This window comes from Magnetospirillum sulfuroxidans, assembly GCF_018224925.1.
In the GTDB taxonomy this organism is placed as follows: domain Bacteria; phylum Pseudomonadota; class Alphaproteobacteria; order Rhodospirillales; family Magnetospirillaceae; genus Magnetospirillum; species Magnetospirillum sulfuroxidans.
In genome coordinates, this window is sequence record NZ_JAGTUF010000002.1 from 1 (window position 1) to 55,537 (window position 55,537).

At 60.8% G+C, this 55,537-nt stretch carries 62 protein-coding genes, 3 tRNA genes and 3 pseudogenes (1 of these 68 cut by a window edge); 35 read left to right on the forward strand and 33 right to left on the reverse strand.

Annotation, left to right across the window (positions count from 1 at the left end; all coding sequences use genetic code 11):
- The 6 genes and pseudogenes from KEC16_RS03895 to KEC16_RS20165 form a co-directional block, all read left to right on the forward strand.
- A partial coding sequence (locus tag KEC16_RS03895; protein WP_211546368.1) for an FAD-binding protein occupies positions 1-195 on the forward strand: 195 nt, incomplete at its 5' end.
- Between the two features lie 181 nt (positions 196-376).
- Entirely contained in the window at positions 377-1,420 is a 1,044-nt protein-coding gene (locus KEC16_RS03900; protein ID WP_211546369.1) for a sulfate ABC transporter substrate-binding protein, read from the forward strand.
- Positions 1,420-2,244, forward strand: a complete 825-nt coding sequence (gene cysT / locus KEC16_RS03905) for a sulfate ABC transporter permease subunit CysT (protein ID WP_211546370.1) — start codon at positions 1,420-1,422, stop codon at positions 2,242-2,244. Before KEC16_RS03900 ends, cysT begins: the two co-directional genes overlap by 1 nt.
- Positions 2,241-3,071: a sulfate ABC transporter permease subunit CysW gene (gene cysW, locus KEC16_RS03910; protein ID WP_211546371.1), complete on the forward strand. Its 831-nt coding sequence runs from the start codon at positions 2,241-2,243 to the stop codon at positions 3,069-3,071. Before cysT ends, cysW begins: the two co-directional genes overlap by 4 nt.
- 4 nt (positions 3,072-3,075) lie before the next feature.
- A pseudogene (locus KEC16_RS20160) lies at positions 3,076-3,741 on the forward strand (sulfate/molybdate ABC transporter ATP-binding protein); the annotation flags it as partial.
- Positions 3,742-3,831: 90 nt separating this feature from the next.
- The gene (locus tag KEC16_RS20165) at positions 3,832-4,107 is read left to right on the forward strand and encodes a TOBE-like domain-containing protein (protein ID WP_428846049.1); all 276 of its coding nucleotides are present in this window, start codon (positions 3,832-3,834) and stop codon (positions 4,105-4,107) included.
- Positions 4,108-4,169: 62 nt separating this feature from the next.
- Here the strand turns inward: KEC16_RS20165 and KEC16_RS03920 are convergent, their stop codons facing one another.
- Entirely contained in the window at positions 4,170-7,070 is a 2,901-nt protein-coding gene (locus KEC16_RS03920) for a coiled-coil domain-containing protein (protein WP_211546373.1), read from the reverse strand.
- 432 nt (positions 7,071-7,502) lie between these two features.
- On the opposite strand from KEC16_RS03920, the gene KEC16_RS03925 reads away from it, so the two are divergent.
- The 4 genes from KEC16_RS03925 (at position 7,503) to KEC16_RS03940 (ending at position 10,816) form a co-directional block, all read left to right on the forward strand.
- Positions 7,503-8,474: an alpha/beta hydrolase gene (locus KEC16_RS03925; protein ID WP_211546374.1), complete on the forward strand. Its 972-nt coding sequence runs from the start codon at positions 7,503-7,505 to the stop codon at positions 8,472-8,474.
- Positions 8,475-8,519: 45 nt separating this feature from the next.
- Complete coding sequence (locus KEC16_RS03930; RefSeq protein WP_211546375.1) at positions 8,520-9,329, forward strand: RMD1 family protein; 810 nt, start codon at positions 8,520-8,522, stop codon at positions 9,327-9,329.
- A gap of 102 nt (positions 9,330-9,431) precedes the next feature.
- A complete protein-coding gene (locus KEC16_RS03935; protein ID WP_249208774.1) occupies positions 9,432-9,977 on the forward strand; it encodes a YbhB/YbcL family Raf kinase inhibitor-like protein in 546 nt (181 codons plus the stop codon).
- Between the two features lie 8 nt (positions 9,978-9,985).
- On the forward strand, positions 9,986-10,816 hold the full coding sequence (locus KEC16_RS03940) for an AraC family transcriptional regulator (RefSeq protein ID WP_211546376.1): 831 nt from the start codon (positions 9,986-9,988) through the stop codon (positions 10,814-10,816).
- Between the two features lie 10 nt (positions 10,817-10,826).
- On the opposite strand, the gene der is transcribed toward KEC16_RS03940, so the two are convergent.
- The 4 genes from der to KEC16_RS03960 all read right to left on the reverse strand — a co-directional run bounded on the left by der (position 10,827) and on the right by KEC16_RS03960 (position 14,877).
- On the reverse strand, positions 10,827-12,230 hold the full coding sequence (der, locus tag KEC16_RS03945) for a ribosome biogenesis GTPase Der (RefSeq protein WP_211546377.1): 1,404 nt from the start codon (positions 12,228-12,230) through the stop codon (positions 10,827-10,829).
- 1 nt (position 12,231) lies between these two features.
- Positions 12,232-13,545, reverse strand: coding sequence for a PQQ-like beta-propeller repeat protein (locus KEC16_RS03950; protein WP_211546378.1), 1,314 nt, complete (start codon positions 13,543-13,545; stop codon positions 12,232-12,234).
- A gap of 14 nt (positions 13,546-13,559) precedes the next feature.
- A complete protein-coding gene (locus KEC16_RS03955) occupies positions 13,560-14,243 on the reverse strand; it encodes a tetratricopeptide repeat protein (protein ID WP_211546379.1) in 684 nt (227 codons plus the stop codon).
- A 79-nt stretch (positions 14,244-14,322) separates the two neighbouring features.
- On the reverse strand, positions 14,323-14,877 hold the full coding sequence (locus KEC16_RS03960; protein ID WP_211546380.1) for a thioredoxin family protein: 555 nt from the start codon (positions 14,875-14,877) through the stop codon (positions 14,323-14,325).
- Between the two features lie 130 nt (positions 14,878-15,007).
- Between KEC16_RS03960 and KEC16_RS03965 the strand changes: the two genes are divergently transcribed.
- Positions 15,008-15,385, forward strand: coding sequence for a hypothetical protein (locus tag KEC16_RS03965; protein ID WP_211546381.1), 378 nt, complete (start codon positions 15,008-15,010; stop codon positions 15,383-15,385).
- Positions 15,386-15,475: 90 nt separating this feature from the next.
- On the opposite strand, the gene KEC16_RS03970 is transcribed toward KEC16_RS03965, so the two are convergent.
- The 3 genes from KEC16_RS03970 to KEC16_RS03980 form a co-directional block, all read right to left on the reverse strand.
- A complete protein-coding gene (locus tag KEC16_RS03970) occupies positions 15,476-16,447 on the reverse strand; it encodes a lipid A deacylase LpxR family protein (protein ID WP_211546382.1) in 972 nt (323 codons plus the stop codon).
- A 53-nt stretch (positions 16,448-16,500) separates the two neighbouring features.
- Positions 16,501-16,800 carry a PepSY domain-containing protein gene (locus KEC16_RS03975; RefSeq protein WP_211546383.1) on the reverse strand — a complete coding sequence of 100 codons (300 nt, stop codon included), beginning with the start codon at positions 16,798-16,800 and terminating at the stop codon, positions 16,501-16,503.
- Positions 16,801-16,874: 74 nt separating this feature from the next.
- Complete coding sequence (locus KEC16_RS03980) at positions 16,875-17,126, reverse strand: hypothetical protein (RefSeq protein WP_211546384.1); 252 nt, start codon at positions 17,124-17,126, stop codon at positions 16,875-16,877.
- Between the two features lie 539 nt (positions 17,127-17,665).
- On the opposite strand from KEC16_RS03980, the gene KEC16_RS03985 reads away from it, so the two are divergent.
- The 3 genes from KEC16_RS03985 (at position 17,666) to KEC16_RS03995 (ending at position 19,121) form a co-directional block, all read left to right on the forward strand.
- Entirely contained in the window at positions 17,666-18,340 is a 675-nt protein-coding gene (locus KEC16_RS03985) for a hypothetical protein (RefSeq protein WP_211546385.1), read from the forward strand.
- The gene (locus KEC16_RS03990; protein ID WP_211546386.1) at positions 18,337-18,954 is read left to right on the forward strand and encodes a glutathione S-transferase N-terminal domain-containing protein; all 618 of its coding nucleotides are present in this window, start codon (positions 18,337-18,339) and stop codon (positions 18,952-18,954) included. Before KEC16_RS03985 ends, KEC16_RS03990 begins: the two co-directional genes overlap by 4 nt.
- Positions 18,955-19,028: 74 nt before the next feature.
- A tRNA-Ser gene (locus KEC16_RS03995) sits at positions 19,029-19,121 on the forward strand.
- 251 nt (positions 19,122-19,372) lie between these two features.
- Here KEC16_RS03995 and mobC read toward each other — a convergent pair.
- Positions 19,373-19,639 (reverse strand): plasmid mobilization relaxosome protein MobC, encoded by a 267-nt coding sequence (gene mobC / locus KEC16_RS04000; protein ID WP_211546387.1) that lies wholly within the window; start codon positions 19,637-19,639, stop codon positions 19,373-19,375.
- On the opposite strand from mobC, the gene KEC16_RS04005 reads away from it, so the two are divergent.
- The 3 genes from KEC16_RS04005 to KEC16_RS04015 are packed head-to-tail and all read left to right on the forward strand — an operon-like array spanning position 19,638 to position 21,482.
- The gene (locus KEC16_RS04005; protein ID WP_211546388.1) at positions 19,638-20,084 is read left to right on the forward strand and encodes a hypothetical protein; all 447 of its coding nucleotides are present in this window, start codon (positions 19,638-19,640) and stop codon (positions 20,082-20,084) included. The two genes, mobC and KEC16_RS04005, sit on opposite strands and share 2 nt — an antisense overlap.
- 7 nt (positions 20,085-20,091) lie before the next feature.
- Positions 20,092-20,343 (forward strand): helix-turn-helix transcriptional regulator, encoded by a 252-nt coding sequence (locus KEC16_RS04010; RefSeq protein WP_211546389.1) that lies wholly within the window; start codon positions 20,092-20,094, stop codon positions 20,341-20,343.
- Between the two features lie 11 nt (positions 20,344-20,354).
- Positions 20,355-21,482, forward strand: a complete 1,128-nt coding sequence (locus KEC16_RS04015) for a tyrosine-type recombinase/integrase (protein WP_211546390.1) — start codon at positions 20,355-20,357, stop codon at positions 21,480-21,482.
- A 33-nt stretch (positions 21,483-21,515) separates the two neighbouring features.
- On the opposite strand, the gene KEC16_RS04020 is transcribed toward KEC16_RS04015, so the two are convergent.
- Positions 21,516-21,623: transfer RNA gene (locus KEC16_RS04020), tRNA-OTHER, on the reverse strand.
- 116 nt (positions 21,624-21,739) lie between these two features.
- On the opposite strand from KEC16_RS04020, the gene KEC16_RS04025 reads away from it, so the two are divergent.
- On the forward strand, positions 21,740-23,014 hold the full coding sequence (locus tag KEC16_RS04025; protein WP_211546391.1) for a tyrosine-type recombinase/integrase: 1,275 nt from the start codon (positions 21,740-21,742) through the stop codon (positions 23,012-23,014).
- A 36-nt stretch (positions 23,015-23,050) separates the two neighbouring features.
- Here KEC16_RS04025 and KEC16_RS04030 read toward each other — a convergent pair whose 3' ends face one another.
- Both KEC16_RS04030 and KEC16_RS04035 read right to left on the reverse strand, forming a co-directional pair.
- Positions 23,051-23,461 (reverse strand): putative toxin-antitoxin system toxin component, PIN family, encoded by a 411-nt coding sequence (locus KEC16_RS04030; RefSeq protein WP_211546392.1) that lies wholly within the window; start codon positions 23,459-23,461, stop codon positions 23,051-23,053.
- Positions 23,462-23,472: 11 nt separating this feature from the next.
- Positions 23,473-23,754, reverse strand: coding sequence for a hypothetical protein (locus tag KEC16_RS04035; RefSeq protein ID WP_211546393.1), 282 nt, complete (start codon positions 23,752-23,754; stop codon positions 23,473-23,475).
- Positions 23,755-23,976: 222 nt separating this feature from the next.
- Here KEC16_RS04035 and KEC16_RS20170 point away from each other — a divergent pair.
- The 5 genes and pseudogenes from KEC16_RS20170 to KEC16_RS04055 all read left to right on the forward strand — a co-directional run.
- Positions 23,977-24,237: pseudogene (locus KEC16_RS20170) on the forward strand (type II secretion system protein); the annotation flags it as partial.
- Positions 24,238-24,279: 42 nt separating this feature from the next.
- Complete coding sequence (locus tag KEC16_RS04040; protein ID WP_211546394.1) at positions 24,280-24,801, forward strand: hypothetical protein; 522 nt, start codon at positions 24,280-24,282, stop codon at positions 24,799-24,801.
- 117 nt (positions 24,802-24,918) lie between these two features.
- Positions 24,919-25,203, forward strand: coding sequence for an ELWxxDGT repeat protein (locus KEC16_RS20175; protein ID WP_211546395.1), 285 nt, complete (start codon positions 24,919-24,921; stop codon positions 25,201-25,203).
- A 3-nt stretch (positions 25,204-25,206) separates the two neighbouring features.
- Positions 25,207-25,494, forward strand: a complete 288-nt coding sequence (locus KEC16_RS20180; RefSeq protein WP_211546396.1) for an ELWxxDGT repeat protein — start codon at positions 25,207-25,209, stop codon at positions 25,492-25,494.
- Between the two features lie 3 nt (positions 25,495-25,497).
- Positions 25,498-25,989 carry an ELWxxDGT repeat protein gene (locus KEC16_RS04055; protein ID WP_211546397.1) on the forward strand — a complete coding sequence of 164 codons (492 nt, stop codon included), beginning with the start codon at positions 25,498-25,500 and terminating at the stop codon, positions 25,987-25,989.
- A 78-nt stretch (positions 25,990-26,067) separates the two neighbouring features.
- On the opposite strand, the gene KEC16_RS04060 is transcribed toward KEC16_RS04055, so the two are convergent.
- On the reverse strand, positions 26,068-26,655 hold the full coding sequence (locus KEC16_RS04060) for a recombinase family protein (RefSeq protein ID WP_249208791.1): 588 nt from the start codon (positions 26,653-26,655) through the stop codon (positions 26,068-26,070).
- Between the two features lie 246 nt (positions 26,656-26,901).
- Between KEC16_RS04060 and KEC16_RS04065 the strand changes: the two genes are divergently transcribed.
- Both KEC16_RS04065 and KEC16_RS04070 read left to right on the forward strand, forming a co-directional pair.
- Positions 26,902-27,600 (forward strand): MAP7 domain-containing protein, encoded by a 699-nt coding sequence (locus tag KEC16_RS04065; RefSeq protein WP_211546398.1) that lies wholly within the window; start codon positions 26,902-26,904, stop codon positions 27,598-27,600.
- A 6-nt stretch (positions 27,601-27,606) separates the two neighbouring features.
- The gene (locus KEC16_RS04070; protein WP_211546399.1) at positions 27,607-28,230 is read left to right on the forward strand and encodes a hypothetical protein; all 624 of its coding nucleotides are present in this window, start codon (positions 27,607-27,609) and stop codon (positions 28,228-28,230) included.
- Positions 28,231-28,257: 27 nt separating this feature from the next.
- On the opposite strand, the gene KEC16_RS04075 is transcribed toward KEC16_RS04070, so the two are convergent.
- Complete coding sequence (locus tag KEC16_RS04075) at positions 28,258-28,926, reverse strand: hypothetical protein (RefSeq protein WP_211546400.1); 669 nt, start codon at positions 28,924-28,926, stop codon at positions 28,258-28,260.
- Between the two features lie 384 nt (positions 28,927-29,310).
- On the opposite strand from KEC16_RS04075, the gene KEC16_RS04080 reads away from it, so the two are divergent.
- The gene (locus KEC16_RS04080; protein ID WP_211546401.1) at positions 29,311-31,032 is read left to right on the forward strand and encodes a type IV secretory system conjugative DNA transfer family protein; all 1,722 of its coding nucleotides are present in this window, start codon (positions 29,311-29,313) and stop codon (positions 31,030-31,032) included.
- Between the two features lie 9 nt (positions 31,033-31,041).
- Positions 31,042-31,968, forward strand: a complete 927-nt coding sequence (locus KEC16_RS04085) for a hypothetical protein (RefSeq protein WP_211546402.1) — start codon at positions 31,042-31,044, stop codon at positions 31,966-31,968.
- A 69-nt stretch (positions 31,969-32,037) separates the two neighbouring features.
- On the opposite strand, the gene KEC16_RS04090 is transcribed toward KEC16_RS04085, so the two are convergent.
- Together KEC16_RS04090 and KEC16_RS04095 are read right to left on the reverse strand one after the other, a co-directional pair.
- The gene (locus KEC16_RS04090; protein ID WP_211546403.1) at positions 32,038-32,508 is read right to left on the reverse strand and encodes a hypothetical protein; all 471 of its coding nucleotides are present in this window, start codon (positions 32,506-32,508) and stop codon (positions 32,038-32,040) included.
- A 347-nt stretch (positions 32,509-32,855) separates the two neighbouring features.
- Positions 32,856-33,182 (reverse strand): hypothetical protein, encoded by a 327-nt coding sequence (locus KEC16_RS04095; protein ID WP_211546404.1) that lies wholly within the window; start codon positions 33,180-33,182, stop codon positions 32,856-32,858.
- Between the two features lie 480 nt (positions 33,183-33,662).
- On the opposite strand from KEC16_RS04095, the gene KEC16_RS20095 reads away from it, so the two are divergent.
- From KEC16_RS20095 to KEC16_RS04110, 3 genes are all read left to right on the forward strand, one after another.
- The gene (locus KEC16_RS20095; RefSeq protein ID WP_211546405.1) at positions 33,663-34,247 is read left to right on the forward strand and encodes a replication initiation protein; all 585 of its coding nucleotides are present in this window, start codon (positions 33,663-33,665) and stop codon (positions 34,245-34,247) included.
- Positions 34,248-34,256: 9 nt separating this feature from the next.
- Complete coding sequence (locus KEC16_RS20100) at positions 34,257-34,901, forward strand: hypothetical protein (protein ID WP_346344030.1); 645 nt, start codon at positions 34,257-34,259, stop codon at positions 34,899-34,901.
- A gap of 230 nt (positions 34,902-35,131) precedes the next feature.
- Complete coding sequence (locus KEC16_RS04110) at positions 35,132-36,124, forward strand: hypothetical protein (protein WP_211546407.1); 993 nt, start codon at positions 35,132-35,134, stop codon at positions 36,122-36,124.
- Between the two features lie 79 nt (positions 36,125-36,203).
- Here the strand turns inward: KEC16_RS04110 and KEC16_RS04115 are convergent, their stop codons facing one another.
- The 14 genes from KEC16_RS04115 to KEC16_RS04180 form a co-directional block, all read right to left on the reverse strand.
- A complete protein-coding gene (locus KEC16_RS04115) occupies positions 36,204-36,428 on the reverse strand; it encodes a helix-turn-helix transcriptional regulator (RefSeq protein ID WP_211546408.1) in 225 nt (74 codons plus the stop codon).
- Between the two features lie 276 nt (positions 36,429-36,704).
- Positions 36,705-36,780, reverse strand: a tRNA-Phe gene (locus tag KEC16_RS04120).
- Positions 36,781-36,877: 97 nt separating this feature from the next.
- Positions 36,878-37,219 carry an AzlD domain-containing protein gene (locus KEC16_RS04125; RefSeq protein ID WP_211546409.1) on the reverse strand — a complete coding sequence of 114 codons (342 nt, stop codon included), beginning with the start codon at positions 37,217-37,219 and terminating at the stop codon, positions 36,878-36,880.
- The gene (locus KEC16_RS04130) at positions 37,209-37,928 is read right to left on the reverse strand and encodes an AzlC family ABC transporter permease (protein ID WP_211546410.1); all 720 of its coding nucleotides are present in this window, start codon (positions 37,926-37,928) and stop codon (positions 37,209-37,211) included. The genes KEC16_RS04125 and KEC16_RS04130 overlap by 11 nt, the downstream gene beginning before the upstream one ends.
- Positions 37,900-38,082: a DNA gyrase inhibitor YacG gene (locus KEC16_RS04135; protein WP_211546411.1), complete on the reverse strand. Its 183-nt coding sequence runs from the start codon at positions 38,080-38,082 to the stop codon at positions 37,900-37,902. The genes KEC16_RS04130 and KEC16_RS04135 overlap by 29 nt, the downstream gene beginning before the upstream one ends.
- Entirely contained in the window at positions 38,082-39,392 is a 1,311-nt protein-coding gene (locus KEC16_RS04140) for a ribonuclease E/G (RefSeq protein ID WP_211546412.1), read from the reverse strand. Before KEC16_RS04140 ends, KEC16_RS04135 begins: the two co-directional genes overlap by 1 nt.
- Entirely contained in the window at positions 39,382-39,975 is a 594-nt protein-coding gene (locus KEC16_RS04145) for a Maf family protein (RefSeq protein ID WP_428846047.1), read from the reverse strand. Before KEC16_RS04145 ends, KEC16_RS04140 begins: the two co-directional genes overlap by 11 nt.
- Before the next feature lie 11 nt (positions 39,976-39,986).
- Positions 39,987-40,205 carry a translation initiation factor IF-1 gene (infA, locus tag KEC16_RS04150; protein WP_211546413.1) on the reverse strand — a complete coding sequence of 73 codons (219 nt, stop codon included), beginning with the start codon at positions 40,203-40,205 and terminating at the stop codon, positions 39,987-39,989.
- A gap of 96 nt (positions 40,206-40,301) precedes the next feature.
- Entirely contained in the window at positions 40,302-40,745 is a 444-nt protein-coding gene (locus KEC16_RS04155; protein WP_211546414.1) for an arsenate reductase ArsC, read from the reverse strand.
- A 4-nt stretch (positions 40,746-40,749) separates the two neighbouring features.
- Positions 40,750-41,223, reverse strand: a complete 474-nt coding sequence (locus KEC16_RS04160) for a UPF0262 family protein (protein ID WP_211546415.1) — start codon at positions 41,221-41,223, stop codon at positions 40,750-40,752.
- Complete coding sequence (hisD, locus tag KEC16_RS04165; RefSeq protein ID WP_211546416.1) at positions 41,223-42,524, reverse strand: histidinol dehydrogenase; 1,302 nt, start codon at positions 42,522-42,524, stop codon at positions 41,223-41,225. Before hisD ends, KEC16_RS04160 begins: the two co-directional genes overlap by 1 nt.
- Positions 42,511-43,179 carry an ATP phosphoribosyltransferase gene (gene hisG / locus KEC16_RS04170; protein ID WP_211546591.1) on the reverse strand — a complete coding sequence of 223 codons (669 nt, stop codon included), beginning with the start codon at positions 43,177-43,179 and terminating at the stop codon, positions 42,511-42,513. The genes hisD and hisG overlap by 14 nt, the downstream gene beginning before the upstream one ends.
- Before the next feature lie 57 nt (positions 43,180-43,236).
- The gene (locus tag KEC16_RS04175; RefSeq protein WP_211546417.1) at positions 43,237-44,259 is read right to left on the reverse strand and encodes an SGNH/GDSL hydrolase family protein; all 1,023 of its coding nucleotides are present in this window, start codon (positions 44,257-44,259) and stop codon (positions 43,237-43,239) included.
- Positions 44,260-44,330: 71 nt separating this feature from the next.
- Positions 44,331-44,687, reverse strand: a complete 357-nt coding sequence (locus KEC16_RS04180) for a hypothetical protein (RefSeq protein WP_211546418.1) — start codon at positions 44,685-44,687, stop codon at positions 44,331-44,333.
- Between the two features lie 166 nt (positions 44,688-44,853).
- Between KEC16_RS04180 and KEC16_RS04185 the strand changes: the two genes are divergently transcribed.
- The 5 genes and pseudogenes from KEC16_RS04185 to nifH all read left to right on the forward strand — a co-directional run.
- Positions 44,854-45,585, forward strand: coding sequence for a response regulator (locus tag KEC16_RS04185; RefSeq protein ID WP_211546419.1), 732 nt, complete (start codon positions 44,854-44,856; stop codon positions 45,583-45,585).
- A 20-nt stretch (positions 45,586-45,605) separates the two neighbouring features.
- On the forward strand, positions 45,606-46,991 hold the full coding sequence (locus KEC16_RS04190) for an ATP-binding protein (protein WP_211546420.1): 1,386 nt from the start codon (positions 45,606-45,608) through the stop codon (positions 46,989-46,991).
- A gap of 40 nt (positions 46,992-47,031) precedes the next feature.
- A complete protein-coding gene (locus KEC16_RS04195; protein ID WP_211546421.1) occupies positions 47,032-47,598 on the forward strand; it encodes a hypothetical protein in 567 nt (188 codons plus the stop codon).
- Between the two features lie 166 nt (positions 47,599-47,764).
- The gene (locus tag KEC16_RS04200; RefSeq protein WP_211546422.1) at positions 47,765-47,935 is read left to right on the forward strand and encodes a hypothetical protein; all 171 of its coding nucleotides are present in this window, start codon (positions 47,765-47,767) and stop codon (positions 47,933-47,935) included.
- A 326-nt stretch (positions 47,936-48,261) separates the two neighbouring features.
- Positions 48,262-48,399 (forward strand): annotated as a pseudogene (gene nifH / locus KEC16_RS04205) (nitrogenase reductase); the annotation flags it as partial.
- Positions 48,400-48,469: 70 nt separating this feature from the next.
- On the opposite strand, the gene KEC16_RS04210 reads toward nifH, so the two are convergent.
- The 3 genes in view from KEC16_RS04210 to KEC16_RS04220 are tightly spaced (at most 28 nt apart) and all read right to left on the reverse strand, a layout consistent with a single transcriptional unit that may run on beyond the window.
- Positions 48,470-52,222 (reverse strand): cadherin-like domain-containing protein, encoded by a 3,753-nt coding sequence (locus KEC16_RS04210; RefSeq protein ID WP_211546423.1) that lies wholly within the window; start codon positions 52,220-52,222, stop codon positions 48,470-48,472.
- A gap of 28 nt (positions 52,223-52,250) precedes the next feature.
- Positions 52,251-53,603 carry an HlyD family type I secretion periplasmic adaptor subunit gene (locus KEC16_RS04215; RefSeq protein WP_211546424.1) on the reverse strand — a complete coding sequence of 451 codons (1,353 nt, stop codon included), beginning with the start codon at positions 53,601-53,603 and terminating at the stop codon, positions 52,251-52,253.
- Positions 53,603-55,537 carry the 3' portion of a peptidase domain-containing ABC transporter gene (locus KEC16_RS04220; RefSeq protein ID WP_211546425.1) on the reverse strand. Its footprint extends 63 nt past the window's final position, so only the last 1,935 of its 1,998 coding nucleotides appear in the window; its start codon lies off the right edge, out of view; its stop codon occupies positions 53,603-53,605. The genes KEC16_RS04215 and KEC16_RS04220 overlap by 1 nt, the downstream gene beginning before the upstream one ends.

Consider the following 55,537-nt stretch of genomic DNA (forward strand, 5'->3'; position numbering starts at 1 on the left):
GGCAAGATCGTCGCCCCCGACCTTTACATCGCCGTCGGCATTTCCGGCGCCATCCAGCATCTGGCCGGCATGAAGGACAGCAAGGTCATCGTCGCCATCAACAAGGACGAAGAGGCCCCCATCTTCCAGGTCGCCGATTACGGATTGGTCGCCGATTTGTTCAAGGCCGTGCCTGAGCTGGTCGAAAAGCTGTAACGAGCCGCGAATGGTCCTTCCCCCGCAGAATGCGGGCGGAAGGGCCGTCCCCTCCCCTTTTTCTCCTGACACTTTAGCACCTCGCCCCCTTGGAATTATGGGTTTGACTCTGTCCAATCTTAAAGTCTATGTTTTTATAGATTTTTAGAGATGCGGATTGATCCCTTTCAAGGAGCCCCTCATGACCTGGTTTCTGATCCAAGACATCAAACGCGCCACCCTGGCCGCCGCCGCCGCCGCCGCCATCGCCGCCGCCATTGCGTTGGCCATTCCCGGCGCCCGCGCCGCCGAACCCAAGACCTTGCTCAATGTTTCCTATGATCCAACGCGTGAGCTGTACCAGGATTTCAACGCCGCCTTCATCGCCCATTGGAAGGCCAAGACCGGCGAAGAGCTGAAGATCAATCAGTCCCATGGCGGTTCGGGCAAGCAAGCGCGCGGCGTCATCGACGGACTGGAAGCCGATATCGTCACCTTGGCCCTCGCCTATGACATCGACGCCATCGCCGACAAGGCCAAGCTGCTGGCCCCCGATTGGCAAAAGCGTTTGTCCTATAATTCCTCGCCCTATACCTCGACCATCGTCTTCCTGGTCCGACAGGGCAACCCCAAGGGAATCAAGGATTGGGACGACCTGATCAAGCCCGGCGTGCAGGTCATCACCCCCAACCCCAAGACCTCGGGGGGAGCGCGTTGGAACCATCTGGCCGCCTGGGGCTATGCGCTCAACAAATGGAACAACGACCCGGCCAAGGCCGAGGAATTCGTCGCCGCCCTTTATAAAAACGTCCCGGTGCTGGATTCCGGCGCTCGTGGCGCCACCAACACTTTCGCCCAAAGAGGATTGGGCGACGTGTTGCTGGCCTGGGAGAACGAAGCCATCCTCGCCAATGACGAATTCGGCGGCGGCTTCGAGATCGTCGCCCCCAGCCTGTCCATTCTGGCCGAACCGCCGGTCGCCGTCGTCGATAAGATCGTCGACCGCCGCGGCACCCGCACCCAGGCCGAAGCCTATCTGAACTTTCTTTATACCGAGCAGGGCCAGGAAATCGCCGCCAAGCATCATTACCGGCCGCGCAACCAAGATATCGCCGCCAAATATGCGCAGAATTTCCCCAAGGTGCGGCTTTTTACCATCGACGACGTCTTTGGCGGCTGGGCCAAGGCGCAAAAGGAACATTTCGCCGATGGCGGTATCTTTGACCGCATCGTGGCGAAGAAGTAATGGCCGCCAGCAAACCTAAGGTCATCCCAGGGTTCTCCGTAACCCTGGGCGTGACCCTCGCCTATCTGTCGCTGGTGGTCCTGATCCCGCTGGCGGCACTGATCGCCAAAGCCGCCGGCATGTCGGCGACGCAATGGCTGGCCACCCTTGGCGATTCCCGCGTCCTCGCCTCGTTCCGGCTTTCTTTTGGCGGTGCGGCCATTGCGGCCAGCGTCAATGGAGTGTTCGGTCTGCTGGTCGCCTGGGTCTTGGTACGCTATCGCTTTCCCGGCCGCAAAATTATCGATGCCTTGATCGACCTGCCTTTCGCCTTGCCCACCGCCGTCGCTGGCATCGCCCTGACCGCGCTTTACGCCCCCAACGGCTGGATTGGACATTTGTTGCCGTTCAAGGTGGCCTTTACCCCCTTGGGGGCGATCATTGCCATGATCTTCATCGGCCTGCCCTTTGTCGTGCGGACCATTGAACCGGTGTTGCAGGATGTGGACAGGGAATTGGAAGAAGCCGCCACCAGCCTGGGAGCCTCGAGGTCGCAGACCTTTGTCCGCGTCATCTTACCGGCCATCGCCCCGGCGTTGCTGACCGGGATCTCGCTGGCCTTCGCCCGCGCTGTCGGCGAGTACGGGTCAATCATTTTCATTGCCGGCAACCTGCCGGGATTCTCTGAGATCGCCCCTCTTTTGATCGTCACCAAGCTCGAGCAATACGATTACGTCGGCGCCACCGCCATTGCCTGCCTGATGCTGGCGGCATCGTTCGCCCTGCTGCTGGCCATCAATTTGTTGCAGAAGTGGAACCGCCAGCGCCGAGGAGCCGCCTCATGAACCGTGACCCTCTGCTCATCCGTTGGCTGCTGATCGCCCTCGCCATCGGCTTTTTGCTCCTGTTCCTGGCCTTACCCTTGGCCGCGGTGCTGACCGAGGCTTTGCGCAAGGGCGTCTTGGCGTATTGGCACTCTCTCGGGGGGGACGACACCTTGGCCTCGATTCGCCTGACCCTGATCGTCGCCGCCATCGCCGTGCCGCTGAACATGGTGTTCGGGCTGACGGCAAGCTGGGCCATCGCCAAGTTCGATTTTGCCGGCAAGGCTTGGCTGGTGTCGCTCATCGACCTGCCCTTCTCGGTGTCGCCGGTCATCTCGGGGCTGATCTATGTCTTGTTGTTCGGCGCCCAAGGGATATTGGGGCCATGGCTGATCGCCCATGATCTCAAGATCATCTTCGCCATCCCCGGCATCGTTCTTGCCACCCTCTTCGTCACCTTCCCCTTCGTCGCCCGCGAGTTGATCCCACTGATGGAAGAACAGGGCCGCGACGAGGAAGAAGCGGCCTTGACCCTGGGGGCCGGCGGCTTCCGCACCTTTTGGGCCGTCACCCTGCCCAACGTCAAATGGGGATTGCTGTACGGCGTCTTGCTGTGCAACGCCCGCGCCATGGGTGAATTCGGCGCCGTCTCTGTGGTGTCGGGGCACATTCGCGGCCTGACCAACACCATGCCCCTGCATGTGGAGATTCTCTACAATGAATATGATTTCGTCGGCGCCTTCGCCGTTGCCTCGCTTCTCGCGCTTTTGGCCCTGGTCACCCTGGTCGCCAAAACAGCCCTTGCCTGGTGGCATCGGGCCGAGCTTGGCGCCACGGCCGGACACTAAAGCCATGATCGAAGTCTCGCACCTGAGTAAAACCTTTGGCGCTTTTCGCGCTTTGAATGACGTCTCCCTGCGCATCCCCGACGGAAAGTTGGTGGCATTGCTGGGACCATCGGGATCGGGCAAGACGACGCTGTTGCGTATTCTGGCCGGACTTGATCATGCCGATAGCGGTCATGTGCACCTCAATGGCCTGAACGCGGCCAATTTGCAAACCCGCGACCGCCGCGTCGGCTTTGTCTTTCAGCATTACGCCCTGTTCCGCCACATGAGCGTCGCCGAAAACGTCGCCTTTGGCCTTAAGGTCCGCAAGGGCGCCAACAAATTGACCAAGGCCGAAATCGCTGACCGCGTCGCCCGCCTGCTTGATCTGGTGCATTTGTCCGGTCTGGCCCCACGCTATCCGTCGCAGCTCTCTGGGGGGCAACGTCAACGCGTCGCCCTGGCCCGCGCCCTGGCGGTCGAGCCGCGCCTGCTGTTGCTGGATGAGCCCTTTGGCGCCCTGGACGCCCAGGTCCGCAAGGATTTGCGGCGCTGGCTGCGGCAATTGCACGATGACATGGGGCTGACGTCGGTTTTCGTTACCCACGACCAGGAAGAAGCTTTGGAACTGGCCGATGAAGTGGTGGTGATGAGCAAGGGCCGCATCGAACAGATCGGCAGCCCCGCCGACATCTACGACAACCCGGCCAGTCCTTTCGTCTTTCAGTTCCTCGGCAACGCCAACCGCCTGGACGCCACCATCCGCGATGGCATCGCCCACGTGGCCCATTGGCGCACCGCCGCCACCGGCCTTGCCGACGGCAAGGGCATCGCCTTCATCCGTCCCCATGAAATCGACATCGATCCCCACGGCCGTGACGCCACCATCCGCCATCACGTGGTGCTTGGCCCCACCGTGCGCCTGGACTTGCGCCTTGACGGCGACGTCCACGCCGAAGCGGTGATCGACCGCGATTCCCACGCCCGTCTGCGGCTGGAACCGGGACAACAGGTCGGACTGACAGCCCGGCGCATCGTCGTTTTCGCCCAGGATTAAACGACCTGTGCCCAGAAATGAAAACGGGGGGCTTTCGCCCCCCGTTTTGCGTGAACGTCGCTTTATTCCAATCGGCCCAAGGCGCGGGCGACGACCAGATAAAGCTTCCCAACCTCGGACGAGGTGAACGTCCCGGTCAGCACGTCAGCATAATCGGACTGGCGCGCCTGATTAAGCAGCGCCTCGAACTCGGCCAGATAACGGGTGACGTATTCGCGGAACTCGCCATCATCCTCGTACTTGTTCTTGATGGCGGCGATCTGGTGCTTGTCCAGATTCTTGAGAATCTTGCGCACGAACACGCTTTGATCGCCGGCATGGAACTCGCGCCAGGCTTTTTCGTCGATATTGGTGGCAAAGATGCGACCGATATCCACCGACAGCGATTGCAGCTTCTCGACGATGAAGGCGGCATTGCGGAGGAAATGCTCGACCGAGGCGTTGGCGCGGCGATCCTCGATCTGCTCGGCCCGCATTTCCGCCAATTTCGAGGCGCTGACCAATTCGTCGATCTGACGGCCGAAAGTGGCGGCCAGATTTTCCGCCTGCTGCGACAGCCGTTCGCCGGTAACCCCCAGATCATTGGATTTCTGCCGGATAACCTCGAACGAGGTTTCCAGCTTGGCGCCGGTGCGATCCGTGGATTCCTGCAATTCCAGCGCATAGCGGCGCAAGGAATCGCCCGAGGCCCGCACGCTGGAGGTAATGCGTTCCGACGCCTGATTGAGATCGCGGATGCCGGCGCGCAGCATGTCGCCAGCCCCGGTGACCTGACCGGCGGTCTTGTTGGACGATTCCTCGAAATCGCGGACGATCTGGCGCAGGGCGTCGCCAGCGGTCTGCGAGTTGTGGAACACCCGTTGCGCCGCTTCGCCCACTTCCACCGCGTGCTTGGCGATGGCTTGGCCGAAGGCTTGCAGCACTTCCGATGAATCGTCGGCGACACGCGCCACCGCTTCGGTCTGGTCTTTCAGCTTTTCGCCAACGGCGCTGACCGTCACCTGGGTCTGATCGGCCGAAGCGACCAATTGCTCGGTCTGCCGGCGCAGGGCGTCGATGGTGCCGCGCAGACGGGTGGCCACATGTTCGGCGATGGCGCCCATCTGTTCGGAACGCTGTTCCAGCATTTCCGAAACCCCGGCGGTGTCAGCCACCGCCTTGGTGGCGGCCGAGCCCACTTCCATGGTGCGCTGGCGCAAGCCCTCGCCCACCGCGTCCAGTTCAACCCCAACCCGCGACGACACCGCCACCAGATCGTTGGTATTTTGGCGCAAGGTATCCGAGATGGTCTTGACCTTGGCCATCACCTGATCCGACGTCGCCATCAGATGGCGCGATTGCTGATTAAGCGAAGCTTCGGACAGGCGCGATTGCGTCGACACCACATTGGCGGCGTCGGCCAATTCGTCGGCCTGCTTGCGCAGCGACTGGCGGATGGCCTCGGCCTGACCGGCGGCGCGTTCCGACCCCTTGCCCAATTCCTCGATATGCAGCCGCAGGGTTTCCGACACCTCGCGGGCACGGGCCTGCATCTGATCGGAAGCCGCCGACAAAGCGCGGGCCTGGGATTGGAACAGATCGCCGTTTTCACGCACACGGGTCCCGGCCCGTTCGGCCGCCTGATCGACATCGTCGCGGCGCTGGGCGAAGACTTCACCCACTTCACCCAATTGCGCCGACGCTTCGTCAGCGGTGGTGCGCAATTGCTCGGCATGGCGCCCCAGAACCTCTTCCATTTCGCGGAAACGGTTCATGGCCTGATCCGAGGCCGAGGATACTTCACGCGATTGCACCGACAGCGCTTCTTCGACGATGCGAATGCGCGACAGCACGCGGTCGGTGATCTGGTCAAGGCCCGTGGCCTGTTGCTGCAACGACTGGCTGATGCGGCCGGTCTGTTCGGCCAAACGAATGGCCGCCTGATCCAAATCGTTGTTCTGCCGGGTGAACAACGTCTCCAACGCCTCGACCCGCTGCGACAAGGTGCTGGCCACCGATTCGGTGCGTTCGGCGGCGTTGCCCGCGCCTTCGGCCAGGGCCGCGGCCTTTTCGGCGAAAATTTGGCCAACCATTTCGGCGCGGGTGACCGCCGCCTGCGAGGTCTTGTCCAACGCCTCGGTATGCTTGGCGATCTGTCCCGACATGCTTTCCGCCCGCTGAGCGGCGCGGGTCGAACTTTGGTCGATGGCTTCGACCTGCTGATGCATGGAATCACCGAATTCGCGCACCTTGGCGGCGGCATTTTCGGTGACCATGTTGAGTTCTTGGGTTTGCAGACGCAGCAGATGTTCAATCTCGCGCGCGCGGGTGGTCGCCGAATCGGCGGCATGGGTCAGGCGATCAACCTCGCCCCGCAAAGCGTCGACAGCGTCGCGGGCATCGCCGCCGACGCGTCCCAGCACCGAGGACAAATTATCGATCTGACTGGCCATCAAGGTGCGAACCTTGTCGGCATCGACGGCGGCGCGCTCAGACGCTTCGGTCAGCGCCTTGGTCTGGGCCATCAGCGAATCCGACACCGCCTTGACCCGGTTCTCGGATTCATCCGACGGATAGGTCAAACGGCGCAGATGGTCGTCCAGTTCGCGGGCGACGATACGCATGACCCGGCCGCGATCCAGCCATGCCAGCACCATCCACAACAAGGCGACAGGAACAAAGGCGGCGCCGACGATGCCGCCCAATTCCTGCGGCTGCAACGCCATCATGTTGTCCCAGCCGATGCTGGTATTGACGTATTGACCGCAAAAGCCCAGCCACAGGAAGGTGGAAATCCCGGCGACGAAATTGACCGCGCGCACCATGCGGGTAGCGCTATCGACATTCTTGCGCCGAGGCTTGGCCTTCGGCTTGGGCATCAGCGGCTCGACCATCAGGATCGAAGGTTTGTCCGCGGCCGGAGCGGTTAGTTCACTGTCGGTCCGGTCTTCGGCCTGATCCCGCTGCATCGTCGTCTCACCCATCCCGCCTGATCCTTGTTCAACAAATGCCGTTAGTGCACTGATCCGTTGCCTTGTCTTGCCTTTGTAATGCCATGACCGACAAAGCGGAACCGCCAACAAAAGCACTGACTTACCCAAAACGCCGCACAGCGATTGCAATGCAGCGCAACTATAGCGCCGACGATCATCAACCGATGCATTTTTGGTTTCTGCATCCAGGGCCAACAACACGCCACCGAAACCCCTGCGAGAGGATGCCCTCTCACCACACAAAAATCAATCTTTCGCCAGAGCGTTTGCTGGCAATTGAAATATTGGAATCCCCCTAAATTTTACCCTCGACGGCCCATTCTTCACCCCGCTTAAAAAACACTTCTTTGTTGTTATTTTATTTTCTTTGACATGCTTTTAATGTTGTATGAAGCTGGCGACGACCTTAACGGAGTCCCATCCATGCCATCCCTGCCCAGTCTTGCCGCGATCCAGGCTTATGCCGCCGAACATGGGGTGAGCCCGGCCGACCCGTTGCGCCACCCCTTGGCCCAAGCGCGAAGCATGGCCTTGGCCTATCAGGCGATCTGGAATCACGATCTGCCACCGGTGGCGCGCCGCCAAGACATCGTGGTCGATCGTGCCGACCGCGCCCCCTTGCGCCTGCGCTTGTTCGACACGGTTGAACAAGGCGGCCCGGCCCGGCCGGTTCTGGTCTATTTCCACGGTGGCGGCTTTGCCCTGAACGGCCTGGACACCCACGAACGCCTGCTGCGTCTGCTGGCCCAGCGTTCCGGCGTGACGGTGCTGGCCTTGGGGTATTCGCTGGCGCCGGAAGTGCGCTTTCCCGGTCAGTTGAACGAGGCCTTGGACGCCATCGCCTGGGTCCGCCACCACGGGCATCAGCACGGTCTGGACGGCGACGCCTTGGCCGTCGGCGGCGATTCCGCCGGCGCCAATCTAGCCCTGGCGGCGACCATCGCCTTGCGTGATCGCGGTTTGCCGCCGCCGCGCTTTGGCGCCTTGCTCTATGGCATGTTTTCCGCCGACCTGCACACCGCCTCGCACCGCCTGTTCGGTGGCGGCGGCTTTGGTTTGACCACCGAACGGGTCGATTGGTTCTGGTCGCAATATCTGGCTGATTTCGCCCAACGCGACAATCCCCTGGCGGCTCCGCTCTGGGCTGACTTGCACGGCTTGCCGCCGCAATTGGTGATCGGCGCCGGCCTGGATTGCCTGCTTGACGACAGCCTGGCCCTGGCTGCCAAGCTGGAACAAGCGGGGGTGCCCCATCGGCTGTCGATCCATGCCGACGCCCCCCATTCATTCATGCAAATGAGCTGTCTGTTGGACAGCGCCGTCACAGCCATCGCCGAGACCGCCGCCGCCGTGGCCCAATCGCTCGTGACGCCGGCACGGCAAGCGGCGGAATAGCTTCACTTGATTTCGGCGCATGGTGGCGTCAGCATTAGCCCCACCATGATAGAACAAGACCAAATCGACACCACCTCCGAGCGGCGCACCATCATCGTTCGCGGCTTCTTGCTGGGCGAGCGCCTGGATACCCGCGGCTTCGAACAAACCCAGGCGCTGGCCACCACGCCGCTGACATTGCGCGTCGGCCGCAAGGGCTATGCCGTGCTGTTTCGCTATGGCGTCGTCGTCTTGTTCGACGTCAGCGCCGAGGAAGAAGCCCATTATCTGGCCGACCTGACCCGGCTGGTCAGCGATCCGTTGGCGGAACCGGGGCGGGAACAGGCCCATCTGGACATTGTCGCCGGCAATGCCGAACATGTGGACCCCGACGGCACCATCATCTTGGCCGAACTGACCCCCGAACGCATGCAGGTGGTCGCCGACGTCTTGGCCAAGGACATGCTGCTGGAACATTTCGAAGTCCGGGTCGCCGCCGTGTTCGACCGGGTCGAGCCTTTGGCCGGACGGTTAAAGCGCCACGGCAGCCGCAATTTCAAGATCAAGGAATTGTTGTCGCAGATCGGCGACGTGCTGCTGACGCAGCATCGCATGGTCGGCCGCGCCGAGGTTCTGGAAAAGCCCGAGGCCCTGTGGAACTTGCCGGAATTGGAGGGCCTGTTCGGCCGCCTGGAACGCGAATACGAAATCCGCGAACGGTCCCGTGCGCTTGATCACAAACTGGAAGTCATCGGCAACACCGCCGAGACCCTGCTTGATCTGGTCCATACCAGCCGTTCGCTGCGGGTGGAATGGTACATCGTCTTCCTGATCGTCTTTGAAATCGTGCTGTCGCTGTGGGAAAAATTCTTCTGACCCCATTTGAGCGGATCGGCACCGAATTCGGTCGGATCGGCACGATGGCGACAAAGGACGGCGCCTAAGCTGACATCACACGCCATCCGAAACAGGAAGCCGATGATGTCGAAAACACTGTCCCTGCTGCTTTGCCTGCTTTGCGCCCCCGCCACGGCCTGGGCCGGTGATTTCACCGTCCACACCACCGCCGCTCCGCATGGGCGCTTATCCGCCGATGGCTACGCCAACAGCTTCGGCTGCGCCGGGGCCAATATCTCGCCCGATATTGTCTGGAACGGCGCTCCGGCCGCAACCAAAAGCTTCCTCGTCACCCTTTACGATCACGACGCCCCCAGCGGTTCGGGTTGGTGGCATTGGCTGGTGGCCGACATTCCGGCGACCGTCACCGCCCTGCCGCGCGGCGCCGGCAGCGGTCAGGCCGCCTTGCCCACCGGGGCGGTCCAATTCAACACCGATCTGGGCCAGCCCGGATATCTGGGCGCGTGTCCGCCACCGGGCCAAATCCACCGCTACACCATCACCGTCAAGGCCTTGACGGTGGCAAAGCTTGATGTTCCGCCCCAGGCAACCGCCGCCATGGTCGGTTTCGTCTCGAACATGGCCGCCCTGGCCCAAGCCACCACCAGCTTCACCGCCCAGCGATAAGAGGTCGCATGCCGCCGCAATCCCCTGCCGACCAACGCCAAATCTTCAGCCGCCCTGGCTTGGGCCTGAGTTCGGCCATCGTGCAAAAGCGGGAATTGCGGTTCACCCGTCTGACCATCGACCAGCCGACGCTGATCGTGGTCAGACGCGGCACCAAAATACTGCAATCAGCCGGCCGTCAATGGCAGGTCCCTGCCGGCCACATGCTCGCCATTGCCGGTGGCCAAAGCTTCGACGTCACCAACCGCCCGTCTGCGACCGGCGATTACCGCGCCCATTGTCTGGTTTGGGATCAGGCCTTCCTGGCCGAACAAAACGCCATCGGCGCCGACCTGCCCATACTTGCCGATGCCTGCGTTGCCGGACCGATGCCGGCCGAGTTCCTGGCCGCCTTCGAGCGGGCGGTGGCCGCCATCGACGATGCCGACCATATCCCCGACCCTGTCGCCCGTCACCGTGGGGCGGAAATTCTGCTGTGGTTGGCCCAACATCGCATTCGGCTCAGCGCCTGCGCTTGCATCCCCCTGGCGTTGCGGGTGCGGCGACTGATATCCGCCGCCGCCGATGCGGCCTGGACGACGAAGGATTTGGCGGTTCGCTTAGGCCTAAGCGAAGCAACCTTGCGGCGGCGCTTGGCCGAAACCGGAACCTCACCCAGCGAAATCATGGTCAATACGCGCATGGAAATGGCGCTGTCGCTGTTGCAATCCACCGATTTCGCCATCAACCGCATCGCCTTGGAGGTCGGATACGATTCGCCCTCGCGCTTTGCCATCCGCTTTCGCCAGCGCTTTGGCTTCGCCCCTTCGGCCGTACGCGGCCATCGCCGCGCCGGCTGAAGAGAAGCATTTACTTTTTCTTGTCGGCATAGGGATTGCGACCACCGCGCACATACAGGCGAATGGGCACGCCGGCCAATTTGAACTGTTCCCGCAAGCCGTTGATCAGATAGCGATTATAGCTTTCCGGCAATTCCTCGGGCTTGGAGGCGAAAATGACGAAGGTCGGCGGCCGCGCCTTGACCTGGGTCATATAGCGGATTTTGAGACGGCGCCCGCCAGGCAAGGCCGGCGGCGGATGGTGCGACAGAACGTCTTCCAGCCAGCGATTCAGCTGCGAGGTCGGAATACGGCGGTTCCAGGTCTTATGGACCGCCAGCACCGCATCCATCATCTTGTCGACGCTGCGCCCGGTCAGGGCGCTGATGGTCACGGTGGACAAGCCGCGCACCATGGGCATCGAGGTTTCCAGCCGGTCCGACAGCCGTTGCAAAGCCTCTTGCGGCTTTTCCACCATGTCCCATTTGTTAATGGCCAACACCAACGAACGGCCCTCTTCCACCACCATGCGGGCGATGGTCAGATCCTGCTTATCCAAAATGGCCGCGCAATCAAGCACCAGCACCACCACTTCGGCCATGCGAATGGCTTCCAGGGTATTGGATGCCGACAGCTTTTCCACCGGATCTTCAATATTGGCGCGACGGCGCAAACCGGCGGTATCGACCAGCCGGATACGGCGGCCGCCATGTTCCCATTCCACCGAAACGGCGTCGCGGGTCAGCCCGGCTTCGGGGCCGGTGAGCATGCGGTCCTCGCCCAGCAGACGATTGACCAGGGTCGATTTGCCCACGTTGGGGCGGCCGACGATGACCAATTGCAGCGGTCGTTCGGGCCGATCCTCGGTTTCGATTTCCTCGCCATCGGTGGGCGGCAGGTGGAAATCGTCTTCCTCTTCCTCGTCGTCCAAGGCCCCGGCGGCTTCGGCGAACGGGCGCAGCGCGTCGAACAGATCGGCCAGTCCCTCGCCATGCTCGGCCGAGAACGGAACCGGCTCACCCAACCCCAATCCATAGGATTCGTACATGCCGGGCGCCCCGGCCTTGCCTTCGCATTTGTTGGCGACCAGAATAACCGGGGTCTTTTGCTTGCGCAGGTACTCGGCGAAATGGGCATCCAGCGGAGTCACCCCGGCGCGGGCGTCGATCAGCATCAGCACCACATCGGCGCTGGCCACGGCGGTATCCGTCTGATGACGCATCCGCGCCTCGATGGAATCGTCATGGGCGTCTTCGAAGCCGGCGGTGTCGATGACTTGGAATTCCATGCCCAGCAAGGTCGCCGCGCCCTCGCGGCGATCGCGGGTGACGCCGGGCATGTCGTGGACGATGGCCAACCGGCGGCCAACCAGTCGGTTGAACAAGGTGGACTTGCCCACATTGGGGCGGCCAACAATAGCTACGGTAAAGGTCATATCAGCGGTACGCCACCAAATCGGCATCATCGGTGAGGAAGTACACCACTCCTTGCGCGACCGACGGCGCGATGCTGACCCCGTCGGATTTTTCCGTTCCCAGAACGGCGCCATCATAAGGGGACAGCGACAACAATTTGCCATGCGACGACGCCAGGATCAGGCGATCCGACGCCAGAATGGGACCGGTCCAAATGATACGGCCGGTGCGGTCTTCCTCGTCGTCCCACATCTGCAATTGGGTCACCCACAAAACCTTGCCGGTCTTGGCGTCCAACGCCACCGCTTCATTGTTGTTGTTGACCAAGAACAGGTAATCGCCCCCCACCCATGGGCTTTGAATGCCGCCGATCTCGCGTTCCCACAACCGGCGACCGGTGCGCAGATCAACGGCCACCAACAGATCGGCATGGCCGATGGCATAGACGCGGCCGCGATCGATGATCGGGCGGGCTCGGATATCGGTCAGCGACGCCGCCCCATCGGTGCGGCGCACGGTGGTCAATTGCTCTTGCCACAGCACTGAACCGTTATCGACGCGCAACGCGAACAATTCGCCCGAGGAATAAGGCACGACGACGACATTGCCATCCACCGCCGGGCTGGTGCCGCCCAACAGGCTGGCGGCCTCGCTGATGCCCTGATGGCTCCACAGCACGGCGCCGTCCTCGGCGGCCAAGGCGTGGGTCTGATTATCGACGGTAATGACGAAAACACGGCCGGCGCGCACGGTAGGGGCGCCGCGCATGGGGCCGGACAGGGATTGCCGCCACAGCACATGACCGTTGCCGGCATCCAAGGACACCACCTGGGCGAAACCGGTGGAAATGAACAATTGGCCGTCTTCATAGGCCAAGCCACCGCCAGAGAAGGTATCATCCTCATCGTTGGGGGTAATGTCGAAAGCCCACAATTTAGCCCCGGTATGGGCATCGAAAGCGCGCACCTCGGCACTGGAATCCAAGGTGAAGACCCGGCCTTCGGCGATAACCGGCTGAGCCAGCAGCTTGGCGCGCTTGGTCGAGCCCTCGCCGATGGAACTGCGCCAAATCCGTTGCAGGTGATCGCCCACTTCCATGTGGTGCATGGCGTGGTTGGAATAACCGCCAGCCTGCGGCCAGTCTTCATTGGGTTCCGGCGGCGGCAGCTTGATTGTCGCCGCCTCGCCGCTCAGTTCCGGCGCCAGGTTCCGTTCCCCCGACAACACCGAAATGCGCTTGCCCGGCAAAGGCGGCGCTTCTTTTTCCCCAATCCAATCAGAGCAGGCGCTCAGGCCCAAGGCAGCCACCACGACCAACAGCAGACGACGGTTCATGTACATTCCCCCGTTCAACCTTTGGCCGCGCTTTCCAGCGCCGCCAGCAATTCAGCGGCGCGGCCGCGGATCCCCGTCGGCGCGGCCACGTCATCGGCAACCTTGCGCAACAATTCCAAGGCCTTGTCGCGATCACCGGCCCGCAGCGCCAACAACGCCAGAACCTCGCGGGCGGAATGACGCCATGGGCTGGCTTCCACCGCCAACGGCGTCACCGACTTTTCCACCAGGGCGGCGTCAGCGGTTTCAATCTTCAGATAGGCCGATTTCAGTACCGCCATGTCGCGATAAAGTCCCTCGACCTCACTGGTCGCGGCGATGCGGTCATACAAAGCAGCAGCCCCGGCGGCGTCGCCGGCGGCCAGCTTGACCTGGGCCAGCTTCATCTCGGACAACACCCGATAGCCGGACGTTCCCGCATCCGCCAGCCCTTGCAACGCCTCCAGCCCCTTGGCCTTGTCGGCGCCATCAAGCATCTGGTTGGCTTCGTTGAAGCGCACCGAGGATTGCAAGCCTTGATTATGCTGCCATGTGCGCCACGCCTGCGCCCCGGCCACCGCCAACACCACCGCCAAAGCGCCGCCAATTATCAGGGCGCCGTATTTTTTCCACAGCTTTTCCAGGTTTTCCTGGCGCAGATCGTCATCGACCTCGCGGATCAGCACGTCGGTAGCGGCATCATCATTGGAACTGGTCACGGGGTAGTCTCCGGTATTCGATCGGCGTCAACATAGTGTGCTTGACGGGCAGAGGCAAACCCGGCGTGCGATTTCCCGCTTAAAGCTGGCGCCATTTGATCGAACACCCCATGCTCGCCACCTGTTCGACCGGGCCAGAGCCGGTTTCGGCCACCCCCCGCATGGCCTCGAACAGGTCGCGCCGGGCATCGGCCGGGCCGGCTTGCTTGCCCGACGCATCCAAACGACCGCGATATTGCAGCCCCAACCCCGCATCGAAACCAAAGAAATCAGGTGTGCACACCGCGTCATAGGCCCGTGCCACCTGTTGGCTTTCATCGAAAAGATAGGGAAAACTGAAACCATGGCGGGCGGCGAACAGCTTCATGTTGTCGAACGAATCCTCGGGATAGGCGGTGGTATCGTTGGACATGATCGCCGCCACCCCAATTCCCAGCCCCTGCAATTCGCGGGCGTCGCGGACCAAGCGTTCGGCCACCGCCTGCACATAGGGGCAGTGGTTGCAAATGAACATGATCAGGCTGCCCTTGGCGCCGCGCACCTGTTGCAGCGACCACGGGCGGCCGTCAATGCCGGGCAAGTTGAAATCCGGCGCCTGCCAGCCAAAAGCGCAAAGGGGCGTTTCCACCGCCATGATCGCCACTCCGTTCACGCCAAGGTTGGGCCGTTAAGGCTTTGTTGGGAAGGCATCGGTCATAATCGCCTTGACCGGGCCTGTTCGATGGTCCGACATTATAGCGAATCGATCAAAGGGGTCATAGAAGATGATCAGGCATATCGCCCCCCTGGCCGCCTTTGTGCTGCTGTCGGGATGCGCCTTTGTCGGCCGCGACGGCATTGAAACCGAAATGGCGCGGGTCGGCGACGCCAATCTCTTCCTCAACCTGGAAGTCCTCAGCGTCATCAACACCAAAAAGACCCTGACCGACCATGTGGCCACCTGGGTCACCGGCAAGGATTGCTCGACCATTCGCGCCCAACGCGAAGGGGTGTGGTGCGTCGATTGGCCAGGACCGCCGCCGCCGCGCCAGCAGGTCTATTGCTATTCCTCGATCGCCCGGCCCAGTTGCTATTCCCAGCCGTATAACGAAGGCAACGACCGCCTGATCGGCTTTGTCCCGGCACCGCTGCCGGTGCGCTGAGACAACGGCGGCGGCCAAGGCCAAAGCCCCCTTAACCACCGCGTCCCCCGCCCGGTTCGATCTCTGTCATCACTTCGCGACGAAAACGACTTACCAAGAAAACCCAAGCGTTGCCGTCCCGATCACATCGGGGGAATTCTGGCCTTCGAACTCGCGGCTGCGCCGCACGGCGCTGACCGTCATGTGGAAATCGTTGGACCAGAACAACGATACCCCAGCCTGAACGTCGCCAACGAAAATGTTCTTGTCGACACGGGGACTTTGACGGAACGAATTGCCGTCCAAGAAGATATTGCGCCCGACGGCACGCCCTTGAATTCCGGCAAAAAAGTAAAAACCCAGGGCTCCATCAAGGTGATCATCGTCAAAATAATCAGTGCCCGTCAACCCCGGTCGGATGCGGGCGGGACCGTAATCGCCACGTAAATTCCTGCCCGCGCGCAGCAAGGCGCCGCCGCCGGCATAGGTGAAAACATTGCCGAGCGTGGCCCCCAGTTGCGGCACGATATCGACGCCATTGTCACCGTCACCGGCCAAAGGCACGCGCCACAGCCGCTCATAGCTCAGCATCAAGCCGGGTTCGGTCTGAATGCCACCTCCCCAACCATTGGCTTCGGCGATATTGATAAACTGATGATAGTCGTTCTGGGCCTGCCGGCCCAAAGCCGCCGGCCCGACGACGCCGACAGCCAGTTCCAGCTGTTCCAACATGTGGCGATCGGTTTCCTGGAGCAGGCCGACGCCGGCATAAAGCCAGCCGCCATAGGGCCGGTCGTCCGGATCGGGATCGACCCGCGCGGTATCTTGCGGGGTGAAGATACTTTGCCCTAAGAACAAGCTGATCCGCCGGGCCGACGCCGCCTCGCCGGTGATGAAAACCGGGCCTAGACCAGCCATCAGGTCAAAGGCGTCATTCCAACCGTCCTGCCGGGCAAGGGCCGGGGAAAGAACGGACAGGCGCAGCCCTTGGGTGTAATGCTGGTCCGAATCAGCATAGAGGGAATCATTCTCCTCAAGCAGCGTGAAGCGATAAGCATCACCGGCCTGCGCCAGATTCACCATGGACAGCACCATCCCGCCAGCGGTCAGGCATATCCGTGCGGAGGACCGGCCTGTCAATCGCCTTCCACCATGACAATTCCTTGCGGCGACAAGACGATGTTCACCGTTTTCCCATCCTTGACCGCGGTGCCGTGCCAGAAATTATCGCAGCCCTTTTTCAGGCCGCGAACTTGGCGGTATCCGCCTTTTTCAATTTTCTGCCGAGCCGTGTCGACGGTGCTGCCGTCGATTTTGTCGGTGGGTTCGCATTGCGCCGCTTGAGCGGCGGACGGGGCGAAACCCATTGCCGTCAGCACCAGCATGACGGCGACCAATGACAAACGCGACCATTTCTGTTCTTGTGCTTCGAGCATGCCTCACCTTTGGCTGGTTATGATATTGGGGTCGACATCATCCCATTTCGGCCGCGTGGCGGCAGAAACGGAATCTACGCAAGTCCACCGTCACCGGACGACCTCAGCCTCGGCACCGGGGTAAAAAATCGCGGATTGACCAAGGTACAGACCGAAATCGCCATGGTTTCGCTGTTATTTTCCAGACTTCTGAGACGAGCATGCAGCAATTCGTCCCCCGTCGTCCAGACCCGGACGATTTCCCACACGGTGCCAAAGCCCACCCCGGCCTTGATGAACTGGTCCCCCGGCTGGAGGGGATGTGACGCTTTTCGACCAAACAACATTTTCAATCATCTCCTGGCGCCGCGATTTGCAGCGCTTGGACCTTCGAGCATGGCGATAATGAGGTCAGCATAGACAGAATTGGAAAATACGCACCATCAATACCACAACCATCACTCAAATAATTATTGAGTGCATCAGCGAGTTAATGCGCAATTATCGCCTCTCCTCCGCCAGCACAGAGCAGCAGCGTTATTAACTGTTATTATAAAGGGATCATCATGCAGGCCAGAGGCCTTTTTTATTTAATTTACCCCGGCATGGACGTGTGGTGGATCGACACGCCATGATGGTGTTAGACGACACCGTCACTGACCTCTTTGGCCGAGACGCAGGGTTGGATAATCCGCACCTGGGGAAACGGCGGAGCGGTCATCGAATAATCCGTAAGATAGCCTACAATACATTGATTATTTTGATACTTTAGGCCGGAAGCGCCGTATCAATGAACGAACCTCGACAAAGTCCGCAATGGATCATGCCCGCGCCCATTCCGCAATCCGGGCGCCTCCCCCGAAAACCACCATAGCTTGGATTACGCATGCCCTTTCCCATTCTGGAAACTCTTCGCCAAGCATTGCTGACCCTGCGCTTTCGGCCACGGCAATGGCTTGTCGCCTTCTCGCCCATGCTCGCCCTGGAATTCGCCGCCCTGGTGTGGTCGGAATATGCTTTACCCCTGCGACTGCTGGCCATGCCGCTGGCCATTCCTTGCGCTTGCGCTTGGCACCGCAATCTGATTGCCGGTGAAAGCGTGCGGATCCGCTGGGGGCGCGCGGAATGGCTTTTTCTCAAAACATCGCTGATGGTCGGCCTGCTATCGCTGCTTCCCATGCTGCTGACAGCCGTGGCGATGACGCAATTGGGTGAGGAAATCACCTGGAAGCATCACATCTTGTTTCTGGTCACCTTTTTCGTCATCACCTGGATCACTCTTCCCACCGTTTTGACGCTCCCCGCCAATGCGCTGGGGCACGACCCCACAAGCAAGGACTTCGCCAAGCTGGTTGCCCCACACCGGCTGCGCCTGTCCGCCCTGCTGATGGCGCTGCCGTTGACCGACGCGATGATCTCGCTGCTGCTTTCCCCGCTTGATTCCTGGGCCCATTACATCGACACGATGCTGCGACTGATTTTCTGGCCCCTGGGTGTTTCCGTGTTGTCGCTTGCCTATATATGGGTCTCCCACTCCTCGGCCAAGGACCATGCCGAATGATCGATCTTTATACCTGGGGCACCCCAAATGGCCGCAAAGTCTCCATCATGCTGGAGGAATGCGCCCTGCCCTATCGCGTTCACCCCATCGACATCTCCAAGGGGGACCAGTTCACCGCCGAATTCGTCGCGATCAATCCGAATTCGAAAATCCCCGCCATCGTTGATAGCGATGGTCCCGATGGCCAGGCCCTGTCTTTGTTCGAATCGGGCGCTATCTTGATCTATCTGGCGGAAAAGACCGGGAAATTCCTGCCCTCTGATGCCCGCGGCCGGGCAGAAACCCTGCAATGGCTGATGTTCCAGATGGGCGGGATCGGCCCGATGTTCGGCCAAACCCATCACTTCCGCAAATTCGCCCCCGAACCAATTCCTTATGCTATCGATCGTTATTCCAAGGAAACACACCGGCTGTACGGCGTGCTCGACACCCGCCTCAGCCAATGCGAATTCGTCGCCGGGGCTTATTCCATCGCCGACATGGCTATTTACCCCTGGTGCCAACGCGCTGACTGGCAAGGAATCGACCTCAACACCTTCCCGCACGTCCAACGATGGATGAATACCATCAGCTCTCGTACGGCTGTGCAAAAAGGCATGTCGGTTCCCAGTTGACCAACGACAAACAAGTCGTTAGAAACATCCGTCCAGCCACGGGGGTTTAGCAGCCCCACCAAGAGTGTTCCTGCGGAGGGATGGGTGAGTGGCTGAAACCAACGGTTTGCTAAACCGTCGTAGGCCGATAAGGCTTACCGCGGGTTCGAATCCCGCTCCCTCCGCCACCCTTTCTTTTCAATGACTTACGGCTTCAGACGGTATCAGACGATACCGCCCGATACCGTTTGACGTGGGACAATAGTGGGACAAGAAATCGCCCTTGTCCCATTCAGGTGCGCGGCGGTTTTGTTCAGTGAGGCGCCCAACGCCACGTCCTCATAATCTGCAAAGCCCCAGCCCATCGTTTCGCTTTGTCGATGACGCCCCCGAAACCTCAGGCGGCGGCCTTCATCGAGAAAATTTCGCGTGCCCACGGTCAAGCCCAAATTTTCAGGATGCCGAACGCATCCAATGCCAGCCGATCAACGCGCCTGGCCGTGGCCTCCATCTCTTGAACCAAAGGCATGGCGCCTTGCCCAAGCATGGCCTGGTTCGCTGCTTTCGCAAGCTGGTTCAGGTTGCGGGATGCGCCTTCAAGATCACGGATCACCTTGACGATTTGCGCCCTATCGGCGGGCGTCGGTGCCTTCTGCTCCTTGATCTGACTTTTGATCGCCTGCCGCACATATGCGGACAACTCCATGCCCCTGGACTTAGCCGCCGCCCATGCTTCGGCTTTGAGGGTCTTGGGTAACCGCCTGTATGTGCGCGAATCCTATCTCGACATACGCCCGTTCCACGCCGCGCCGATGTTCGCCGGCTTGGCCGGCGATGCAGCCTACATGGCCGACAACACCTTCATCGGCTGCCATAAGTGGACACCCTCAATCCATATGCCGCGCTGGGCTTCGCGCCTGACCCTGGTGATGTCCGAAGTGCGGCACCAGCGCCTGTGGGAGCTGACAGAGGAAAATGCCATCGCCGAGGGCGTGTCCGGGGTCAGCGAAGATTGCCCGCCGGAAACGGCCTTCGCCGGCCTGTGGGACAGCCTGCACGGGAAGAAGAAGGGGGAAGCTTGGCACGATAACCCGGCCATCGTCGCCCTGACCTTCACCGTTCACCACGCCAACATCGACCAGCTGACCTAGGGACGTCATGGCCAGCCAGACCGCCGCCGAAGAACGCGTCAACCCCTTGCCACCGTCCTTGCCTCCCCGCGGGCTGTCGCGGGGACAAGCGGCGGCCTATATCGGGGTGTCGCCATCGAAATTTGACGACATGGTCAAAGACGGCCGCATGCCGGCGGCGGTGAAGATCGATGCGCGCACGGTCTGGGACCGCTTTAAAATTGACGAAGCGTTCTCTTGTCTCTCCAATGACGATGGGCGCAACCCCTGGGATGAATGACTAAGGCGGCCATGAAATTGCGGCTGAAATACGTGGTCGAGGATGTTGATCGGCACGGCAACGTGCGGGTTTATGTTCGCCGCAATGGCCGCAAGAAACGACTGCTGGCCGAGATCGGCAGCCCGGAATTCGTGGTCGAATACCGGGCGGCAATCGCGGCGCTGGAAGGAGAGGTCAAGGCCGCCGATGCGCCGACCTCTCAAGGATCGCTGCGCTGGTTGATCGAGAAATATTACGAGTGCGCCGAATTCAAGCGCCTCGACGACAGAACCAGACGGGTTCGCCGCGGCATCTTGGACAAGCTTTGCGCGGCCGGCGCCACATCTGGCGGAACACCTTACGGCCAGAAACCATTCGCCAGGATGGAACCCAGACACGTTCGCGCCATGCGCGACGCCCGCGCCGACGCGCCCGAGGCAGCCAACTCCATCGTCAAAGCGCTGCGCCAAGTCTTTTCATGGGCCACCGACGACACCGTGCTGATGGCACAGACCAACCCGGCCCGCGACGTTCCATACCTGAAAGGGAACCCAGAAGGATTCCATACCTGGACGCTGACCGAGGTTGAGCAATTCGAGACGGCACACCCCATCGGGACCAAGGCGAGGCTGGCGCTGGCCCTTCTTCTCTTCACCGGCGTGCGCAGGTCAGACGTGGTTCACCTGGGGCCTCAGATGATCAGAAATGGCCATATCCATTGGACCGAGGCGAAGGGACGTCAGCGGATGACCAAGGTTCGCCAGCTGCCTCTGTTGCCAGAACTGCGCGCCATCCTCGATTCCACCCAATCTGGCCATCTCGCCTATCTGGTGACAGAGTTCGGTAAGCCTTTTACCGCCAACGGCTTCGGAAATTGGTTTCGAAAACGCTGCAACGAGGCCGGACTTGTCCACTGTTCCGCCCATGGCCTCCGCAAGGCCGGCGCCACCATCGCCGCCGAGAACGGCGCGACCGAACACCAGCTGATGGCGATCTACGGCTGGGAGAGCCCGAAGCAGGCGGCGCTGTACACCAAGAAGGCCAACAGAAAAATCCTGGCCGATTCCGCCATGCACCTTCTGATCCCGGCAGAACGAAATGAGGACCAAAGTGTCCCACTTCCCGAACCACCAAGGACCGGTGGGACAAAAAAGGCCTGAAACCATAGCAGTTTCAAGCCTCTAGAAAAGTAATGGTGCCCAGGGGCGGAATCGAACCACCGACACTGCGATTTTCAGTCGCAGAAAACAGAACAAAACAGGAATAAAATAGCAGAACATATCGCAACGTCGTTGCCTTACAATCTTTTGGTATCATTGACATTTTTATCCGCCGTGTGAACATGCGTGAACTTGAGGTAACGGGGCAAAACGCCTCAATCTGTTACCTCAGCGTTACCTGGGAGCGATCACGCGATATGACAAAAAGGCTCACCGATGCGAGTGTTTCCCGCTTCACCATTCCCGCAACGGGACAGGAAGAGCATTGGGATGCGGCCATCTCCGGTTTCGGCATCCGCATCACCGCCAAGGGCCGCCGCTCGTGGGTGCTGATGAAGCGGCTCAAGATCGACGGCAAACCCCTGGTGCGCTTCACCTTGGGGGAATACCCCGCCATGTCGCTGGCCGACGCCCGCAAGAAAGCCGGGCAATACATCGACATCATCGGGGCCGGGGGCGATCCCCGTGAGGAAGAGGAAAAGCAGATCGCCGCCACCGAGGCCCGCCGCCGCAACACCTTCGAGGGGGTGGCGGGGGAATTCATCGAAAAATACGGCAAGCGACAAATCCGCTCGTGGGCGCGGGTGGAACGCTCGCTTGAGCTGCACGTCATGCCGCATTGGCGCAACCGCCCCATCGATTCCATCACCCGGCGCGACGTCAACGACCTGTTGGACAAACTGGTGGATGGCGGGCTTTCCGTCCAGGCAAACCGGGTCTTGGCCTATGTCCGCAAGCTCTTCAACTGGTGCATTGAGCGCGGCATCCTGGAAACCTCCCCGGCCTTCCAGGTCAAGCCGCCCGCCGCCGAACAGCCCCGCGAACGGGATTTGAAGGCCGACGAGATCGCTGCCCTATGGCCCGCCTTCGCCAGCCTGGGCGAGCCTTTCGGCCCCTATATGCAAATCCTGTTGATCCTGGGGCAGCGCCGCAACGAGGTGGCAAGCATGCGCTGGCAGGATATCGACCTCGAACGCGGGGAATGGACGTTGCCCCGCGAGCTGACCAAGGCCAAGCGCACCCACATCATCCCCTTGCCGCAAATGGCGGTGGACATCCTCAAGACCATTGAGCCGGTGAGCTATCGCCCCTCGGCGGGCAGGCCGTCCATAGCCTCGGATTTCGTCTTCACCACCACCGGGGAAACGCCCATTTCCGGCTTTGGCCGGGTCAAGGCCCGGATCGACAAGGCGGCGGCGGAAGCCCGGAGACAGGAAGAGCGCGAAACGGTCGCCCCCTGGTGCCTACACGATTTGCGCCGCACGGCGGCAACCCGCATGGCCGAGCTCGGGGTGCCGGTCGAACATATCGGGCGGGTTCTCAACCACGCCCCACGCGGCATTACCGCCACGGTGTACGATAAGCACACCTACATTCCGGAAAAGCGCCGCGCCCTGGACGTGTGGGCCGACTATCTGAAAAGCATTGTTGCCCCCGAGGACGGGGGCAACGTGGTGAAGCTGCGTGGGTAACTATACCGCCCGACGGCGCGGGAACGGGCGGAAGCGTCAACCGCCGACCATGTCGAGGAACTCGCGGGCCGTCACCACCAAGGCGTTGCCATAGGTCGGGGCGGTGAAATGAGCGGTGTTGCCGGTGACGATGGCATCGGCGTTGCCCACATGGGCCGCGATCACATAGACGAGATCGTCGGCATCCCCAATTTCTTCGGTCTGTGGCGGATTGGCCGGGATGGTCAAATAATCCGCCCGCAACGCCACTTCCTCGATCAGGGCATGCATACGCATGCGGATGCCCTCGGAGAATTTCCGATACCCGGCGACCCGCCGGTATTCGTCCAAAATCTCTTCGCTGATCAGGATGGTGTGATTGTCCCGCGCCTCGGCGATGGCACGCAAACAAACACCGCCGGAAATGGCGGCGGAAACGAGGATGTTGCAGTCGATCAGAACGCGCATGGGGCGGTGGATTACTTGGCAGGCTTGCGGCGCTCTTGCCGCACTTCATCCACGGCCTGGACGGCATAGGCCATCACCTCTTCCTCGCTCATCCCCGCAAATTGCGGATCGGTCGGGTATTGGTCGAGGATCGCCGACAGACGGGCCAATTCGGCTTCCCGCACTTCCTTGGCGTCCACGTATTCCACTTGCACGCGCACGCGCCGACCGGGACGAAAACCGGCCTTGACGACGGCATCGCGGATGCCTTCGACGCTGGTTTCAAGGGTGGCCTGTTGGGTGTTCATGCTCATGGTTGGGTACCGGTTAGCTATTAACGAATCATATTATATGAATTGACGGCCACTTTACAAATTTTCAGGCGGGGAAAGTGGAATGCGACCACCACAATGTGGCAGGTAAGAACGCAGATATAAAAACTTGCAATAAATGCACAAAGCCATAAAATACGGTCATTTATTTGATAAACAATACATATGACGCAACGCTCAATTAAGAAGCAGTCACATTGATTTACACTCATCGAGCTCATCGTCACCATCACTATACTTGTCATTCTAGGCACCATTGCTTTTGTATCTCTTGGTGGGTATGCGGGATCAGCACGAGACAGCTCCCGTGTCTCCGATCTTGCTTTAATTTCCAAGGGACTTGATCTGTATTACATAAAGCAGGGTTCATTTCCGACGCCATCGGGGGCGGTATCCGTCACCTATTCCGGTGCTGCGCTCTGGCAGCAGGGGAATGCTGGGGAAGCGGTCATTACCGCCCTTTGAGCCGCCGGGGCGAAACTCTCGACCAAGCCGACCGATCCGCTTTTGAAGACGGAATACGGATACTCCCTCTCGACCGGTACGCCGGAATATGCCCTGCGAACCGATTACGAAGGAGATAATATCACCCGTCGCGCCACCCCTTGGGCAGACCGTGCGAACGCTGCCACCGGGAATCCGTCCCTCGCCTATATTCGCGGCACCTACAACGGGGTGGCGACAAAGACGAGTACGGGCGGAAAGGTGTATATTCTCGCCCTTCCGAGCATTTTCACTATCTCGGGGACGACGACAGTATCGGAGGCATCCGCTGCGTCCTTCCTCGTCTACGGAAAAAGTCTTTCCGGGGTCGCCTTTACTCCGAAGGTCGTTTTCTCTTCCGGTTCGCTCCCGAGCTCCGATGACGAACGGATTATCTTTGCCTCTGGAGTGATTGCATCCTATTCAGGAACAAGCTTCGCAACAAACTCGGATATTCAAACTTTTATATCTGCTTATTCGAGCACCGGAGCTCTCGCAAATGTCGGAGGAAATTTTGTTCGGACGAGACTTGGCGGTGGCGCTTGAGCCGTCGCTACCAGCATAGGAACGGCGGTAGCTCCGAGCGATCCGGAGATAACGAAAGATATATACGAAGGGACGGGCTCTTCGAGTCCGGGCAAATTCACCGACGTCAACGGGACGGTGTTTTTCGCGGCGACTGACGGGACGAATGGGACTGAGCTCTGGAAGTCCGACGGGACGGCGGTGGGGACGGTGATGGTGAAGGATATTAATCCAGGATCGAGCAGTTCGAGCCCCAACCACCTCACCAACGTCAACGGGACGCTGTATTTCTCAGCGACTGACGGAACGAATGGCACGGAGCTCTGGAAGTCCGACGGGACGGCGGTGGGGACCGTGATGGTGAAGGATATACGTACGGGGACTGTTGGTTCGGGCCCAACCTATCTCGTGAACATCAATTGAACGTTGTATTTTTCGGCAAGTGGTGACACGGGCGGGACTGAGCTCTGGAAGTCGGATGGAACGGCGGTGGGGACGGTGATGGTGAAGGATATTTGTCCAGGATCATTGGGTTCGAACCCAACCTATCTCTTGAACATCAATGGAACGTTGTATTTCGCAGCAAGTGACGGGACGAATGGGCGTGAGCTCTGGAAGTCCGACGGGACGGCGGTGGGGACGGTGATGGTGAAGGATATATATGTGGGGGGTGGGAATGAATCGAGCCCAACCTATCTCGTGAACATCAATTGAACGTTGTATTTTTCGGCAACCGACGGGACGAATGGAATCGAGCTCTGGAAGTCGGATGGAACGGCGGTGGGGACGGTGATGGTGATGGATATACGTACGGGATCGAGCAGTTCGTCCCCAGTTTCTATCACCAACGTCAATGGGACGGTGTTTTTCGCGGCGACTGACGGGACGAATGGGACTGAGCTCTGGAAGTCCGACGGGACGGCGGTGGGGACGGTGATGGTGATGGATATACGTACGGGATCGAGCAGTTCGAGCCCCAACTCCCTCACCAACGTCAACGGGACGGTGTTTTTCGCGGCTAATGACGGAACGAATGGGACTGAGCTCTGGAAGTCGGATGGAACGACGGTGGGGACAGTGATGGTGATGGATATTAATCCGGGAGTGGGCAATGGGTTCCCAAACTCCCTCACCAACGTCAACGGGACGCTGTATTTATCGGCGAATGACGGGACGAATGGTGCTGAGCTCTGGAAATACACCCCGTAGCAACGCACACATTGTCGGAACCAAAAGGAGCGGCTATATAGCCGCTCCTTTTGGTTTTTAGGATCGTCTGGAGGATGTCTACAATCCGGTATATCGCAAAATAAGGCTCCGGACGCATTGTGCTTGCCAATACTTCCCCGTTCTCGTCCGTATACCCCGCTCATTGAACTCTCGTGCCATAGCCCGAAGCGAAAGCCCACCGGCTATCATCTCCTCTATGATCGGGTAGACCTTGGCCGCGAAATCATCCGCCGCCCGCATGTTTGCCCGTGCCGCCTCCCCGTTATCCAGGCGGGGATTACCAAGTTTGACACCTCGCGCCTTGGCCTGGGCCATCGCCGCTTTTGTCCGCTCCGAGATCATGGCCCGCTCATGTTCGGCCACGGCGGCAAGAATGTGGATGGTCAGGCGGGATGCCTCCGGCATATCGACGGCGCGGAACTCCACCCGGCTTTCCATGAGGTTCGAGATAAAGGCGACGGATCGCGAAAGCCGGTCGAGCTTAGCGATCAGCAGCGTGGCCTTTTTCCGTCGGCATAGATCAAGCGCCTTTTGCAGTTCCGGACGATCCGCCCGTTTGCCGCTTTCCACTTCGAGCAACGCCCCGGCGAACTCACCGCCGATCCGTTCGACGTACCGGAAAACCGCCTCGCGTTGCGCGTCCAGTCAAAGACCGGAGCGGCCCTGCCGATCCGTGGAAACGCGGTAATAGGCGACGAAAAGCGGAACGGGATGCGGTTTCATGGGGGAAGTGTAAAAAGACAAAGGTCGCTTTGGACTTTGTACAGTCTATCCATCGCGACCGATTCGGCAAATCCGATTGGGATTTTCACATCGCCCAGCTTTCCCGCTCCGGTGTCGCCTGCTACCATTTCGCCCGCAACGGTATCGATTCGAGGGATGGCGAGCGCGATGCACCCGGACACCCGACACAAGGCAATCATCGGTATCGCCCTGTTCATCGCGGTCGGGGCCTATTTCGTCAATGATGAGAACCTCCACAAGGGAATCATCGGCTTTTTCGTGGCCTTCTTCGGCCTCTATGCCGCCTATTACGCCTTGCACGCGCTGGGCTGGGTGTTGTTCAGCGGCGAGCGGGGCACCGGCTTGCGCCTTGTGCCGCGTACCGGCAGCGGCATCGCCTGGGGCTTCCGGGGGCTGTTTCGCTCCATTGGTACAGTTGGTGGGTGGGGCTGGCAGGGCGTGCAATACACGGCCCGCGCCATCGGCAACGCCCGTGCCCGCCGCCAGTGGGAGAAGGGACGCCCGGAACGGGAACGCCAAGCAGCGGAAGCCGCCCGGCTGGAGGTCGAGCGACAGGAAGCCGAACGCCAGCGGCTTGAGGAAGAGGCCCGGCAACGCAAACTTGCCGAAGAAGAAGCCCACAAGCTGCGCGTCGCCCGCGAGGCCGAGATCACCGCCGCCCGCACCAAGGCCGAAGAGCAAGTGCGCCTGGACATGCAGGCCGAGGCCAACCGCCTTGCCCGCGAGCATGAAGAACACATGCTTTCCATCGAACAGGAACGCTTGGCAATCGCCGAGAAGCGCGGCGAACGGCACGCGGCCTTGCTCACCACCCTGTCCACCTTGGTGGACAAGTCCAAGGAGTAGCGGCGCATGACCTTGGATAAATCCGACCGTCTGGACTTGCTGCGCACCGCCACCGATGCCCGCCACCGCGACGCCATGGAACGCTTGGACGCCCAAAACCAGTTCCGGGCACAGATGACGGAAGCCAACCAGCAAATTGCCCTGCGTACCGCCCGGATCGAGGGGGAATACGCATTGCGCCTGCGCGAGTTGGAGCACCAATACGCCCCGACCGACAAGGCCCTGGACTACAAATATTTCGCCCTCCGCCAAGAACTGATGCTTGAGGAGATCGAAGAGCGCGAGATCATCAGCGCCATTTACCGGGTGGTCGAGGCCATTGTCGCCCGCAATATCAAGCTGGCCGAGGAACGCGAACGGGCGCGGCTGGAAATCGAACTGGCCGAGGTCAAGGAACGCCACCGCGAGAACGAACGCCAGCACGAAGTCTTGCGCGACCGTCTGGCGATGGATCGTGACGCCCTGCAAAGCCGCCTGCGCAACGAGGAATTCAGCCACGCGCAAACCGTCAGCCGCATCGACATTCCGTTGAAGCTGCGCGACCTTGGCCTTTCCGGTGGCACGGATGCCCCCACCGACCGCGAAATCGCCGATTGGCTGGCCGCGCTGAAAAAGCGGGGCACGGTTTAGCACTCAGGATACCTGGAAATCGCTGCCTTATTGGTACTCATCCCAAAGCGTTTCCCATTCCGAAATCAGTTGCATGCACATCCCCAAAAGATGCGCTCTCTCATCCCCACGAAACTTTTGCTCTGATTTCCGGAATGCTTGCCCGCGCAACACATCAAGTATGCGCATATCGGCGTGCTCGCCTTGGAAAGCCTCATTGATTACCCACAGGCCGATTCTGGCGGCTTCGGCGTTAAGGTCGGGGGATTCGCTGAAATATGGATAAACATGCATATGCCCGCTTTCTTCAAACGCGAGCGTCATGATGTTGTCAATTTTGATGGTTACGCCAATTTCCGCCAGTAGTAGTTTTGACTTCATCTTAGTGGGGACGTAGACGATGGGCAGATTTCGCCAACGCTTTTCTTGCTGCCACCACCCCAGAAAACCCTCGGTCAATTCCGGATAAAGACGCTGCCGTCTTCTATTGGATTCAACCCTGGCAAGGGTTCTTTGCCGTAAATCGGCTTTTCCATAAACATGCTGCTTTGCATCGCTCCAAAAGGGGATGTGGAAATCACCTCCACCCTCGGCGTCTGGGTCGGCTTCCTTGGCGATCTGATTTCTGATCTCCGTCCGGATCGCACCCTGCCTCTTATTCGGCGGGAGATAGAGGAGTTTCAGCAGCTTCCGAAGCGCAATAGTGTCTATGGGCACCACAAACCTCCATGCGACACGCCCAACATCTCAGGCGCGTTTTTTATGCCGATATACTATCTTTTGGGTGTGACGATGGCAAGATTTGCGCGTGCTCGCGCACAGGCAGACGATATATTGTGGTGTCGGTTGTTCGTCCGCCGTCCAGCGGGCGGCGGCCCGACGAAGGCGCAGGCTTTCGGGCGGTTCCGGTTCGGCTGGGCGGAGTGAGCGAGGGGACGAGCGAACGACACACAGCCGAGAGGAAACGACGAAAACGGAGAATGAGGAGGGAACCGAATTCCCATATTATAGCCAAGTACTTTGATTTACTGGAGATTTTTGACTTTTCGCCATTGGTGCATAAAATGGCTGAAATGCTGGGTCAAAGGATGGAGGCAAACCTTGGTCGAAACCGTGTCCGACGCCCTGCAAGCCGCCCTTGCCCTCCATCTGGGCGAAGGGGCGGAAGACGCCCTTATGCTGGGGGAATTCCGCCTTGCCGGATCGCCCGCCTTCGGTCGCGACGTGGCCGACACCTTCGCCTTGGCGAACCGATTGCCGGGGAGGGAGGAGTTCCGCCGCCTGTTCGCCCAACGCGACCTGCCCAAGCCCGCCAAGCCGTCGCCCGAATACATCGAATCCGAGGCCCGCGCCATCGAGCGCGACCCGGCCAAGCTGCCCTATGCCATGGCGTTGATCGCCGACCGCCTGGGGCAGATTTACACCGCTAAACTTGCCGAGTATGAAAAGAAACGCCAAAGGCGCGACGCCCTCGAACAGAATCACGAAGACACTGACCTGGGCTATATACGTTTTCTGTGTGCGGAGGCTCCGCAGGCTCACGGCTTTTTTTTCGATCGCCTGTGGACGTTGCCCATAGCGGAAGACGACCGCAGGCGGCACACCTACATCACCGGCGGGGCCGGATCGGGCAAATCCGAAGCCATCAAGGCCATCATCTTTCACTATCTGACCCGCAACAAAGCCCCGGCCTTGGTGCTGATCGACCCGCACGGCGATCTGGCCGAACAGGTGGCCCATTGGCCGGAACTGGCGGACGGCCAGCGCCTTGTCTACATCGATCCGGCGCTGATCCCCGGAACGTCCCCGGTGTTCAACCCGCTGGACATCCCCGACGACGAACGCAATCCCGACGACATCGCCATCATGGTCAAGCAGTTGATCGAGGTGTTCCCGGAACTGATCGAGGGGCTGGAATTCACCCCGCAAATGCGCACGCTGATCGGCGCGTGCCTGACCGTGCTGTTGCACAAGCCCGGCTCCACCCTGGCCGATTTGATGGATTTCATGGACGACGACCGCAACAAGCCGTGGCTGGATTTCGCCGACACGGTTCTGGCCGGTTCCCTGTTCCGCGACTTCTTCCGCCGCGAATTCAACGACAAGACCATGGACACCAGCAAGCGCGGCGTGCGCATGCGCCTGTACGAAGCCTTGCAGGGCAACCCGGCCTTTTACCGCATGATCGCCGGGCAAAGCACCTTCAACCTGGAAGAGCTGTTGCGCCGCCGCGCCGTGGTGATCTTCCGCCTGGGCCGGGGCGACATCGGTGAAACCACCAGCAACCTGATCGGCAAGTTCATCATGGCCCGGCTCAAGGCGTTCGCCTTCAAGCAGGGCCGCACGCCCGAGGCCCAGCGCATCCCCGTGCATGTGTTCGTGGACGAGTGCCAGAACTACCTTTCCGAAAGCGTCGAAACCATCCTGAAGGAAGCGCGGAAATACGGGGTGCATTTGACCCTGGCGCAGCAGATTTTGGGCGACGGCATGAGCCAGGATTTGCTCAAGGCCATCTTGGGCAACACCGCCGTCAAGATCACCGGCAAGAACGCGCTTCATACCCTCAAGAAGATCGCCGAGGAAACCGGGGCCGATCTGGGCGAGTTGCAAAATCTGTCCATCGGGTATTTCCACATCAAGGCGGGAAGCCGCAAGGGCGTGGTGGTGCGCATGCCGTCGCATCGGGTCAAGGATAAAGGCGCGATCCGGCCCGAGGCGTGGCAGGCGCTGTGCGACAGCCAGGTCGCCCGCTATTACCGCGCCGTCACCATGCCGCGTGCGGCGTCTTCGCCGTCCGCCTATCGCCCCCTCGCTATCGATTAACCCCGCCCCATGAGCCAAACGCCCAAGACCAACGCCGAGAAGCACCGCCAGCGCCGCAGTCTGGAACGCCCGCTTGACGTGCTGACCGAGCCGCAACAGCGGGCACTTTTGGCCTTGGCCCGCTATCGCTATTTGACCATCGCCCAGATGATCGCCGCCGGGGTGGCCCGGAACGACAGCCACATCCGTTCCGACGTGCTGCCCCGCCTGTGCCGCCGGGCCAACGACAACCTTGTCGAGGCCCACGACTTCCCGCATTTCCACGCCAAGGGCCGCTTGCCGCGCATCTACACCCTGACCAAGCGCGGCGCGGAATTGGTGGCCGACATGCTGCGCCGTCCGTTATCAGAGATCGTCTATCCGGTCGGCGGCGTGCAATACGCCAACGACTTCACCCACCGCGCCGCCTATGTGGATTGCTGCATCGCCTTTGACGCCTGGATCGCGGCGGACGAGGCCCGCGACTGCTTGGAAATGCGCCACTATTTCGACAAGACCGGGGCCAACCGGGGCGCGGGGCTGACCCGCTTACGGGCAGCAACCCGCCTTGACTTGCCGTCCGGGCGCTTCATCATCCCCGATGGCTTGGCCCATTTCGACACCGGCACCAAGCGCCGCGCCGTGGCGCTGGAAATCCACAACTTCCCCGACGTGGGCCGCATCGTCAAACAGCTTGCCGAATACCTGGACGACGCGGTGATCGACGCCCCCGCCCATTTGTTCGGCAACGACACCGCCGGGCGCGGGCTCTCCATCTCCACCGATGCCGCCGTCACTGTCCGGGTGATGGATCGCATGCTTGCCCTGCCGGGCTTCCGCCACAGCCGCGCCTTTCAACTGATCGCCTTCAACACCCTGGACAGCGTCAAGGCCGATTTCGGCACCGGTTGGGTACTGGCGGATCGCTCGTCATTCAACATCTTCGAGAAAACATAGATTATATATAGAAGCGCACCATATGCAACTATTATTAATAGTAATATATAATACGCAAACAAATATTATCTATATTTCTACAATACCGAGTTCTGAAAGAAGCTTTTCGATCTCAATTTCTATCAAATCTTCTTTTAAAGGCCATGTATTTTTAATAACACTTAATCTTTGATTTATTTGATCAACCATGCGATTTGGTATTTCCCGCCCTTCAGCCCGTATTACAACAACCTCACTAACAAATGCGCCAAGCATATCAATATCTGAATTAAGAAGGCGCCCGAGATTACTAATAGATAATTTTGCATGAGAGCAAGCACTAACTATTGATTCAGCTCTTTCGACCGGATGCAGGCTCTCCTTGTGAAGGATTTCACTTATTCTCTTAGAAATCTTCTCAATTGCTGTCTTCCGTGCTTTTTTATATCTTTTATTTTGGATGAATAGGCCATATCCAAATGATGTTCCGGCAACAATTATGGCAACAATTATTCCAGCATATACATTGATGCTAAACGATGACATGAGAAAAGTGTCCATTATCGCAGCGCCTTTCTGAGGGAATGCACCTATAGATTGCCACGGCACAATAACACAATCAATGGCATTTAATTTTTGCGTTATGTGTTTCTTTAGGAGCGGGATGGGTGATCTCGAGCAACCTTTCAGCACAGGGGAGCGTGCGACAACGAAGATTCCCAAAAGTTGTTATCACGAGCTTCCGGGAACTCTTACCATATGAAACCTCCACAGTGCCAATATCGGGCAACGGCACCGCCTGTCACACTTGATTTTTCTGATAAATCAATAAACTGGCGTGGTTGGCACTGTGCCAATCCCTGCCTTTATCCCGTCACCGGCACACCATGACACAGCCCTTTGTCACACTATCCGAAGCCGTCCAGGTTTTCGGCATCAGTAAGCGCACCATTGAGCGCAAGATTGCCTCCGGCGAGATCGGGCGCGACCAAATCCGCCACCAGGGCGGCAAGCGCCTTTTGATGATGGCCGAATTGATCCGGGTGTTCTGATCGCCCCAATCCGCGCCCACACCCGCGACCGAGACACCGCCACCATCCGCCAGCGATCCCTTGCGCGATGATCTGATCGCGGAATTGCGCGAGCGTGCCCAGCGGGCGGAAGCCCGCGAACAGGCCGAGCGCGACCGCGCCGAACGATACGAACGCGAGCTTGCCGAGCTGCGCCAACGTCACGACGATTTGACCACGCGGCTTTTGCCGCCACCGAATGGCAAGCCGGGATTATTCCGGCGGCTGTTCGGATGATAGAGGGGCGAAATTCGCCCCTTTTCCGGCCCATACAGCGGCGTTTGACCGTCGAGCCTGGGTGGACATCGTGAAAACGGCAAACACCCGTAAAATCGGCCAATTTTCAAATTCCCCGAAGGGGCCGAGAAGCAAAAATTCAAAAACAACAACACTCAATGCGCCTCGCGCGCGTTGTTGTAAATATTATACAATCTTTATAATGTTTTACGCCCTGGGATTTCCGCTATTCCAAGCCAATTCCGTTGCCGAAATGGGACATATTCCCCGCTAAGTGGGACGTTTTCCCCGTGGAAGTGGGACACATTCCCCGCCAAGTAGGACATTTTCCCCGCGAAATAGGACAAATCCGCCGTCACCACGAAAAACGCCAGCCAAAGCGGAAAGGCCCGATAATGGGACATCGGTTTGACTCGTGTCCTATTATCCATAGAATGGCTGCATTATTTTTACTTCCCGCGCATGTCCAACATCATCATCACCAAGCCGAAGGAAAAGGCGTTGGTGACGCGCCACAATCATTTGATCGAGGCCCGCTATCGCCTCACCCTGCAAGAGCAACGCATCCTGCTTTGGCTGTTTTCCGAGATCGGCCCGGAAGACAAGGATTTCAAACGCTATCGCGTCCGCATCGCCGATCTGGCCGAACTGGCGGGCATCTCGGCTGCTGGCGGGCGTCTGTACCGCGAGATCGTCGAAGTCACCGGGCGCCTGCGCAAGCGCGAAATCGACCTGGAGGACATCGGGCGCAACGTCATCGTCCAGGCCACCTGGATAGCCTCGGCTGAGTACTATTTGAACGAGGGAATGGTGGAAATCTGCCTTGCTCCCGCGCTCATGCCGTACCTGCTCGACCTCAAGCGCAATTTCACCACCGTGGCGCTGAAATACGCCATCGGCATGAAAAGCGCCCATGCCATCCGCATCTATGAACTGTTGAAGCAGTACCAGGGCATCGGCCACCGCCTTGTCACCATCGCCGATCTGCGGTGATTTTGCGGCATCGGGGCGGGGGATTACCGCTTCTATAAGGATTTTCGCGTGCGCGTGGTGGACATGGCGCGGCGCGAGATCAACGCCAAGACCGACATCGCTTTCGAGTACGAGGAGATCAAGGAAGGCCGCAAGGTGGCGGCGCTGCGCTTCACCATCACCCGCAACGCCCGTGCCGACAAACCCGACCCGCTGCGCGACGATCCCCGCCTTGCCCGCCTTGTTAACCGCTTGACCACCCACGGCATGACCGAGGACGCCGCCCGCGCCATCGTCCAGACGCACGAGCCGGAATTGGTGGAATGGGCGACAACGACCTTGGCCCGCAAGCTCAAGGCCAAGGAGGTGGTGGAAAACCCCGCCGGATGGCTTCGCAAGGCCATTGAGGAGGATTGGCGACCGCAACCCACCCTATTCGCCCAGAAGCAAACCCAAGCCCGCGAAACCGAGCGGCAGGCCGAACGAGAACAGGAAGATCAGCAGGTAAAGACAGCGAAGGGACGCAAGGCAGACGCTGCCCGTGAAAAGGCTGCCATAATGGATTATGTTAACAGTCTACCAAGGGGGGAACGAGAGGCGCTGGAACTGGGATTTCGAGAATACCTTTTCACGTCGAAGATAGCCCCCTTTATCGCAAGAAGGTTCTGTGGTTGAAGTTCATGGTGGATCGACCCAATTATTAAAGTTGAGGCCATTAGTTATCTAAAATCTACATGCCATGATTTTTTAAATTATAAAGAATAACTTGCTGGTTACGGGCGCATCAATATTTTCTTAGTGACTGAACTCATCGGCCGTTTTTCAATTATTGATTGATTTCATGTTTTGAAAATTCATCAACTGCATGCTTGCTGATGCAAGCTGGTTCGTAGGGGAGGTGGGTGATGGGGAAGAGGCAGTTTTTTACCGAGACTTGTCTGGGGTTTTGCTCACGAGGCTTGCTGGCGGTTAACCCGGCTCATATTGAGAGAATCGAAGATCAGCCGGAGGAGGCGCGCCAACTCGCACGCGATTGCCATATTTATCTCATCTGCCGGAGGCCCTCTTTAACCCTGAAGCCCGGTTCCATTTCCCTGGGTGACGGGGTTTGTCGTGGTGTAATAATTATTAATGAACTTGGGCGGATGCGAGAGGTAAGTTTCAAGTTGAATGGTATTCCTGATAACTTTCATTGCATGAAGGAGTCTGCATATCCGTATAAGAAAATAGAGGCATTTGATGTTGGCGGTGACTTACTTTGGTCTGCGCTAATTAATATGGCCCTGCCTATGATGGTGTTGGCGGATAACTCCATTAGAAACCTTGAGGTTTGTTACGTTGGGCAGGCGTATGGTGATGGTACAAGGTCGGCGGCGGACAGGCTGAAAAGCCATTCGACGTTGCAAAAGGTGCTTGCAGACTCAGCAATGGAGCGACCAGACCTTGAAGTGGTTTTGCTTATGTTCCAATACGAGCAGCAGGTATTTTTCAGCTTCGATGGAAGGAGCTCTGATGCGCCTCCGCCAGAGGCGGATGGGAATAGGATTGGCGACACATTAGATGGGGTACCATTGGATGAGAAAAAGACAATAGCAATTGTCGAAGCTGGGCTAATTCGGTACTTTAGGCCTGAATATAACATAAAATTGAGAGACTGGTATCCTAAAGAGGGTCAGAAGCTACTTGATGAATGCTATGAGTTGGATTTTTCTGGACTTATCGTTGAGATTAATACAGAAAACGCGGCTTCACCTATTTACTCAAGCTCTCGGGCGCCGGGAATTCATCATATTGCGAATTTTGACTTGCACGACCCAGAGGTTCGCCGGAGCTTCTTTGCAATGATGGAGGGTATGCCAACCGACATGGCTACCAAAACAAGCGGGCCAATTTATTAGAGCGAAAATCGGCTATCCGAGCTGGCGCAAACACATAGAATGGGCTGGTCGGTTGTGCACACCGGCCAGCCCCGCCCCGTCAAAAGGAAGGATCGTGAGAGGGTGTATCGCGTTCGGCGATACGCTCGCTCACCCACGCATCCACCTCAGCCAACACCCATGCGACCCGACCCGGCCCGAGATTTACCCGCTTGGGAAATTTCCCCGCCGCTTCCAATCGCCCGATGTGCTGGGGCGTGTACGGGATGCCGCAAACGCTCTTCAGCTCCTTTTTCGACACGAGCCGCTTTTCGTACTGAAACATCGGATTTCTCCCTTTCGGGAGGCATCGCGATGCCTCGGTTTGAAATAGCCGCACCGGTAGGCCTGTGAAGGCTACCGCCACACGTTGCGGCTGTCCATGGGCATGCTTTCGCCACACTTCGGCTTTTCGCCCATGCGCCAGCCCGGAACCGAAAAAATATTTTTCGTTTCAGCGGCCAAAAGCCGGCTGTTACCTGGGATGTTACCTAGAAGGGGGATGCGGGATACCGCTTCAAATGGAAAGGCCCTGAAACCGGTTTGGTTTCAGGGCCTTATATGGTGCCCAGGGGCGGAATCGAACCACCGACACTGCGATTTTCAGTCGCATGCTCTACCAACTGAGCTACCTGGGCACTGTCCGGCGGGGTTGGTAATCACCGCCGTCTCGTGAAGAGGAGGCGCTTATATCGGGTTTCACCGCGCCTGTCAAAGGGGGCAATGCGTTTTTTTTTACACGGTGATGACGATGTGGATCAGGCCATAGGCGATGGCCCCGGCCAGGGTGGACCAAGCCGGATTGGTGGTCAGGCGGTAAAGTGCCAGAACAGCGATTACTCCGGCCAGGACGGCAGGGGCGGCGGCATAAAAAGTTGCAATCGGCAGCAGGTCGGCCAGCGCCAGCGCCAGCAAGGCGGCGATGGCCGATGGCCCCAGGGCCAGCAGGAAACGATGACACCAGGGCGGCAGGGCGCGGCCGTTCAGGCGTTCGGCGGCGTGCATGGGCAAAAAGCGGATCAGATAGGTGGCCAGGCCGCCCAACAGAACCACCGGCAGCAACAGGTCATTCGCCATCACGGTCTCCGCTGCGCCACGCCGCCAGGGCCGCGCCGACCATCATCGCCACCAGCAAGGCGACATGGCCGGGAATGAAACGGGATAATCCCAGGGCGGTGACCGCGCTCAGCCCCAGCGGCACGACGTTGACGCGCCGAAGCAGCGGCAGCAGCAGGGCAAGAAACAACGCCGGCAAGACAAAGGTCAAGCCGGCCTCGATTCCCGGCCAGCGACCGTTTCCGGCCTGGGCCAGCAAGGCCCCGCTGATGGTGCCGGCCAGCCAGGCGCCATAGGCGCCCGCCTGCACCCCCAGCAGCCACATCTCGGTGTGGCGAGGGGTGAGACTGGCCGAGGCCAGGGCAAACACTTCATCAGTCATGCCGAAGGCCAAAAGCGGGCGCGGCACTCGCCCCCCATCCTTTGGCAGTCGTGACAGTAACGCCGGACCATAGAACAAATGACGCAGATTCATCGCCGCCACCGCCCCGATCACCGAAACCGGCGATGCGCCGACGGCCAGCAGCGACACCAAGGCAAACTGACTGGCCCCGGCATAGACGACGGCGGAGACCAGCAAGGCTTGCAGGGGCGACAGCCCCTGCCCCACCGCCAGCAGGCCAAAGGAGACGGCAATGGGAAAATAGCCCAAAATCAGCGAGGCGCTGTCGACCAAGCCGCGGCCGAAGCCGAAGCCGGGATCAGGATTGCTCGGCGCCGTCCGGGTCATCGGCGATTTCGTTGGTTTGCACCCGGTAAACCCCACCCAGCCAACGATTGAGATCGACATCGGCGCAACGGGTCGAACAAAACGGGGTGTAATCGGGATGCGGCGGCTTGCCGCAGACCGGACAAGGCTTGTTGGAATTGGCCGGCTTTTGCATCACCCCTCCGACACAACGACATCATCGCGGCCCAGGCCCGCGGTGGTGCGAATGACCGGCTTGCGGCCCAGACGCGATTCGATCTCGGCCAGGGCGGCGGGACGGGCATACAGGGCCGCCGCCACGTCGGCGGCAACGTCCAGGATCAAGGCTCGACCGGGACGATGCAGCGCCTCGCTCAGCACCAAACGCAGGGCGCGCAAGGCGGTGGCCTCGGCCGAGGGGACAATGGTGTTTTCCACCATCAGATCAGCCAAGCTGGGACCACGGCGCTCCCGCGTCATTTCCACCAGCCCCAAGGCGGTGGTGCCGATGACGTGGGTGGCGGTGGGATCGCTGGAGATGGATTGCTTCAAGGCGGCAATCAGCTTGATCAGCCCGCCTTTGCCGCCGGCGGAAACGAAATCGACGATAATCTGGCCGGCGATATTGCGCAGGCGCAATTGGCGGGCGATCACCGATACCGCCTGCTGGTTGGCCTCGATCGGGGCGGCGGGGCCGGAATCGACATCGATGGCGGTCAGCGCCGCCGTCCCCTGGAAAGTGACGCGGCCGCCGCACGGCAAGGCCACCACCGGGGCAAGACAGGCGGCAAAGGCGTCTTCGATGTCGTACAGCGAAAACACCGACCCATCGCGGTGCCGTTCGACCAGGGCGCCCAATCGCGCCTGAGCCTGGGCAAAGGCAAGATCGTCATCGACCAGAACCCGCGAAACGCCGGGATGGTCGGACAGCATGCGGTCCAGCGGATCGGGCCGCCACAGCACCGCCGGAGCGCGGGCGCTGCCTTGGCTTTGGCAGACCTGATCCCACTGACCGCGCAGGGCCAGCAAATCCGCCTCCAACGCCGGTTCATCGGCATTGACGGCATGCAGGCGCGCGACAATCCCCTCGTCGTCGCCCATCATGCAGGCCAGACGTTCCTGCAACAGACCGCGCCGATCATCGGACAGCTTGCGCGGCACCGACAGGCCGGGACGCATGGGGGTGAAACTCATGAAGCGGCCCGACAGCACCACCTCGGTGGTCAGCGTCGCGCCTTTCAGTCCCTGGGCGTCGGCCTTGACCTGGACCAGCACCGCTTGCCCCTGGGTCAGTCCCTTGACGCCTTGCAGAAAGCCGGGCTTGTCTTGACCGATATCGACAAAGACGGCGCCCATCTTCGGCGCCAGTTCGACCACCCGGCCCAACAGCACGGCACCGGCCAGCAATTCCGGCCGCACCACCGCCAGATCGACCAGACGGCCATCGCGGACCAAAGCCAGACGGCTTTCACCCGGTCCCCAGGAATAGAGGATTTCAGAAGCCATGGAGTCCGGCGCCCTTCAGCAATTGGGCGGTTTCATGCAAAGCCAAGCCCACGACGTTGGAATAAGAACCACCTAAATGGCGCACATAGGCCGCCGCCAAGCCTTGGATGGCATAGCCGCCAGCCTTGCCCCGCCATTCGCCCGCGGCGAGATAAGCGGCTTCTTCGCCCTTATCCAGACATTTAAAGGTGACGACGGTGGTGACCAGACGGGAATGGGCGGTGCCATCGGGGGCCAGCAGCACCAGACCACCATACACGCGGTGGCGACGCCCCGACAGCAAGGACAGGCATTTGCGCGCCGTCCGTTCGTCTTCGGCCTTGGGCAGGATGCGGCGACCGCAAGCGACCACGGTGTCGGCGGCAAGAATGAAGCAACCGGGATGACGCGAAGCAACGGTCCGGGCCTTGGCCTCGGCCAGACGCGCCGCATGAGGGGCTGGTAATTCGCCCTTCAGCGGGGTCTCGTCCATGTCGGCGGGATCGACTTGGGCCGGAATGACGCCGATCTGCCGCAGCAGATCAAGCCGTCGCGGCGAGGCGGACGCCAGAACAAGACCAGAAATCTCGGTCGCTCCGCCCACGCGCGTTAAACTTACTTGAAACGGAATGTGATGCGACCCTTGGTCAGGTCGTAGGGGGTCATTTCCACGTTGACGCGGTCACCGGCCAGCACGCGGATACGGTTTTTACGCATCTTGCCCGAGGTGTGGGCAAGAATTTCGTGTTCATTATCCAGCTTCACCCGAAACATTGCGTTAGGCAGCAATTCGGTTACGGTACCGGAAAATTCGATGACATCCTCTTTCGCCATAGGTCCTTCCAGGCGTTTGGGTCTCGGGCAGGGGGAATAAGTGAGCGTTTGCACAGTCAAGGTCAAGCTGTTTTAAGCGATACCCCCATATCCGTCCTATTCTCTGGCCATGACCGCCGAGGGAAAGCGCAGACGGATCCGCCGTTCCAGCTCGTCGCGGACCTGTCGATAGGCCTCGAGACGGGCGTCACGGCTGCCTTCCACCAAGGTCGGATCGAAAGTCGGCCAGAATTCCACCTCGCACGCATTGGTCCGGGTCAGATCCACCGCCTTGTGGTGGGCTTCGGGACTGAGCGAGACGATGACGTCGAAACAATCATCCTCCAACTCGTCGAAGGTGCGCGGTTTGTGCCGGGAAATATCAATGCCGATCTCATCCATCACCGCCACGGCGAACGGGTCAAGCTCGTCAACCTTGATCCCGACCGAGGCGACATAGGCGCGGGTGCCGTGCATGCGCCGGAACAGCCCTTCGGCCATGGGGGAGCGAATGGCGTTGAACGTGCAGCAGAACAAGACGGCTGACGGCAACTCCCCCACGATCCTACCCCCTGATGTGCAAGACACAAACCAAGGTGAACAGCCGGCGCGCCGTGTCGAAATCGATATCGACCTTTCCGGCCAGACGTTCGCGCAGCAATTCCGAGCCCTCGTTGTGCAAACCGCGCCGCCCCATGTCGATGGCCTCGATCTGCGACGGCGTCGATTTCTTGATGGCGGAGTAATAGCTCTCGCACAAAATGAAATAGTCTTTGACGATGGCCTGGAACGGCTTGAGCGGTAACGGCACCGCGGCCAGTTCATCGCCGGCCTCGGTCCGCACGTCGAAAATCAGCCGGTTATCCTCCAACCGCAAATGCAGATTATAGGGGCCGACGAATTCGCCGTGCAGGGCGAAATAATTTTCCTCCAGCAAGTCATAGATGGCGATGTTGCGCTCATGCTCGACCTCCGGCTTGCGCCGGACCATGGTCTTTTCATCCAACTGGACATGGCTGATGCGTTGGCGATGCGGCATCAACTGCGCGCCATGTTCAGGCGCAAGGCCACCGACAGGCCATGCGCGCCCAAACCCTCGGCCCCGGCCAGGGCCACCGCCGCCGGGCCGATGGCGCGCAAGGATTCGGCGTCACACCCCAGCAACGTCGTGCGCTTCATGAAGTCGTGCACGCCCAGGCCGGACGAGAACCGGGCCGAACGCGCCGTCGGCAGCACATGGTTGGGGCCGCCGATGTAATCCCCCACCGCTTCCGGGGTATAGCGGCCCAGGAAGATGGCGCCGGCATTGCGGACCTTGGCGGCCAAGGCATCGGGGTTTTCCACCGCCAGCTCCAGATGTTCGGGGGCGATGCGATCGACCAGAACCACCGCGTCAGCCAGATCGGGGACGACGATGATGGCGCCGTGGGCTTGCCAGCTTTCGCGGGCGATGGCGGCACGCGGCAGAACCTGCAGGTGGCTTTCCACCGCTTGGGCGACACGGGCGCCGAATTGGGCGTCATCGGTGATCAGGATGCTTTGCGCGGCGGTGTCGTGCTCGGCCTGACTGAGCAGATCGGCGGCGATCCAGGCCGGATCGTTGGCGCCATCGGCGACCACCAGGATTTCCGACGGCCCGGCGATCATGTCGATGCCGACGATGCCGAACACCTGTCGCTTAGCGGCGGCGACATAGGCGTTGCCGGGACCGACGATCTTATCCACCGGACGGATGGTTTCGGTGCCGTGAGCCAGCGCCGCCACCGCCTGCGCCCCGCCGACACGATAGATTTCGTCGATGCCGGCCAGCCGAGCGGCGGCCAGCACCAGCGGATTGATCTTGCCATCGGGGGTTGGCACCACCATGACCAGGCGCTCAACGCCGGCGACCTTGGCCGGAATGGCGTTCATCAGCACCGAGGACGGATAGGCGGCGGTGCCGCCGGGCACGTACAGCCCGGCCGCCTGCACCGCGGTCCAGCGTTGCCCCAGCCGCACCCCGGCGGCATCGGTATAGGAATAGCCCTGCGGCACCTGCCGACGATGGAACTCGGCGATGCGTTCGGCCGCCAGTTCCAACGACTGCATCAGCGCGGCCGGAACCTGGGTCAGCGCCTCATCCACCTCGGCGGCGGTGATCAACAGATCGGCGGCGGTCAGATGCGGCAGCCGATCGAACTTGGCGGTATATTCCACCAAAGCCTGATCGCCGCGATCGCGCACATCGGCGATGATAGCGGCAACGGTGGCGTTCACGTCCTCGTCGGTTTCGCGTTTCATGTGCAAAAGCGATTCGAAAGCGACGGCGAAATCGGCGCTGCGGGCGTCAAGCTGCAACATTGGTCGCCTCGCAAGCAGCCCGGAAGGCATCGATCCAGCCGGTCATTTCCACCGGCCGGGTTTTCAGCGCGGCGCGGTTGACGATCAGACGCGAGGTCACCTGGGCGATCACCTCAACCTCTTTCAAACCATTGGCTTTCAGCGTCGATCCGGTGGACACCAGATCGACGATGCGGGTGCACAGGCCCAAGCTTGGCGCCAGTTCCATCGCCCCATTCAATTTGACGCATTCCGCCTGCACCCCACGCTCGGCGAAAAAGCGCCGGGTGATCTCGGGGTATTTGGTGGCGATACGGACGTGACTCCACCGGCGCGGATCGTCGTGCTCGGCCAGATCAACCGGCTCGGCCACCGACAAGCGACAGCCGCCAATGCCCAAATCCAGGGGAGCGTACAATTCCGGATAGTCGAATTCCATCAGCACGTCGTTGCCGGCGATGCCCAGATGGGCGGCGCCAAAAGCGACGAAGGTGGCGACGTCGAACGAGCGCACCCGAATGATGTCGATATGCGGATGGTTGGTGGAAAAGCGCAAGGCCCGGCTTTTGGGATTGTCAAAATCCGCCTCGGGTTCAATCCCGGCGGCCCGCACCAGGGGCATGGCCTCGTCGAGGATGCGTCCCTTGGGCAGCGCGATCACCAGCTTATCGTCCATCACCACGTCACCAACTCCGACAAAAAAGGACACGAATTTTTACATGTTTCGGGCTGGTCACACCAGTCCCGCCAATTTGGCATAAAGCCAGCGGCCGATCTTTTCGGCGCCAGCCGGGCTATTATGCAGATAATCGTAGAAATCGCCGTCTTCAAATGCCAGATCGCGGGCCAGATCCAGGCACAGCAAACCGTTTTCACGGCAGACATCGCGGGTCGCGGCGTTATAAGGCATCAGCGCCTGGTATTGGTCGATGCCGTTGGGGCCGTCTTCGGTCACCATGCCGACGATCTTGCCGCCGGCTTTCTTGAAATCCCCGCGCGTTTGGGTGATGAACACCGGCACCGCCCCCATGGCGTGGATTTCGTCGGCCATCAGCTTCAGCCGCTGCTGGTATTGAGCAACGTTGGAATCGCCGGACGGCACGGCCTGCGCCCCGGTTTCCGTCCATTTGGCGGCAGCATAATCCACCGCTTGATGGCGCAGACGGGCCCGGCTCGCCACCACCATGCCGCTGATCTGGCGGCTCAGGCGGAAAATCGCGCTCTTTTGTTTGACGATGCGATTAAGCGAGTAATGGCGCAGTGTATCGACCCACGTCCCGCTCACCTGGGTGTCGTTAATCCCGACATAGGCCAGAACGAAGCGTGGCTTCAAGCCAGGGACATGGGGGAACCAGTCGCGCAAGGACTGCAAATGCCCGACCGTGCTTTGGCCATCAACCCCAGCATTGGCGACGACAACGTCGGCGCGGCCATTGTCGTGGAATTGCCGTTCAAGCACCTGTTGCCAAGTCTGTTCCTCGGGCAAATAAAGCTGGTTGGTGGTGCTGCCGCCCACGGTCAAGATGGTGATCCGGCTGGGATCGCCGTGATCACCGCGAAATCCCCAATGGTCGCGGCGATAGACGAATTCGTCGCCACCGGGATAAAGCGGCTTGGCCGAGACGATGGTGCTGGTGCCGCGCGGCAAGCCCAATTGGTCCAACGGGTCCGTGCTGAACCATGTCCCAAACAGAAATTCGGCTGCCGCCAGGAACACCAGCAGCAAGCCGAAATTGATGGAGACGATCTTCAACATTCGTTTGATCATGAAGCGCTTATAGCCCCGAACCCCCCTTCGGCGCAACGCACCGAAGGGGGGGGCCGGTTTTATTCCGCCGGCGGCTTGGCCGGACGAATCGGGCGGCCCGTCTTGGCGTCGAAAGCCAAGGTCCGCGCCACCTTGCCGTCACTGCCGACGATCTCGGCGGTGATCTTGCCGCCATCAACGGTCTTGATCGCGCCGACCGTGGCGTCGTCACCGCGCCAAGCGATCATGCCTTCGACGATATCCTTGACCTGGGTTTCGGTCAGCGGCTTGGCCCGCTCGCTGCAATGGCCGCCGGGACCGCCCATCATGTCCCACGGGCCATCGCCACGGGGGCCACGGGCCTGGGCTTGGGAAACGGCGCCCACCGCGGCCAAGGCGACGATGGCGGCAATGACGATACGGGATTTGGTCTTCATGGAAAACTCCATCGGTTGGTGAACTCGTGATGGAGCTAAAACACCAGATGGCTGTAACATGACGATGTCACCCCATCGGCCATTTGGCAACAAAGGGTATCGGGCTGTTACCTTGTGTTGCCAAACACCACCGGACGCGCCCCCGGTTCGGGGCTATATTCAAGCCATGAACACGACACCGCATATCCTGGTGGTCGATGATGACCACGAAATCCGCGACCTGCTGGCCCGCTTCCTGACCAAGCACGGCCTGCGGGTTTCCGCCGCCCGCGACGGCGCCGAGATGTCCAAGCTGTTGGACGCCCACGCCGTCGATCTGGTGGTTTTGGACCTGATGATGCCGGGCGAGGACGGCCTTAGCCTGACCCGCCGCCTGCGCGCCCAGGGTTGCGCCATTCCCATCATCATGCTGACGGCCATGGGCGAGGATACCGACCGCATTGTCGGGTTGGAAGTGGGCGCCGACGATTACCTGCCCAAGCCCTTCAACCCACGGGAATTGCTGGCCCGCATCAAGGCGGTGCTGCGCCGCGCCCCGACGGAAAGCGACGCTGTCGCCGCCCCCGCCATCGGCGGCGGCCACCGCCTGAGCTTCCACGATTGGGTGCTGGACATGGCCACCCGCGATCTGACCGACGCCAATGGCGTGGTCCTGACCTTGTCGGCGGGTGAATTCGATCTGCTGCGCGCCTTCGTCGAACATCCGCGCCGGGTGTTGTCACGCGACCAATTGCTGGATTTGGCCCGTGGCCGTCAGGCGATTCCTTTCGATCGTTCCATTGATATCCAGGTCAGCCGGCTGCGGCGCAAGCTCAACGACGACCCGAAAGAGCCGCAATTGATCAAGACCGTGCGCGGCGGCGGTTATTTGTTCACGGCGGAAGTGACACGATTGTGAAATTGGGACCGACATCGTTGATGGGCCGCACCGCCGTGGTTCTGGTGCTGGCGGTGCTGGTCGCGCTGGGGGCCGCCCTGGCCTTGTTCGTCGGCAATCGCGGCGAAGCGTTGTCGGCCTTGCGCAGCCGCTATGCCGCCGAACGTATCGCCACCTTGGTCAACCTGCTGGAAGAAACCGCGCCGGAAAGCCGCCGCCATGTCATGCGCCGGCTTGACACCCCAGGCCTGCGGGCCGGCTGGGGAATCTTGCCGCTGGTCTCCGATCCGACCCCTCCGCCCGGCTTGCCCCGCGCCATTGCCCTGAGATTGGGCCGCGAATTGGAAGACCGCGAAGTGCGCTGCACCCTCGGGCCATTGCCGCCTCCGCCGTTGATGGAGCGCCCCGGTCCCGGACCTGGACCTGGACCTGGACCCGGCCCTGTGCCTGGAATGGGGCCAGGATCTGGAATGGGACAGGCTTTTGGCCTTGGCCGTGGCGGGACAGACGTCGCCTTGCAGGTTTCAGTGCGGTTGAACGACGGCTCGTGGCTGAATGTTTTCGCCCCGATGGAACACAATGATTCCCTGTGGCAGGCCCGCTTCGTCCTGCCGCTGCTCGGCGCCTTGCTGGCGGTCACCCTGGCCGCCTTGTGGGCGGTGCGCCGCGCCACCCTGCCGCTGGCCGGCCTGGCCGCCGCCGCCGAGCGCCTGGGCATGGATGTCAATTCCCCCCCCCTGCCCGAGCGTGGCCCGCGTGAGGTTCGAGCCGCCGCCCAGGCCTTCAACGTCATGCAAGATCGTATCCGCCGCTTTGTCGATGACCGCACCCAGATGCTGGCAGCCATCAGCCATGATCTGCGCACGCCGATTACCCGGATGAAGCTGCGGGCCGAATTCGTCGAGGATGAAGAGCAACGACTGAAAATGCTGGCCGATCTCGATGAAATGGAACACATGATCGCCGCCACCTTGGCTTTTGCCCGCGATGACGCCACCCGCGAGGAACGCCGCCCCGTGGACGTGGCCATGCTGGTCCAAGGTCTGTCCGACGATCTGGGGGCCGCCTATCAAGGCCCGGAATCCCTGATTGCCGCCGCCCGGCCGCTGGCCTTGAAACGGGCGGTGGCCAATATTTTAGACAATGCCCGCAAATATGGCGGCGGCGCCCATGCCAGTCTGCGCCGGGATGACGGCCAATTGGCCATCATCATCGACGATACCGGCCCCGGCATCGCCGAAGCCGACCGCGAAAAGGTCTTCGCCCCCTTTGTCCGTCTGGAAACCAGCCGGAACCGCGATACCGGCGGCACCGGCCTGGGGCTGGCGGTCGCACGCGCCGCCATCCGTGCCCATGGCGGCGACATCACCTTGGAAAACCGTCCACAAGGCGGTTTACGGGTCATTTTGTCCTTTCCGGTCGGCTGACCCCATGCCACCCTTTGCCCGCTGCTTCAAAGGAAGACCCATGTCCCGCCCCCGCCTTACCGCTTTGTCTTTTTGCATGCTGGTGGCTTTGGGCAACAGCGCCATGGCTTCCGGCGGCGGCGAAGAAGGCGGCGGCAAAGTGCCCGCCATCGAACTCAGCAAGGGCGTGAAGGACATGGTGCTGCATCCGGCCAGCGGCATTTCCGACCCTGTGCCCGCAATCCGCCTGAACGTCACCCAGTTCAGCTATCCGGGCGTACCCGAGCGCGCCTCGTGCCGGACGGTGATCCGGGTGGAAAACGGCAGTCCGGCGACCATCGCCTTTTATACCCTGATCCGCACCTTCGACGGCGAAAAGCAGCCCTTGGGCACCTGGATGACTCCCTCGGGCAAGTTGGCGCCCGGAGAGTCCAGCGAACGGCTGTATTCGTGCAAAATCGCCCGTTACATGGTTTTGGATCGCGGCAGCGCCGGCGGCTGGCCCAACACCTGTCATATCGACGGAATCGATCGCACCCCCTGCCCGATCGAGCTGACCTTCGACGTCAATATCGACTTCCTGCCGGACTCGGCCCCCGCCCCCGGCAAGGCCGACGCCAAGCACTGACCTCCATCATTTGGTCTATGGCGGCGAATTTCATACCAAAGTGTCGTAGGTACGACCCGAAGGAGTAGGAGCATGGTTCCTCCGACGCGTATACCTCCGCGTCATGGCTTACGGTTTTTGCGTGTGCTCTTATGTGCGTGTCGCAACGCCAAGCAGGAGCCCCCTCATGAGCACTCACAACGACATCGTCCAACTCGCCCAAATGCTGGAAACCGAGTGGAAAGGCGGCACCATCGACCGCAAGCATGTCCGTGATCTGGCCGAGCGGCTGCTGCCCCATCACCCCGAATTGCGCAATACCTTGTCCAGCGTGCACAACCGCATGAGCAAGATCTAACTTCATCGCCACCAGCAACATCGCCATTGGCCCGCCCGGCAATGGCTTCTATAATCCGCTCCGGCGCTCGTCCGCCCGAAAGAGACGCCCCGGCCGACCATCGGTACGAAGAAACCACCCTACGCCGTCAGATTGAGGCCGCCAGGGATGCTTACCGGCATCTTATCGCCCAACCATCGCCGCCCACCAGCGCCACCCCTGACGAGATATTTGAGCAAGAACACCTGCAAGGGGCCTGCTCAGTAGCCTCGAACGTCGCTTGGATGCCCTGCAACGGCTGCTCAGCACTCTTCAACGGGCTGCCGAAAAAAAGACCCAGGTGCTGCAATGGCAAGGGCACCATCCCCGCCCCGATCACCATGGAATAACGGGAAGACATGCTGATCGAGTTCGGCATCCTGAAGACCGACGAACAGGCCCTGGCCGAACTGGCCGCCAAGGCCCCCAACCTGTCCGCCGGCTGATCATCGCCAGCATGTGCACCGGTTAGCCTTTGATTTGAGGCATGAACCGTGAAAAGCCGGCCTTTTCGGCCTAAACCGCCAAATGGAAGCTGGTGTTGTCCAAGGCGCTGGTATCAACGCCGCTCAAGGTGCCGATCAGGTGGGAATTGCTGGAGCTTGCCGCCTCCATGGCGGTGGTGCTCCACAATTCCACGTTGCCGCCGCTATCGATGGCGACAAGGCCGGCGCCGGTATTGCCGCCACCGTAATCCACCGCGCTCGCCGACATGGTGGTGCTGCCTTCACCATATTGGCTGGCCGACAAAGTGCCCGCATCGCCAAAGCCGAACGCGGCATTGGACAGCAGCAAAGTGTCAGGACCGGCCGTGTAATCGAAGATGGTGGTGTTGCTGTTATCGGCCAGCACGAAAGTATCGCTGCCGCCGCCGCCGGTCAGGCTGTCATTGCCGAGCGAGGCGATCAGGGTGTCGTTCCCCGCCCCGCCGACAAAAGTGTCTGTCCCGGCCGTGCCGCTGATGACGAAATCCAGGTCTGCGGCGGCAATGGCATTGGTGCTGGCGATGACATAACCGCCATCGGCCCCGATATCCGATGTCGTATCCCCCACATAGATATACAGCGCATTATCGATACCGCCGGCATAAAAGCCATCCCCGATAACCCCGCCGCTACGGGCAGAGCCGCCGGTCAGCGACGATTGTCCCAGATTATAACCGCCCACCGCCTCGAAACCGGAAACATCGACATGCGCGCCGCTCAACCCGATGCTGATATGGTCGACGCCAGTGGCGAAATCGGTGATGCTGTCGCGGCTTGCCGCCGCCTCACTGGATTGCGCCGGGCTTTCATAGACGAACAGGTTAGCGCCGCCGCCGCCGGTCAAAATATCAGCGCCGCCACCACCGATGATGATGTCGTTACCGATGCCTGCGTTAACAACGTCAGCGCCGACACCGCCGATAAACGTGGTGTCGTGATCGTTGCCGGTCATCGTCACCGCATCCATGGTTCCCGATTGCAGCACCACGTGTTCGATGTTGGTGAAGACCTTGGAACTGACATCCAGAATGCCCGCCTGGGTCTGGGTGAACACCACCGTATCCATATCGCTGCCGCTGGCGTCGCCGTCCACCACCGTGCCGATTCCGGCGGCGGAGACTTCGTCGAAAAGGATGGTGTCGTCGCCAGCGCCCGAGGCCACCGTTTCGATCCCGGTCAGCGTCACCCCGCCCAGATTGAAGACGGAATCGGAATCGGCCAACGCGACCACGTCGCTGGCCGCCCCACCGATGATGGAAACCAATTGCTGCGGATCGGCGCCGCCGCCCAGAATAACCGTGGCGCCGCTGGCCGTATCGATCTTGATCGTCTCGATACCGGCAACCGTTCCGGCGGCCAGATCGACCGTACCGCTGCTGGTGATGCGGATGGTGTCGATATCGCCGGGGCCAGTGCCAGTGTCGGAGATGACGTCGCCGGCGGCAAAGGTTCCCGCCGGCACACGATAGGTATTGCTGCCCTCGCCGCCATCCAAGGTGTCGCTGCCCCCGGTGGTGAACATGGCGGTCATCAAAACGTTGGCGGTCCCCGCCACACTGCCGCCATTGCCATCGCTGATGACGTAGGAAATCACCACCGGACCGTTGTAATCAAGCTCAGGACTAAGGCTGTAATTGCCGCCGCCAAGATCATTGACGGTGCCATGATCGGCGGTGACCAACGACACCGACAAAATGTTCCCATCCACATCGGCGGCAAGCGCCAAAAGGGATGCTTCGCTGAAAGCGTAATCGGCGTTCTCGGCCCCCGATGCCAACGTTACCGCACTGGTGGTCGGGGCGTCGTTGACGGCGTTGACGTCGGTGGCCAGCTCGGTGGCGCTGGCGGCAATGGCGGTACTCCCGCCGCGGGAACTGGTGTCGATATTGACAGGGCTGCCGGTGCTGGACGACCACGCCCCCGAATAGCTGGAATCGATGCCACGGACAGAAAGCGACGGCGCCGAACCGTTGAAATCGGCGGCGGCATTGAAACGCAGCAAGGTCGAAGCCGACAGCGCCAGGGCGGACGTACCATCGTTGACGCCTCCAACATCAACCCAGGTGGTGCCGCCATCGGTGGAATATTGCCAAGCCCCATCGGGCGAAACCGTATTGTTGCCGATGACTGCCACCCCGGTTACGGCGCTGTCTTCAGCGTCGCTGAAGCCGGTATTGAACAAGGCATAGACGGTATCACCGCCAGACGGCACGTCTTCGTACGGTGACGACATGCCGACATAACTGGACAGGATCGGGGCATCGTTGACGGCGGCAATGGTGAAGCTGGCCGAGGTCGGCACGGCGTTGCCGGTGCCGTCGTCGATGGAATAGCTGAACGTCACCGCGCCGTTGACATCGGGATCGGGGGTATAGGTGAAGGTGTCGTTACCGTTATCGACGATCGAGCCGGAACTGGCGCTGATCCCGCTAATGGTCAGGGTGTCGCCATCGGCATCGCTGGCTCCGCCCAGCAATTGCGCCGTGGTCAGGATGATCTGTGTATCCTCGCTGCCGCTCGGCAGGATCACCGATCCCAGCACCGGCGCATCGGGGGTGTTGGCGAAATCCATGCTCGCCGTGACGATGGTGGTATCGGTGCCGTCGCTCACCCCATAGCTGACGATCATCGTCCCCTGGAAGTCCGCATCCGGCATCAGGGTATAGGTGCCGTCGCCATTATCGACAACCGTGCCGTGGTCGGCACTGACCGCGGTGATGGTCAGGGTGTCGCCATCGGCATCGCTGACCGCGCCAAGCAAGGTGGCGGCGGAAAATGTGGTCGATGTGTCCTCGGTTCCGGCTGGCAATGTCAGAGTGCCGCCGACCGGGGGAGCATTGCCCGGAGGCTGAGGAATCGGGACCGGAGGAGTCGGAACCGGAGGAGCAGGAGGTGTCGGAACCGGCGGCACAGGAGTTGGCGGTTCCGGGACTGGCGGTTCCGGGACCGGAGGAACCGGCACCGGCGGCGGCGGCAAGGGAACGGGATCGGGGATCGAAACCGGCTCTGGGCCATTGCCGTTACCGTCACCGCCGGAGCCGGTTCCTCCTGGGGCGCTGTTCTGGGTTCCGCCATTACCGTCACCACCGGGGCTCGCCGGCGCCGACGGCAAAGACGGAGCCGAAGCCGGCGGCGCGACCGGACTGGGGGCCACCGCGCTCAGACTGGCCCCCGCATTGGTGCTGACCGAAAACGAAGACCCCGCGGTGGCGCCAAGAACACCGGAACCGGCATCGCTGATCACCAGCGGCGCGTCGTCGCTGCCCGGCCGGGTCAGCGAGATTTCGCCGACGAAACTGGAACCGGGATCGGCCTGCAACGCCACCGAGGTCGAGCCGTCGCTGGCCACTTGGCCGGACACGGTGGTGCCGCGCACACCGATATTCATTGCCGGGGTGGCGATGCGGGCGGCGCCGGGGTGGGATTTGGCGATATCGCCGCTGACATAGGAAAAGGCCCCCTGGGCCACCAGGATGTTTTCGGAACCGGTCTTGCTGGCCGGATCAAAGACGAAATCATCCAGCCCGATCAGGCCGCGATCCTTGAGGACAAAGGTGGAGCGGTCGGCGAAGACCAGGGAAATCGACGACGATGACGCCGTTTCGACCTCGTCGCCCTTGAGCAACGGCGCGTCGGCGGTCGCCGCGATTTTTTCACCGCCACGGATGATCCAAGCTTCACCTTGGACAGCCGCGACCTTGCCGATGACCGGGGCGGTCTTACCGTCGGCGACCAAGGTTACCGGCACCTTTGGCGCGGCGACCGGAGCGGTCAAAATGGGCATGGCATTCACCTTTCTTGGGAATGACTGATCAGGGTAGTCTGAACGAATTGAGCGAAAAAATCACTTCATTGCGCAAAAGAGGGTCGAAAATCATCCGCAGAACGGATTTGCGACCAATGACAATCGAGGCGGTGCCGGCCATGCCCGAACGCACGGCATGGGCAGCGCCCTTGCCGTCATGCAGCACCGCTTGTTCCGACTGGATCACCACTTTGTAATAAGTGCTGGTGGCGTTGCCGTGAGCTTCCTCGATGGAATCGGCGCCGACGGCCATCACCCGACCGGCCAATTGGCCATAGCGGAACGGGTCATAGGCCGACAACCGGATCGAAGCGCGCAAACCGCCGCGCAAATGGCCGATATCTTCCGGCGGCACGCGGGCTTCGACCACCAAAGCGTCATCCAGCGGCACGATGTCCATCAAGGTATCGCCGGGCTTGGCCACTTGGCCGACGCTGGTGATGGCGGCCATCTTGACGATCCCGCGCACCGGAGAGCGGACGTCAGAGCGGGATTCGCGGTCAGTGGCCACCTCCATGGTGGCTTTCAAGGATGAAATTTCCGCCTCGACCTTGCTGATGTCTTCCAGCACCTCGGTCCGCCAGCCCTTTTCAAACTCGGACAGCTTGGCCTCGGCCTCGGACAATTGCGCTTGCAGGCGGGAAATGGTGTCGCGCGCCGTGGACACTTCGGTGTCCAGCATCAATTGCTCGCGCTCCAGCTTGACGATTTCCTGATTGCCGACCACGCCGACATCATAGGCCTTGCGCTTGATGCGCATTTCCTCGGTGCCCTTGGATTGGGCGCGGGCCAGACCGGTATGTCGGGTTTCGGTCTCCGTCACTTCGCGGCGGCGACGTTCCATCTCGCGCTGGATCACCGTCACCTGTTGACCGCGATGGGACAGCCGTTCGGTGTGAATGGTCATTTCGCGCCGCTTGATGTCGTCATCGATGGCGATGCCGGTTGGCCAGGCAATATCCTTGGTTCCGGCCAGATCGGCTTTCAACCGTGCGGCACGGGCTTGAAACGCCGCCCAGCGGGCGCGTTTGTCGGCCAGATCCTGCGCGCCTTGCGAATTGATCAGCCGCACCAGCACCTCGCCTTCGCTGACGAAGCTGCCTTCACGCACCAGCACGTCCTGAATGGTGCCGCCCTCGAAATGCTGGACATGGCGGATTTGTCCCGACGGCTCGACACGGGCCGGAGCGGTAACCACCTCGTCCAGTTCCAACACCGCCGCCGCCCCGATCATGCCGACAAAGGCGATCACGCACCACAACAGCAACCACGAGGCCGAAGGCGGCGTCAGTGTCGGCGCAATGCCATGGATCGGACTGCGAAAGGCATCAAGGGCTGAGCCGGCGCGACGTTTTTCCATCAGCTCCCCGCCCCCTTGGGTTGTGGCGCCGGCGCGTCACGCTGGCTCAGGCGGACGATCTTGCCCCGCTCCATGCTCGCCACCCGCAAGGACAAAGCGGCAACCGCCGCCCGGTGCGAGATCACCACCAGACTGCGATGAGCGATAGCCTTATGAATGCCGGCGATGGCCCGGCGCTCCGTCGCTTCATCCAAGCCGGCGGTGGGTTCGTCCAAGATGGTGACCGGGGCGACCTGCAACAAGGTGCGGGCCAGGGCCACCAATTGACGCTGACCGCCCGACAGATTGCGGCCGCCCTCCATCACCTCGAAATCCAGCCCCATGCCCACCGGCATGATCCCCCCCGCCCCCAGACCATTGAGCATGGCGATCATCTCGTCATCTGAGGCGCGGCCGCCAAGCGACAGATTGGTGCGCAAGGTGCCGGAATAAAGCGGCGGATTTTGCGGACACACCGCCAGATGACGGCGCAGGTCGGCGGGATCAATCAGGCTGATATCGACCCCGTCCAACAAGACCCGACCGGTTTCCGGGCGGATGATCCCGGTCAGCACCTTTTCCAAGGTGGTCTTGCCCGATCCCGATGGCCCGACCACCGCCAGACGGTGACCGGCGCCGATGGTCAAATCGACCCCATCCAATACCGGATGGGCGGCGGCTGGATAGCGTGCGACCACCCCTTCGACCATCACATGACCTTGGGCGATGGGCCGATGAATCAACGCGGTTCCCTGCGGCCGCTCGGTTGGCCGACCGGTAACCGTGCGCAAGGCCTCAAGCGAGGCCAGCGCCGCCAAAGTCTGCGGCACCACCGCGATCAACTGCATGGTCGCCCCGGTAAAACGGGTGGCCAGCATGGTGGCGGCCAGAATGACGCCGGCACTCATATGACCTTCCACCGCGCGCCAGCCGCCCAGGCCAATGGCCGCCAACATGGCCAGATTTTGCGCCAGCATGGACAGGTTGCCCCGCGCCGCCGACAAACTGCGAATGGCGCGGGCGGCGGCGGCATACAACACCGTGCCCTGACGAAACCGGCCTTGCAGATAGGCCTGAGCCCCGACCCGGCGCACACTTTCCGGGTCAAAGAACGATTCCTGCGCCGCTTGGGCGCGGAAGCTGGCGGCGTGCGACAATTCCCGATGCAACAGCTTTTGACGGTGAATGGCAATGAAGGTGGACAGGCTGACCGCCACGTTCAGTCCCAGCACGACCACGGCGATCAGCGGATCGCACAAGAACAGACCGAACAAGAACAAGGCCATGAACGGCAGATCGGCCAGCAACGACACCGCGGCGGCGCCAAAGCCGTCGCGGATGGCGTCGAAATCCTGCAACATGCGCATCAGATGCCCCGACGGTGCGGCGGCGCCGTCAAAACGGGTTTCCAATATCCGGCGGTGCATGTCCATGGCCAACCGCACATTGCCTTCGTGCAAGGCGTCTTCGACGAACAAGGCGCGCAGGCGACGAAACACCTGCTCGAACAAGGCGGCGACCAGGAACAAAATGGCCATGGCCGCCAGCGAATCCAACAAACCGTGCGGCAACACCCGGTCATAGACCTGGGCCGAAAACAACGGCGCCGCCAAAGCCAGAATATTGGCGAGACCGCCGGCTAATCCGGCCCGCATCACCATGGGCTTCCACGACGCCAGCAATGCCGGCCACGACGTCGGCGTCGTCGCGATGGATTTATCCAATTGCGGCCGGATGAACAGCACGGTGGCGGCCTCGCCCTGAACCGGCGGCGCGGTCAGATGACTGGCCACCGGCTCCAGCACGACGCAGGGAAACAGATCGGCGGACAATTTGGCCGGGTTCGTTCGCATTTCCACATGGCCGGCGAAGCCATGGCGCGATAAGGCGACAATCCACGGCTGCGCCGCCGCGTCGGCGACGGCCATGCCATAGCTGTCCCTGAGGGCCGAAGC

Coding starts and splice junctions, on each gene's coding strand:
- KEC16_RS03900 (WP_211546369.1), top strand. CDS start 377: ATGACCTGGTTTCTGATCCAAGACATCAAACGCGCCACCCTGGCCGCC.
- cysT (WP_211546370.1), top strand. CDS start 1,420: ATGGCCGCCAGCAAACCTAAGGTCATCCCAGGGTTCTCCGTAACCCTG.
- cysW (WP_211546371.1), top strand. CDS start 2,241: ATGAACCGTGACCCTCTGCTCATCCGTTGGCTGCTGATCGCCCTCGCC.
- KEC16_RS03920 (WP_211546373.1), bottom strand. CDS start 7,070: ATGGGTGAGACGACGATGCAGCGGGATCAGGCCGAAGACCGGACCGAC.
- KEC16_RS03925 (WP_211546374.1), top strand. CDS start 7,503: ATGCCATCCCTGCCCAGTCTTGCCGCGATCCAGGCTTATGCCGCCGAA.
- KEC16_RS03930 (WP_211546375.1), top strand. CDS start 8,520: ATGATAGAACAAGACCAAATCGACACCACCTCCGAGCGGCGCACCATC.
- KEC16_RS03935 (WP_249208774.1), top strand. CDS start 9,432: ATGATGTCGAAAACACTGTCCCTGCTGCTTTGCCTGCTTTGCGCCCCC.
- KEC16_RS03940 (WP_211546376.1), top strand. CDS start 9,986: ATGCCGCCGCAATCCCCTGCCGACCAACGCCAAATCTTCAGCCGCCCT.
- der (WP_211546377.1), bottom strand. CDS start 12,230: ATGACCTTTACCGTAGCTATTGTTGGCCGCCCCAATGTGGGCAAGTCC.
- KEC16_RS03950 (WP_211546378.1), bottom strand. CDS start 13,545: ATGAACCGTCGTCTGCTGTTGGTCGTGGTGGCTGCCTTGGGCCTGAGC.
- KEC16_RS03960 (WP_211546380.1), bottom strand. CDS start 14,877: ATGGCGGTGGAAACGCCCCTTTGCGCTTTTGGCTGGCAGGCGCCGGAT.
- KEC16_RS03965 (WP_211546381.1), top strand. CDS start 15,008: ATGATCAGGCATATCGCCCCCCTGGCCGCCTTTGTGCTGCTGTCGGGA.
- KEC16_RS03970 (WP_211546382.1), bottom strand. CDS start 16,447: ATGGTGAATCTGGCGCAGGCCGGTGATGCTTATCGCTTCACGCTGCTT.
- KEC16_RS03975 (WP_211546383.1), bottom strand. CDS start 16,800: ATGCTCGAAGCACAAGAACAGAAATGGTCGCGTTTGTCATTGGTCGCC.
- KEC16_RS03980 (WP_211546384.1), bottom strand. CDS start 17,126: ATGTTGTTTGGTCGAAAAGCGTCACATCCCCTCCAGCCGGGGGACCAG.
- KEC16_RS03985 (WP_211546385.1), top strand. CDS start 17,666: ATGCCCTTTCCCATTCTGGAAACTCTTCGCCAAGCATTGCTGACCCTG.
- KEC16_RS03990 (WP_211546386.1), top strand. CDS start 18,337: ATGATCGATCTTTATACCTGGGGCACCCCAAATGGCCGCAAAGTCTCC.
- KEC16_RS04005 (WP_211546388.1), top strand. CDS start 19,638: ATGCCCCTGGACTTAGCCGCCGCCCATGCTTCGGCTTTGAGGGTCTTG.
- mobC (WP_211546387.1), bottom strand. CDS start 19,639: ATGGAGTTGTCCGCATATGTGCGGCAGGCGATCAAAAGTCAGATCAAG.
- KEC16_RS04010 (WP_211546389.1), top strand. CDS start 20,092: ATGGCCAGCCAGACCGCCGCCGAAGAACGCGTCAACCCCTTGCCACCG.
- KEC16_RS04015 (WP_211546390.1), top strand. CDS start 20,355: ATGAAATTGCGGCTGAAATACGTGGTCGAGGATGTTGATCGGCACGGC.
- KEC16_RS04025 (WP_211546391.1), top strand. CDS start 21,740: ATGACAAAAAGGCTCACCGATGCGAGTGTTTCCCGCTTCACCATTCCC.
- KEC16_RS04030 (WP_211546392.1), bottom strand. CDS start 23,461: ATGCGCGTTCTGATCGACTGCAACATCCTCGTTTCCGCCGCCATTTCC.
- KEC16_RS04035 (WP_211546393.1), bottom strand. CDS start 23,754: ATGAGCATGAACACCCAACAGGCCACCCTTGAAACCAGCGTCGAAGGC.
- KEC16_RS04065 (WP_211546398.1), top strand. CDS start 26,902: ATGCACCCGGACACCCGACACAAGGCAATCATCGGTATCGCCCTGTTC.
- KEC16_RS04070 (WP_211546399.1), top strand. CDS start 27,607: ATGACCTTGGATAAATCCGACCGTCTGGACTTGCTGCGCACCGCCACC.
- KEC16_RS04085 (WP_211546402.1), top strand. CDS start 31,042: ATGAGCCAAACGCCCAAGACCAACGCCGAGAAGCACCGCCAGCGCCGC.
- KEC16_RS04090 (WP_211546403.1), bottom strand. CDS start 32,508: ATGGACACTTTTCTCATGTCATCGTTTAGCATCAATGTATATGCTGGA.
- KEC16_RS04110 (WP_211546407.1), top strand. CDS start 35,132: ATGGGGAAGAGGCAGTTTTTTACCGAGACTTGTCTGGGGTTTTGCTCA.
- KEC16_RS04115 (WP_211546408.1), bottom strand. CDS start 36,428: ATGTTTCAGTACGAAAAGCGGCTCGTGTCGAAAAAGGAGCTGAAGAGC.
- KEC16_RS04125 (WP_211546409.1), bottom strand. CDS start 37,219: ATGGCGAATGACCTGTTGCTGCCGGTGGTTCTGTTGGGCGGCCTGGCC.
- KEC16_RS04130 (WP_211546410.1), bottom strand. CDS start 37,928: ATGACCCGGACGGCGCCGAGCAATCCTGATCCCGGCTTCGGCTTCGGC.
- KEC16_RS04135 (WP_211546411.1), bottom strand. CDS start 38,082: ATGCAAAAGCCGGCCAATTCCAACAAGCCTTGTCCGGTCTGCGGCAAG.
- KEC16_RS04140 (WP_211546412.1), bottom strand. CDS start 39,392: ATGGCTTCTGAAATCCTCTATTCCTGGGGACCGGGTGAAAGCCGTCTG.
- infA (WP_211546413.1), bottom strand. CDS start 40,205: ATGGCGAAAGAGGATGTCATCGAATTTTCCGGTACCGTAACCGAATTG.
- KEC16_RS04160 (WP_211546415.1), bottom strand. CDS start 41,223: ATGCCGCATCGCCAACGCATCAGCCATGTCCAGTTGGATGAAAAGACC.
- hisD (WP_211546416.1), bottom strand. CDS start 42,524: ATGTTGCAGCTTGACGCCCGCAGCGCCGATTTCGCCGTCGCTTTCGAA.
- hisG (WP_211546591.1), bottom strand. CDS start 43,179: ATGGACGATAAGCTGGTGATCGCGCTGCCCAAGGGACGCATCCTCGAC.
- KEC16_RS04175 (WP_211546417.1), bottom strand. CDS start 44,259: ATGTTGAAGATCGTCTCCATCAATTTCGGCTTGCTGCTGGTGTTCCTG.
- KEC16_RS04180 (WP_211546418.1), bottom strand. CDS start 44,687: ATGAAGACCAAATCCCGTATCGTCATTGCCGCCATCGTCGCCTTGGCC.
- KEC16_RS04185 (WP_211546419.1), top strand. CDS start 44,854: ATGAACACGACACCGCATATCCTGGTGGTCGATGATGACCACGAAATC.
- KEC16_RS04190 (WP_211546420.1), top strand. CDS start 45,606: ATGGGCCGCACCGCCGTGGTTCTGGTGCTGGCGGTGCTGGTCGCGCTG.
- KEC16_RS04195 (WP_211546421.1), top strand. CDS start 47,032: ATGTCCCGCCCCCGCCTTACCGCTTTGTCTTTTTGCATGCTGGTGGCT.
- KEC16_RS04200 (WP_211546422.1), top strand. CDS start 47,765: ATGAGCACTCACAACGACATCGTCCAACTCGCCCAAATGCTGGAAACC.
- KEC16_RS04210 (WP_211546423.1), bottom strand. CDS start 52,222: ATGCCCATTTTGACCGCTCCGGTCGCCGCGCCAAAGGTGCCGGTAACC.
- KEC16_RS04215 (WP_211546424.1), bottom strand. CDS start 53,603: ATGGAAAAACGTCGCGCCGGCTCAGCCCTTGATGCCTTTCGCAGTCCG.